Annotated in this window: 50 protein-coding genes and 1 tRNA gene (2 of these 51 running past the window's edge); 26 read left to right on the forward strand and 25 right to left on the reverse strand. The window is 36.2% G+C overall.

Annotation, left to right across the window (positions count from 1 at the left end):
• A protein-coding gene (locus LBD46_07520; GenBank protein MDR2427005.1) for a restriction endonuclease subunit S crosses the window boundary here: on the reverse strand, nucleotides 1-165 show its 5' portion. 270 nt of this gene lie to the left of the window's left edge; only the first 165 of its 435 coding nucleotides appear in the window; the start codon lies at nucleotides 163-165; its stop codon lies beyond the left edge, outside the window.
• Nucleotides 166-247: 82 nt separating this feature from the next.
• Between LBD46_07520 and LBD46_07525 the strand changes: the two genes are divergently transcribed.
• Entirely contained in the window at nucleotides 248-3,952 is a 3,705-nt protein-coding gene (locus tag LBD46_07525) for a DEAD/DEAH box helicase family protein (protein ID MDR2427006.1), read from the forward strand.
• Nucleotides 3,939-7,355: an Eco57I restriction-modification methylase domain-containing protein gene (locus tag LBD46_07530; GenBank protein ID MDR2427007.1), complete on the forward strand. Its 3,417-nt coding sequence runs from the start codon at nucleotides 3,939-3,941 to the stop codon at nucleotides 7,353-7,355. Before LBD46_07525 ends, LBD46_07530 begins: the two co-directional genes overlap by 14 nt.
• Here the strand turns inward: LBD46_07530 and LBD46_07535 are convergent.
• From LBD46_07535 to LBD46_07550, 4 genes are all read right to left on the reverse strand, one after another.
• The gene (locus LBD46_07535) at nucleotides 7,338-7,781 is read right to left on the reverse strand and encodes a hypothetical protein (protein ID MDR2427008.1); all 444 of its coding nucleotides are present in this window, start codon (nucleotides 7,779-7,781) and stop codon (nucleotides 7,338-7,340) included. The two genes, LBD46_07530 and LBD46_07535, sit on opposite strands and share 18 nt — an antisense overlap.
• Before the next feature lie 13 nt (nucleotides 7,782-7,794).
• On the reverse strand, nucleotides 7,795-7,965 hold the full coding sequence (locus LBD46_07540) for a hypothetical protein (protein MDR2427009.1): 171 nt from the start codon (nucleotides 7,963-7,965) through the stop codon (nucleotides 7,795-7,797).
• A 150-nt stretch (nucleotides 7,966-8,115) separates the two neighbouring features.
• Nucleotides 8,116-9,390 carry a serine--tRNA ligase gene (gene serS, locus LBD46_07545; protein ID MDR2427010.1) on the reverse strand — a complete coding sequence of 425 codons (1,275 nt, stop codon included), beginning with the start codon at nucleotides 9,388-9,390 and terminating at the stop codon, nucleotides 8,116-8,118.
• A 343-nt stretch (nucleotides 9,391-9,733) separates the two neighbouring features.
• Nucleotides 9,734-11,146, reverse strand: coding sequence for an RtcB family protein (locus LBD46_07550; GenBank protein ID MDR2427011.1), 1,413 nt, complete (start codon nucleotides 11,144-11,146; stop codon nucleotides 9,734-9,736).
• 105 nt (nucleotides 11,147-11,251) lie between these two features.
• Here LBD46_07550 and LBD46_07555 point away from each other — a divergent pair, with 105 nt between their 5' ends.
• Both LBD46_07555 and LBD46_07560 read left to right on the forward strand, forming a co-directional pair.
• Complete coding sequence (locus tag LBD46_07555) at nucleotides 11,252-12,412, forward strand: FIST C-terminal domain-containing protein (protein MDR2427012.1); 1,161 nt, start codon at nucleotides 11,252-11,254, stop codon at nucleotides 12,410-12,412.
• A gap of 22 nt (nucleotides 12,413-12,434) precedes the next feature.
• A complete protein-coding gene (locus tag LBD46_07560; protein ID MDR2427013.1) occupies nucleotides 12,435-14,135 on the forward strand; it encodes a response regulator in 1,701 nt (566 codons plus the stop codon).
• Nucleotides 14,136-14,534: 399 nt separating this feature from the next.
• Here the strand turns inward: LBD46_07560 and LBD46_07565 are convergent.
• The 19 genes from LBD46_07565 to fabG form a co-directional block, all read right to left on the reverse strand.
• Nucleotides 14,535-14,608, reverse strand: a tRNA-Glu gene (locus LBD46_07565).
• A 142-nt stretch (nucleotides 14,609-14,750) separates the two neighbouring features.
• Nucleotides 14,751-17,639, reverse strand: a complete 2,889-nt coding sequence (locus tag LBD46_07570; GenBank protein MDR2427014.1) for a hypothetical protein — start codon at nucleotides 17,637-17,639, stop codon at nucleotides 14,751-14,753.
• A 345-nt stretch (nucleotides 17,640-17,984) separates the two neighbouring features.
• Nucleotides 17,985-19,775: a beta-ketoacyl synthase chain length factor gene (locus LBD46_07575; protein MDR2427015.1), complete on the reverse strand. Its 1,791-nt coding sequence runs from the start codon at nucleotides 19,773-19,775 to the stop codon at nucleotides 17,985-17,987.
• Nucleotides 19,738-20,928 (reverse strand): beta-ketoacyl-[acyl-carrier-protein] synthase family protein, encoded by a 1,191-nt coding sequence (locus LBD46_07580; GenBank protein MDR2427016.1) that lies wholly within the window; start codon nucleotides 20,926-20,928, stop codon nucleotides 19,738-19,740. Before LBD46_07580 ends, LBD46_07575 begins: the two co-directional genes overlap by 38 nt.
• A complete protein-coding gene (locus LBD46_07585; protein MDR2427017.1) occupies nucleotides 20,928-21,185 on the reverse strand; it encodes a phosphopantetheine-binding protein in 258 nt (85 codons plus the stop codon). The genes LBD46_07580 and LBD46_07585 overlap by 1 nt, the downstream gene beginning before the upstream one ends.
• A complete protein-coding gene (locus tag LBD46_07590) occupies nucleotides 21,182-22,090 on the reverse strand; it encodes a lysophospholipid acyltransferase family protein (GenBank protein ID MDR2427018.1) in 909 nt (302 codons plus the stop codon). Before LBD46_07590 ends, LBD46_07585 begins: the two co-directional genes overlap by 4 nt.
• Nucleotides 22,091-22,294: 204 nt before the next feature.
• Nucleotides 22,295-23,452 (reverse strand): DUF2062 domain-containing protein, encoded by a 1,158-nt coding sequence (locus LBD46_07595; protein ID MDR2427019.1) that lies wholly within the window; start codon nucleotides 23,450-23,452, stop codon nucleotides 22,295-22,297.
• Nucleotides 23,453-23,535: 83 nt separating this feature from the next.
• Nucleotides 23,536-23,997, reverse strand: a complete 462-nt coding sequence (locus LBD46_07600; protein MDR2427020.1) for an acyl-CoA thioesterase — start codon at nucleotides 23,995-23,997, stop codon at nucleotides 23,536-23,538.
• A gap of 38 nt (nucleotides 23,998-24,035) precedes the next feature.
• Nucleotides 24,036-24,389 carry a hypothetical protein gene (locus LBD46_07605; GenBank protein ID MDR2427021.1) on the reverse strand — a complete coding sequence of 118 codons (354 nt, stop codon included), beginning with the start codon at nucleotides 24,387-24,389 and terminating at the stop codon, nucleotides 24,036-24,038.
• A 47-nt stretch (nucleotides 24,390-24,436) separates the two neighbouring features.
• The gene (locus LBD46_07610) at nucleotides 24,437-27,166 is read right to left on the reverse strand and encodes an MMPL family transporter (protein MDR2427022.1); all 2,730 of its coding nucleotides are present in this window, start codon (nucleotides 27,164-27,166) and stop codon (nucleotides 24,437-24,439) included.
• A complete protein-coding gene (locus LBD46_07615) occupies nucleotides 27,150-27,782 on the reverse strand; it encodes an outer membrane lipoprotein carrier protein LolA (GenBank protein MDR2427023.1) in 633 nt (210 codons plus the stop codon). The genes LBD46_07610 and LBD46_07615 overlap by 17 nt, the downstream gene beginning before the upstream one ends.
• A complete protein-coding gene (locus LBD46_07620; protein ID MDR2427024.1) occupies nucleotides 27,779-28,210 on the reverse strand; it encodes a hypothetical protein in 432 nt (143 codons plus the stop codon). The genes LBD46_07615 and LBD46_07620 overlap by 4 nt, the downstream gene beginning before the upstream one ends.
• Nucleotides 28,203-28,622: a hypothetical protein gene (locus LBD46_07625; protein ID MDR2427025.1), complete on the reverse strand. Its 420-nt coding sequence runs from the start codon at nucleotides 28,620-28,622 to the stop codon at nucleotides 28,203-28,205. Before LBD46_07625 ends, LBD46_07620 begins: the two co-directional genes overlap by 8 nt.
• A gap of 148 nt (nucleotides 28,623-28,770) precedes the next feature.
• Entirely contained in the window at nucleotides 28,771-29,511 is a 741-nt protein-coding gene (locus LBD46_07630) for a 1-acyl-sn-glycerol-3-phosphate acyltransferase (GenBank protein MDR2427026.1), read from the reverse strand.
• The gene (locus LBD46_07635; protein ID MDR2427027.1) at nucleotides 29,508-29,768 is read right to left on the reverse strand and encodes a phosphopantetheine-binding protein; all 261 of its coding nucleotides are present in this window, start codon (nucleotides 29,766-29,768) and stop codon (nucleotides 29,508-29,510) included. The genes LBD46_07630 and LBD46_07635 overlap by 4 nt, the downstream gene beginning before the upstream one ends.
• Entirely contained in the window at nucleotides 29,737-29,916 is a 180-nt protein-coding gene (locus tag LBD46_07640; GenBank protein MDR2427028.1) for a hypothetical protein, read from the reverse strand. Before LBD46_07640 ends, LBD46_07635 begins: the two co-directional genes overlap by 32 nt.
• 1 nt (nucleotide 29,917) lies before the next feature.
• On the reverse strand, nucleotides 29,918-31,150 hold the full coding sequence (locus LBD46_07645) for a beta-ketoacyl-[acyl-carrier-protein] synthase family protein (protein ID MDR2427029.1): 1,233 nt from the start codon (nucleotides 31,148-31,150) through the stop codon (nucleotides 29,918-29,920).
• A gap of 89 nt (nucleotides 31,151-31,239) precedes the next feature.
• Nucleotides 31,240-32,718 carry an NAD(P)/FAD-dependent oxidoreductase gene (locus LBD46_07650; protein ID MDR2427030.1) on the reverse strand — a complete coding sequence of 493 codons (1,479 nt, stop codon included), beginning with the start codon at nucleotides 32,716-32,718 and terminating at the stop codon, nucleotides 31,240-31,242.
• A gap of 29 nt (nucleotides 32,719-32,747) precedes the next feature.
• A complete protein-coding gene (gene fabG, locus LBD46_07655; protein MDR2427031.1) occupies nucleotides 32,748-33,485 on the reverse strand; it encodes a 3-oxoacyl-ACP reductase FabG in 738 nt (245 codons plus the stop codon).
• A gap of 576 nt (nucleotides 33,486-34,061) precedes the next feature.
• On the opposite strand from fabG, the gene LBD46_07660 reads away from it, so the two are divergent.
• The 14 genes from LBD46_07660 to LBD46_07725 all read left to right on the forward strand — a co-directional run bounded on the left by LBD46_07660 (nucleotide 34,062) and on the right by LBD46_07725 (nucleotide 48,877).
• The gene (locus tag LBD46_07660) at nucleotides 34,062-35,297 is read left to right on the forward strand and encodes a hypothetical protein (protein ID MDR2427032.1); all 1,236 of its coding nucleotides are present in this window, start codon (nucleotides 34,062-34,064) and stop codon (nucleotides 35,295-35,297) included.
• A gap of 248 nt (nucleotides 35,298-35,545) precedes the next feature.
• Nucleotides 35,546-37,000, forward strand: coding sequence for a hypothetical protein (locus LBD46_07665; protein ID MDR2427033.1), 1,455 nt, complete (start codon nucleotides 35,546-35,548; stop codon nucleotides 36,998-37,000).
• Nucleotides 36,997-38,760, forward strand: a complete 1,764-nt coding sequence (locus LBD46_07670; GenBank protein ID MDR2427034.1) for a complex I subunit 5 family protein — start codon at nucleotides 36,997-36,999, stop codon at nucleotides 38,758-38,760. Before LBD46_07665 ends, LBD46_07670 begins: the two co-directional genes overlap by 4 nt.
• 7 nt (nucleotides 38,761-38,767) lie before the next feature.
• Nucleotides 38,768-40,192: a hypothetical protein gene (locus tag LBD46_07675; protein ID MDR2427035.1), complete on the forward strand. Its 1,425-nt coding sequence runs from the start codon at nucleotides 38,768-38,770 to the stop codon at nucleotides 40,190-40,192.
• A gap of 28 nt (nucleotides 40,193-40,220) precedes the next feature.
• Nucleotides 40,221-40,721 (forward strand): hypothetical protein, encoded by a 501-nt coding sequence (locus tag LBD46_07680; GenBank protein MDR2427036.1) that lies wholly within the window; start codon nucleotides 40,221-40,223, stop codon nucleotides 40,719-40,721.
• Nucleotides 40,718-41,038 (forward strand): NADH-quinone oxidoreductase subunit K, encoded by a 321-nt coding sequence (locus tag LBD46_07685; GenBank protein ID MDR2427037.1) that lies wholly within the window; start codon nucleotides 40,718-40,720, stop codon nucleotides 41,036-41,038. Before LBD46_07680 ends, LBD46_07685 begins: the two co-directional genes overlap by 4 nt.
• A gap of 7 nt (nucleotides 41,039-41,045) precedes the next feature.
• Nucleotides 41,046-41,402: a hypothetical protein gene (locus tag LBD46_07690; protein ID MDR2427038.1), complete on the forward strand. Its 357-nt coding sequence runs from the start codon at nucleotides 41,046-41,048 to the stop codon at nucleotides 41,400-41,402.
• Nucleotides 41,395-41,877 carry an NADH-quinone oxidoreductase subunit B family protein gene (locus tag LBD46_07695; GenBank protein ID MDR2427039.1) on the forward strand — a complete coding sequence of 161 codons (483 nt, stop codon included), beginning with the start codon at nucleotides 41,395-41,397 and terminating at the stop codon, nucleotides 41,875-41,877. The genes LBD46_07690 and LBD46_07695 overlap by 8 nt, the downstream gene beginning before the upstream one ends.
• On the forward strand, nucleotides 41,867-42,367 hold the full coding sequence (locus LBD46_07700) for an NADH-quinone oxidoreductase subunit C (GenBank protein ID MDR2427040.1): 501 nt from the start codon (nucleotides 41,867-41,869) through the stop codon (nucleotides 42,365-42,367). The genes LBD46_07695 and LBD46_07700 overlap by 11 nt, the downstream gene beginning before the upstream one ends.
• The gene (locus tag LBD46_07705) at nucleotides 42,360-43,580 is read left to right on the forward strand and encodes a nickel-dependent hydrogenase large subunit (protein MDR2427041.1); all 1,221 of its coding nucleotides are present in this window, start codon (nucleotides 42,360-42,362) and stop codon (nucleotides 43,578-43,580) included. Before LBD46_07700 ends, LBD46_07705 begins: the two co-directional genes overlap by 8 nt.
• Nucleotides 43,581-43,592: 12 nt before the next feature.
• Nucleotides 43,593-44,531, forward strand: a complete 939-nt coding sequence (locus tag LBD46_07710; protein ID MDR2427042.1) for an NADH-quinone oxidoreductase subunit H — start codon at nucleotides 43,593-43,595, stop codon at nucleotides 44,529-44,531.
• Nucleotides 44,528-45,013 carry a 4Fe-4S binding protein gene (locus LBD46_07715; GenBank protein ID MDR2427043.1) on the forward strand — a complete coding sequence of 162 codons (486 nt, stop codon included), beginning with the start codon at nucleotides 44,528-44,530 and terminating at the stop codon, nucleotides 45,011-45,013. Before LBD46_07710 ends, LBD46_07715 begins: the two co-directional genes overlap by 4 nt.
• A 153-nt stretch (nucleotides 45,014-45,166) precedes the next feature.
• Entirely contained in the window at nucleotides 45,167-45,652 is a 486-nt protein-coding gene (locus LBD46_07720; protein ID MDR2427044.1) for a hydrogenase 3 maturation endopeptidase HyCI, read from the forward strand.
• A gap of 81 nt (nucleotides 45,653-45,733) precedes the next feature.
• Complete coding sequence (locus LBD46_07725) at nucleotides 45,734-48,877, forward strand: autotransporter domain-containing protein (protein MDR2427045.1); 3,144 nt, start codon at nucleotides 45,734-45,736, stop codon at nucleotides 48,875-48,877.
• Between the two features lie 228 nt (nucleotides 48,878-49,105).
• Here LBD46_07725 and LBD46_07730 read toward each other — a convergent pair whose 3' ends face one another.
• Entirely contained in the window at nucleotides 49,106-51,547 is a 2,442-nt protein-coding gene (locus LBD46_07730) for a sodium-translocating pyrophosphatase (protein MDR2427046.1), read from the reverse strand.
• 269 nt (nucleotides 51,548-51,816) lie between these two features.
• On the opposite strand from LBD46_07730, the gene LBD46_07735 reads away from it, so the two are divergent.
• The 8 genes from LBD46_07735 to LBD46_07770 all read left to right on the forward strand — a co-directional run.
• Nucleotides 51,817-52,503 (forward strand): hypothetical protein, encoded by a 687-nt coding sequence (locus LBD46_07735; GenBank protein MDR2427047.1) that lies wholly within the window; start codon nucleotides 51,817-51,819, stop codon nucleotides 52,501-52,503.
• Nucleotides 52,504-52,537: 34 nt separating this feature from the next.
• A complete protein-coding gene (locus LBD46_07740) occupies nucleotides 52,538-53,131 on the forward strand; it encodes a hypothetical protein (GenBank protein ID MDR2427048.1) in 594 nt (197 codons plus the stop codon).
• The gene (locus LBD46_07745; GenBank protein ID MDR2427049.1) at nucleotides 53,119-53,883 is read left to right on the forward strand and encodes an ABC transporter ATP-binding protein; all 765 of its coding nucleotides are present in this window, start codon (nucleotides 53,119-53,121) and stop codon (nucleotides 53,881-53,883) included. The genes LBD46_07740 and LBD46_07745 overlap by 13 nt, the downstream gene beginning before the upstream one ends.
• Nucleotides 53,883-55,502 (forward strand): hypothetical protein, encoded by a 1,620-nt coding sequence (locus LBD46_07750; protein MDR2427050.1) that lies wholly within the window; start codon nucleotides 53,883-53,885, stop codon nucleotides 55,500-55,502. Before LBD46_07745 ends, LBD46_07750 begins: the two co-directional genes overlap by 1 nt.
• Nucleotides 55,499-56,191, forward strand: coding sequence for a polysaccharide deacetylase family protein (locus LBD46_07755; GenBank protein MDR2427051.1), 693 nt, complete (start codon nucleotides 55,499-55,501; stop codon nucleotides 56,189-56,191). Before LBD46_07750 ends, LBD46_07755 begins: the two co-directional genes overlap by 4 nt.
• A gap of 10 nt (nucleotides 56,192-56,201) precedes the next feature.
• Entirely contained in the window at nucleotides 56,202-56,447 is a 246-nt protein-coding gene (locus LBD46_07760; GenBank protein MDR2427052.1) for a hypothetical protein, read from the forward strand.
• Nucleotides 56,448-56,674: 227 nt separating this feature from the next.
• The gene (locus LBD46_07765) at nucleotides 56,675-57,043 is read left to right on the forward strand and encodes a hypothetical protein (protein ID MDR2427053.1); all 369 of its coding nucleotides are present in this window, start codon (nucleotides 56,675-56,677) and stop codon (nucleotides 57,041-57,043) included.
• A gap of 90 nt (nucleotides 57,044-57,133) precedes the next feature.
• On the forward strand, nucleotides 57,134-57,671 hold the 5' end (the start) of the coding sequence (locus LBD46_07770) for a diphosphate--fructose-6-phosphate 1-phosphotransferase (protein ID MDR2427054.1). 1,178 nt of this gene lie beyond the right edge of the window; only the first 538 of its 1,716 coding nucleotides appear in the window; it begins with the start codon at nucleotides 57,134-57,136; the stop codon falls past the right edge of the window.

A 57,671-nucleotide genomic window follows, 5' to 3' on the forward strand; every position in this document is an offset into this window, starting at 1 on the left:
TCTACCTGCGCTACCACCTTCAATACAAAGTAATATATCTTTTGCATATCCATATTTAAAGCCAATTTCAGTAAATGGTATTTTTATGCTATTATCATAATCAATTGTATTATTAAAAGAAATGTCTTTTGTGGCTATATAATTATAACCCTTAGTTAAGTTTATGTATTTTAGTTTTTTTATTTGCTCAGATATGCTATTTCCAGTATAACTATTTGTACCTTTAAATTAAGCAGGGAATTCTAAAATGCCAAAAATTATAGATAATAGACGAGTATCATTATCGCAAGTTTTAAGAGATACTGCAAAAAACCATAAACATTTAAGTATTGCTACAGGCTATTGGGATTTAGAAGGTACCTGCGAAATTATAGAACAAATAAAAGATTACAAATCCATAAGGCTGCTTATCGGTAAAGAACCCCTTTCAACCCGCAATCAAAAAGCGCACAATATCAAAGAAGAGCTGTTCCCCGATGAGGATATTACTTTTGACTTAGAAAACAGTTCAATAAACACAGATACGTATAGCCTAACAAACTTAAGAAAAGCCGCAAAGATATTATCGCGGCTTATAGAAGAGAAGCGTTTTGAAGTAAAAGTTTTTAGGGATCCGTTTTTGCATGCTAAAGCGTATATTTTTGGCGAGAAAACTTCAACAAATGCCGTCGGTATTATCGGTTCAAGCAATTTTACAAAATCTGGGCTTACTCAAAATGCAGAACTCAATACTTTTGAAAATGATTGCCGCATTGTAATGTTTCAGCCTCAATCTAATGAGCAAGAGCACGGGTATTTAAGCTGGTTTGAAGAGATGTGGAATTCTTCACAAGCCGTTGAATGGACCGGCGATTTTGCAAAGATAGTTCAGCAAAGCCCGCTTGGAGATTTAACGTTTGGCGCTTATGACGTTTATATAAAAACATTAATGGAAGTTTTCCCAGAAGAATTAGAGCCAAAACCTAGACTTGAAAAAAACATTGACGATGTTTTATATTCATTTCAAAACCGCAACGCGGGACTGCTTCTTGCTAAACTAAATAAAATGGGCTTAGCGCTGCTTTCTGATTCTGTTGGGCTTGGGAAAACTGTCACAGCGGGCGCGGTAATTAAAACGTATATTTCACAAGGAGCAAAAAGAATAATTGTTATTGTTCCCGCGTCGTTAAAAGAGCAGTGGCGTCAAGATTTAGGCGAATATTTTGAACTTACCGATGAAATTGAATACAAAATAGTTTCACAGCAAAATTTAAATCAAATCCAAGAAATGATAGATTATAATAACAAACGCTGGATAAGACCTGTTGATTTATTTGTTATAGACGAAGCGCATAATTTAAGGAGCTCAGGAAGCGAAAGATATAAAAAAATAATGGAATGGATAATCACAAATCCAAACTCAAAAGTCTTGCTTCTAACGGCAACTCCGGTAAATAACGGACTTATGGATTTAGCAAATCAAATTCAACTTGCCGCAAAAGGCGCATTATCGTCAGTATCGGTTGAATATGAAGATAATAGAAGGAAGTTGTTACATATTGATTTTTTTGAGAGTTTAAAACGTATTCAAAACAGAATAAAGCAAGCAGAAGAAGAAAATAAACCCTTATCTAAAAAAGAATGGCAGGAAATACAAAAGACAGTATCTCAAGGACTTTCTCATTATCTTGTCCGTTCTACAAGACAGGGCATAGAAAAAGAAGGCGGCATAATATCAAAAGACGGTTCAAAAAAAGTTTTTCCTACCAGCAAGGTTATGCCTATAGGGTATTCATATGGGCAAAAAATAGCGGATTGGGTTTCCCAAACAATAACAAATAATTTATCGGCATTTGAAGGCATAAATCCTAAAACAATAAACATAAATTTGTTTGCAGAATTTACTCAACAATCGTTGCATCCTTTAGATTTCGTTAAAGAAATTATCGCAGACAAAAATTATTATAACCGACATTTTGGTATTACCGACGATACTGTAGACAAATACGGCGACTTTTTATTTGACTCTACAGTAAATTATCCGCTCTTTGATTCAATAAGAAAAAAAGAAAATGAAATTGTTGAAGTAATTACAAATATATTTCAAGCTGTAAATATGCTTGGGTTTGTTCCATACCGTCCTGAAATTTATCTAATAGAAATTCATGCAAAATCTATAAAAGAAATCAATGCACTTGGAAAAAAAGGCGATGAAGGCGCTAAAATCCGTATGCAGCTTGCAATTCACAATATTTTACATATTACTTGGTTAAAAAGATTAGAATCAAGCGCCGCGGCTTTGCTTAAAAGCGTTCAAAATTATAAAAATCGTCTTGAAAAATTTGAGAAATGGTTTGAGAAAGGCTATATTTTGTCTTTTAAAGATATAACTATAGCAGAAGACGAATATGGAGAAGATATAGAAAAAGCGTTTGAAGCTTGGGAAAATTACGAACCGACAGACGAAGAAATAGAAAACGGTAAAAATTTAGAACGTAAAGGCATAGAGAGAAAAGATGCAGATGAAAAGAAATACAATATCGCTGCGATTAGAAAAGACTTACAGAGAGATAAAAAAATAATTCAAGTTCTTATAGAACTGCTGTCTGAACTAAAAAAACCTCAAAATAATGGCAAATTATCAAAATTTACGAAACTTGTAGAAAATATTTTACAAGAGCAAAAATACGGCAAGAAAATTTTAGTATTTAGTTTTTTTTCAGACACGATAAATTATTTAAAAGACGCTCTGCCTGATTTTTTTCAAAGTTCAATTCCTAATTTTTCACAAAGAGTCGGTTTTATTTCAGGGAAAAACGCTAAATCGTCAGATATAGTTAAAAGATTTTCGCCGAAATCTAAAAAATATATTCTAAAACAAGGCGAAACCGAAATATATTTTCTTTTTGCAACCGACGTTTTGTCTGAAGGGCAAAATTTGCAAGATTGCGCGGTTTTAATCAATTATGATTTGCATTGGAATCCCGTGCGCATGATACAAAGAAACGGTCGTATAAATCGTCTTGGGTCATTGTTTAGCGACGTTTTTATAGCTAATGTAAAGCCCGAAGAAACTCTTGAATTATACTTAAATCTTGTCCGCCGTTTAGAAAGAAAAATCAATACCATAAAACATACTATAGGCACAGACCAGTCTGTTCTTGGCGAAAAAGAAAATCCGATAGAATTCATAGATGAATTCAACTCTCTAATAAAAGCCTACAGCGATAAAGAACAAGATGTTAAATCCGCAATTTTAGATTTAGAAAAAGAAGAGGATTTCTTATCTTGGACAAATGATTATATTTATGAGCTCCGCAATTTTTTGAGAGATAACGAAAAAAATAAAGCGGAAATAGATAGAATTAAAAAAATTCCTATTGGCAAATGGAATTATTTGCCAAAACGCGCTAAAACAGTTCCAAATAGCGACTCCTTAGCGTTAATTAGAACAATAGGAAAAACTTCCTTAACGGGACAGTCGATAGATGAAGTTTATTTTTTAAGCGTTAAAACGCAAGAAGAAAAAGCCTCCTATATTGAAAAAGAAATAGCCTTATCTTTGATTAAAACAACCCCGGATGACAACAAAAAATTCATAGACGAAATTTTTATAGATAGGGCAATGGCGGCAAGGGTATCTAAAAATGTCGCTAAAACAAGAGCCGAAATTGCCGATGTTAAATATGATTTTAAATACAACAAACAAATAAAAGCGTTAACCCTTTTACAAGAAGCCTATCCTTTAATTCCTTTACAAGACGTTTTGTCAAAAGGTATTCGCAACGCTTTGCAGGCTGCGCAAATAATGTCAATTTTACGCAAAGTAAATAAAGAGAAGACAGAAAATGGCTCTGTTTTTGCAAGCACATATTCAGAATTTGACAAACTATTGAAAGAAATTATACAAATTCAAAACGAAGAGCGTGAGATTAAAGAAACAATAGGAATATTATATTATGCCTTTAAATAGTACATTTTTCAAAATAAGCGAACTATTAGATTTTCTTCATAAAGAAACCGACAGAAAAAAAGCGTTAAAACTTGCCGTAGAAATTGCAAGTCAAATTATATTTATCATAGATGACAGCATTTCCTTAAAACCCGCGTCAGATATTTTACTAGACAATAAAATTTTATCTTTCCCAAACCAAAAAGTTGACGCTTGGTTTAACAAACATCCGCATTACCCTGATTTTAAAGCTGCGTTCGTTCATTTTAAAAACGAAAATGCTCTGTTTGAATCCAAGTTTTATTGGCTTAATGAAACCTCTACTAAAGCGCGCATATCGGCAGGAGTTATGCTCACGCCTAATTGGGAAGATTCTACGCTCACAAGATTTTCAAATTATAAAGTCGGCATAGACTTCTTTCTTACAAATGAGGCTAAAAGTTTGCTTGTAGTTTTGTCAAATCAAGGAAATTTGCGCGTTTTAGAACTTTCATGCCGACTTACAAACACGCAAATAGAAGTATTAAATAAAATTTCGCAGGCGGGCAAATCAGCGACGCAAGAACTTATACATACAAGTTTATGGAACGCTTTTGCGTTAAAAGAAGTCAATAAAAAATTCTTTGAAGGCATTGCTGAATTATTTACTGAGCTTTTTAATTTTTTGGCTAAAACTAAAGATAGAGAAGATTCAAAATTGTTTGCCAACCGTTTAATAGGGCGTTTATTGTTTATTTGGTTTTTAAGAAAGAAAGAACTTATAAATGAATCTTATAATTATTTTACTGCGGACGAAAATTCTGACGTTTATTATGAAAATAAATTAAAGCTTTTATTTTTTGAGATTCTAAACACGCAAGTTGAAAGCAGAAAAACAGATGATAAAGAGACGCCGTATTTAAACGGCGGACTTTTTGAGGCTCATGCAAATGATTGGATTAATGAAAATATAAAATTTCCAAAAGACTGGTTTTACAGATTGTATGAACATTTTAACAATTTTAATTTTACAACTGACGAATCAACGCCCGAATATGAACAAGTCGCCATAGACCCTGAAATGTTAGGACGCGTTTTAGAAAATTTGCTTGCAATGTTAAATACGGATACAGTTGAAAACGCCCGTAAAGCAAAAGGTGCATTTTATACCCCTCGCGAGATTGTAAGCTATATGTGCAAAGAAAGTTTAAGACAATATCTCTATGTCGCTCTTAATAATCCTGCATACAATGACGGCGTTGATAAACTTTTAGATGAATCTGACGCTGTCTTTGAAACGGCAAACAGTAATGCTAAAAGGGATTTGTGGGGAAAAGCAAGCAAAGATATAGTTATTGCAAAAGTTTTATCGGCATTAGATAATTTAAAAGTTTTAGATCCGGCTTGCGGCTCGGGAGCGTTTCCTATGGGAATGCTGCAGATTTTGTTAAAAAGCTATGAAAGACTTGATTCTCGTTTTGACCCATACAAAATAAAATTAGGCATATTAGAAAATAATATTTATGGAGTTGACATAGAGCCGATGGCTGTAGAAATATCAAGGTTAAGAGCATGGCTTTCGCTTATTGTTGACACTCCGTTAAATAAAACTGTTGAACCTTTGCCGAATTTAGATTTTAAATTTGTCTGCGCTAATTCTTTAATTTCGCTTGAAAAATCATCGACATTATTTGACGATGTGGATACCGAAGAAGAATTGCTAAAGGAAAAAGAACGTCTTTATGGTGAACATGACCACAACAAAGCAGAAAAAATAAGAAATAAGGTGCAAGAACTAACAGATAAATTAGTTAGTTTAGAAGTAAATGAAGCGACGGCATCAGGCCGTGCAAAACAATTGCGTTCAATAGATTTCAAGGATACAACTAAACCTGCTTTATGTTTTGACGTTTTTTGGCATTTTGGCTTAAAAACAGACCTCAACGGCGGCTGTTTTGATATTGTTATCGGCAATCCACCGTATGTGTCCACTAAAGGACTAAAGAAAGAAGAAAAGGATATTTTGCAAAAAGAATTTGGATTTTCTGACGATATGTATAATCATTTCTTTTTTAAGGGAATACAGCTTTTATCTAAAAACGGAAATCTTTCTTTTATTACTTCAAAAACTTTTTGGACAACTCAAACAAAACAAAATTTACGCAATATGTTGTTAACTAAAAAGATAAATTATATTTTTGACACAGCAAATCCTTTTGAATCTGCAATGGTTGATACAAGCGTTATATCTGTGCAAAATAGCAGCCCAGAAGGAAATCAGGTTCGTTTTTTAGATGGGGGTAAAGATTTGAGAAACTATAAAGTTTATTCTGTCGCTCAATCCATTTATTTAAACGTTCAAAATTCTGTAATTTTCAAGCCGACGCAGGAAAATCTAAAAATATATGAATTATATGGACAGAAAGTGAAAGAGTTGTATGATAAATGGTGGGATAAAATAAAAACTAGTAAGGATATAGAAAAAAATAAAAATGAATTAAAAACATATTGCAAAAGTTTAAAACCCGGAGATATTGCTTTACTTGGATGTCTCACAGAGGGCGGACAAGGATTAGCAACAGCTAATAACGGTAAATACATTGCTGTTAGAAAATCTACAAAATGGGCGAAAAATATTATTAAAGAGCGTCCTAAAAAGTTGGCTAAGCTAATAAGAGAAAAGAAAATTTCTATGGCTGGTTTTGCAAATACAGTCGATTATTTGGATTCTTTGAATGAAAAAGAAATTGCCGCATTGTTTGACGATCTAAAAGAAAAATACGGTAGAGACGTTTTTGGACAAGGGTATTTATATCGTCTAATTGACGATGATGAAATTGCTGACGTAGATGCGCTTACAGAAGATGAAAAGAAAAATGGCATATCAGAAAATAAAAAATACTATGTACCTTATGATAAAGGAGATAAAGACGGTAATCGTTGGTATCTTGAAACGCCTTTTGCTATTGCTTGGACACAAAAAAACGTCCGTTTTTTAAAGACAGATACAAATGCTAGGTATCAAGGATATATGTTCTATTTTAAGGAAGGTTTTTGTTGGTCAGATATAAGCGATACGCGAATAAGATGTAGATTAAAATCAAATAGTATCCATGACGTTACAAGTATGTCTTTGTTTTCCATCTATAAAAACATCCCGAATATTTATTTTATTTGTATTATTGTTTCGTCTTTTACTGGGAGATACATAAAAAATTTTATCAATAATACATCTCATTTCCAGATAAATGATGCTCGACAACTACCTATAATTATTCCTTCAAATGAACAAATATTTGATTTTGAAAAATTATTCAATTTTGCCTATGAAACTAAAAGAAAGTTGTTTTTAAATCAAATATCAGAAAATAAGGCACAGGATAAACTGTTAGAAATACAGGTAAATTTAGATAAAATGGTAGAGAAATTATACAGAATAATATAATTGGTAAACAAAATCATTAAGTTTTTGCTCTATTTCTGATAATTTCTTTGTAATGTCAGTTTTTTGTAAAAACCCATCAAATATTTTTTTCTTTAAATCTATAGCTTGCTTAACTAATGGTTGACAGATGTTTAATTGTTTTCTTGTAGGTATTAAAATAGGTAGTTGTCTGATATCATTTATTTGGATATTAACTGTACAGTTAATGTATTCTCTATAGTAATCAAATAATAACTCAGAATTTAATAAAACAACAATATAATAATTCGGTAACGAATCGACAACAGAATTCAATGACATTGAACCAACATCATTTACAGATTTATTCTTTATTTTTACCTTTAACAAACGCGCTTGCGGATTTAAAACATTTGTCCAACAAAAACCTTCCTTAAAATAGAACTGCGGATTTCTGAAAACAGGCATTCCTTCTCCTTTTTTACCAGAATTTGTCTTTAAAAAACGGACGTATCTTTCCGTCATCTCCCCATATAACCTCATAATCACTATTAGAGAAAAATGGCGGGGCTATATAACATAAATCCATGCTTTCATTCGGCAGCTTTTTCAAAACTTCCAGATTATCGACTAATATCACTTGGTTTTTCATTTTGCCAATCTTTTATAGAATCACAAAAAAATGTACAATTTTTAGAATAATCTTTCAATTATAAAATAGACTAGTTTCCATGCTGAAAATATGTTCTATAAATCATATAAAAGTGTGGAAAAGAGCTTTTTATTATAAAAACAAAAAAATTTATTTTGGTTTTATAATGTCAAAGCCCGTATACTTTCTTAAAACTTCCGGAATTATTACTGAACCATCTTCCTGTTGAAAATTTTCAAGAATGGCGGCAAAAGTCCTTCCTACAGCTACGCCGGAACCATTTAATGTGTGCAGGAAATCCCTTTTCTTCCCTTCTTTGTATTTTATTTTTATATTCATTCTTCTCGCCTGAAAATCTTTAAAATTTGAGCATGAAGAAATTTCTCTGTATTCGGCGTCACCGGCAAGCCATACTTCCAAATCATAAGTTTTCGACGAAGCAAACCCCGTATCACCGGTGCATAACAGTGACACTCTGTAAGGAAGTCCTATAAGTTCCAAAACGTTTCCGGCGTCAATGACAAGAGATTCCAGTTCGTCCATGGAATTTTCGGGCTTTACGAATTTTACTAATTCAACTTTATTAAACTGATGATTTCTTATAAGGCCTTTGGTGTCTTTTCCATATGAACCGGCTTCTCTTCTAAAACATGCTGAATAAGAAACGTATTTTTTCGGAAGTGCGGACTCTTCCAGAACATTGTCTCTGTAAATGTTGGTAACGGGAACTTCTGCTGTAGGAATCAGATATAAATCGTCATTGGCACATTTAAAAGCGTCTTCTTCAAATTTCGGGAGCTGCCCTGTACCTTTCATCGAAGCTTGATTGACAAGATAAGGTGTCATGATTTCAGTGTACCCTTTAGCTTTATGCGTGTCAATAAAAAAACTTATAATAGCCCTCTCGAGAGCACAGCCTTCATTCTTTAAAATGGCAAAACGTGAACCGGAAATTTTTGACGCTGTTTCAAAATCCAAAATTCCGAGTTTTTCTCCTATTTCCCAATGTCGTTTAGATTTAAAAGGATGCCTTATAGTATTTCCTACAAGACGAACTATTTTATTATTCGTTTCATTTTTTCCAGATGGCACGCTCTCATCAGGAATGTTTGGAACACGCAGCAAAAAATCTTCCATCTGGCTTTCAATCATAAGCAAATATTTTTCCTGTTTCTGAATTTTGTCTCTTATTTGGTTTATTTCTTCAAGCAGTTCTTGCGGAGGATATTTGCCTTCTCTTTTCAGGCTGCCTATTTCTTCCGATTCTTTGTTTCTTTTAAGTCTAAGCTGTTCAACGTTGGCAATTATCGTTTTTCTCGTATTATCCCAATCAAGAAGCTGCTCAAAATTAATATCTTGGTTTCTAGATTTCATTGCTTTTACGACTTCTTCAACATTTTCCCTTATAATTTTAATATCTAACATTGCTTTCTCCTATTCTAATATTTATATTTTCTGTTATTTTAGCAATTTTTAAAAAGGTTGTCTTTCCAGACTTTTATTATTTTGATAGTAGATATTTTAGAGAGGAAAAGTTTATCAAAAATTATAAAAAGCAAAATCGGGGAAATAAAATCGTAGATTTAGATTTATGTAAAAAAAGTTAATTTTTTAACCGTCGAACAAATGTTACAGGCTATGCCGGCAATTCTGGTGAAGAAAACGTGATGAATTACACGAAAGGTTTAATATGATGATCGTCTAAGACATGAAAAAATCGTTAGCAAAGCTTTCCGATGAAGTGATAAAACTTATCAGACATTTTAATTCAGCCTTTGATAACCGCCAAAGGAACAAGTTTTGCTACTTTATTTGCTATTCCCGCGCCCTCACACGAAGTAATGACTTCGTCAATATTTTTGTACGCGTTCGGCGTTTCTTCAGCTAAAGTTTTATAGGAATTCATAAAAACTTTTATGCCTCTGTTTTCCAGATAATTTTTTAATTCTTTGCCGTTAGTGGATTCTAACGCCGTGCTTCTGCTCATTAATCTTCCGGCTCCGTGACAAACTGAACCGAACGTTTCGTCCATAGCTTTCTGCGTTCCGCAAAGAATATAAGATGCTGTTCCCATTGTTCCCGGTACTATCACAGGCTGACCGTAAGAAACATAGGCTTTCGGTATTTGCGTGCTGCCCGCGGCAAACGCTCTGGTGGCTCCTTTTCTGTGAAGCATAACTTTTCTGCCTTTATGTTTTTCGATTTTTCCTATATTGTGTGCAATGTCATAAACATTTTTTACATCGTCGGCACAGAAACCAGCTTCTTTAAAAGCCTGCCTTATAAAATAAGTTATCATCTGTCTATTTACCCATGCATAATTTGCGCCGCACGCCATGGCGGAAAAATATGTTTTTCCCTCCTGAGAATTAATTGGAGCGCAGCAAAGCTGTCTGTCGGGTACTTCTATACCGTATTTTATTACGGCTTTTTGCATAAGCCCTATGTTATCATCGCAGATCTGATAACCGAATCCACGAGACCCGGTGTGAATCATTATTGCAATGGAATCTTTTTCTATTGTGAGAACTTCAGCAATTTTGCGGTCAAACACTTCTTCAACTTTTTGAATTTCTATAAAGTGATTGCCCGCGCCAAGTGTGCCGACCTGCGCCAAGCCTCTTTCAAAAGCGCGACTGCTGACATTTTCCGAACAGGCACTTTTCATGCAGCCGTTTTCTTCGGTTTTATCCAAATCGTCTTCCAAAGCAAAACCGTTTTCTAGTGCCCAACGGCTTCCCTTTTCAGAAATTTCTTTTAAATCTTTTTTTCTTATTTTTATTGCTCCGCAAGAGCCTATCCCGGATGGTACTTTTTTAAAAATTTTTTCGGCAATGTCATAAATTTTACTTTCGAACGAACTTATTTTTAAATTTGTCGAAAGAAGTCTTACACCGCAGTTAATATCGTAACCTATCCCCCCCGGAGAAATTATTCCATCTTCAACGGAAAAAGCCGCGACTCCGCCTATAGGAAAACCATATCCCCAGTGAATATCAGGCATAGCGAAAGATCCTTCGACAATGCCGGGAAGGCAGGCGACGTTTACTACTTGTTTCAAAGCCTTTTCTTTACCGGCGGATTCAACGATTTCCATCGTTCCGTATAGATAGGCGGGAACGCGCATATTGCCGCTCTTCTCTATTTTCCATTTGAAATTGTTAATTTTTTTTATTTCCATATTTTATTATATTATAATTAATTGAAAGAAAATTGTAATTGAGTTATAATTATTATATCCGTTTATACAAATTCTTTGATGAAAAAAATGTTTCAGGGAGAATTTATGATCAAAACTCTGACGTCGTATACCTCAGAAATAGACAGTCATGAAATCGCAACGGCCGAAATACTCAAACAGCTTAACATCGAAAAAAATCTGTTAAAGCATTCTGTTGGCATATTAAACTGCCATTCCGAGTTTGTCGACTCTGGAATAGTCGAAGCAATATGCAAAGAACTGCCTTTTGACGTAATAGGCACTACTACTTTGGGTAATGCGGTTGCGGGAGGACTATCGCAGATGCAGTTGAGCGTTACCTTGCTTACAAGCGATGATATTATTTTTTCAAGCGCGGTAACCGACCCCTTAAAACATGATAATTACAAAGATATTTTAGGTGTGGCCTATAACAAAGCAGCCGAAAAACTGTCCGGAAAGCCGTCTTTAATGCTTGTATTTGCCCCGCTTTTATTTGATCTTGCCGGAGATTATATAGTAGAATCTCTCGATTTCATTTCGGGAGGAATTCCCATGTTCGGCACGCTGGCGGTAGACCATACGATAGATTACAGTACCGCGGCCACGATTTATAACGGCAAAACGAATAAAAACAGGCTTTCATTAATTCTTATGCACGGCGATATAAATCCGATTTTTTCGATAGCATCAGTTGCCGAAGAGAAAATACTCGGCCAAAAAGCCATTGTAACCGAATCTGAAGGAAATATTCTCAAAGGCGTCAACGGCATGTCAGTTATAAAATATTTACAGTCCATAGGGCTTGCTCCTAATGGTAAAATCGAAGGATTAAATGCCATACCTTTTATTATAGATTTTAACGACGGAACAAAAACGGTTACAAGGGCAATTTTTGCAATAACGCCTGAAGGACATGCGGTATGTGGTGGTGTAATACCGGTAAATGCGACTTTAGGAATAGGGTATATAGACCACGATGATGTCTTATCGACTACGAAATATATCATAAGCAAAATTCTTGAACAAAAAAGACACGACGGACTGTTTATCTTTTCCTGTCTGGTGCGAAACCTCGTGCTGGGTTTTGATGTATTTGCGGAAATGCAGGAAGTGCATGATGGCATAAAAGAAGAAATCCCTTTTTTCATGAGTTATTCGGGCGGAGAAATTTGTCCAGTATGCGATGAAGAGGGAAGACTTGTAAATCGTTTTCATAATGATACCATCGTAACCTGTCTGATATAAGCAATCTAACCGGAGATATTAAATGCCCGAAGACATTACAAAAATGGAAGCAGAACTTGAAAGTTTGCGGATCGAAAATAAAAAAATTAACCGTCAGTTGTCAAACATGCAGAGCATTTTTGATCGCAATAAATTAATTATCGGCGCTCAAGCAAATATGAGAGCGGTCATTGCCGTCAACAAATCAAAACAGGAAAAATATCTCCAGCTGCTTCTTTCAAATGCGCCGGATATTATAATGCTTTTTGACCAGCACGGAAGATTCGCTTACTGCACGGATGCTTTTTTAAACGAGGCAAACATTCTTAACTTCGGATTAATTAATGGAAGAACTTATCGAGAAGTGTTTTCCCGTTTTGCCGATGAAAAATTTATAAAAAAAATAGAAGACGCTTTCAAGCTTATCGAAAAAGAAAAACGCATCGTGTCAATTGATGCACTTGTCGATTTCTGCAACTGCGGAAAACCCGGAAACTATTCAATACAGCTCGCTTCTATGAGGGACGAAAATGGAAAAACAAGCGGTACGCTTGCTTTGTTTCACAACTTAACCGAGCTTCTAAACGCCAAAGCGCAGGCCGAACACGCCAACAGCGCAAAATCCGATTTTCTTGCAACTGTGTCGCATGAAATACGTACTCCATTAAACGCTATTATAGGCATTGCCCATATAATGAAGAATTCAAATCTTGATGATAAACAACGGGAACATATGCGACATATTCAAAACTCGTCGCATATGCTTTTAAACCTCATAAATGATATTCTGGATTTTTCGAAGATCGAAGCAGGCAAATTTGAACTCGTAAACGAATATTTTTATCTAGGACAGCTCTTAAACCGTACGGAGTCCATTTTTAAAGTTATGTTTGCACAGAAAAATCTTAATTTCATATGCCGTTTTGACGATGCTCTTCCCAAAGTCGTTTTTGGTGACGAAAAGAGAATTACGCAGATACTGACAAATCTACTTAATAACTCGTATAAATACACAAATGAAGGACATGTGATTTTTTCCGCATATTTGTGTGCAGCCACAAAAGATATATGTTTTGAAATTGAAGATACGGGTATAGGAATAAAAAAGGAAGATATGCCGCGGCTCTTTAAAGCTTTTGAGCAGTTCGATAAAGTAAAAAATAAGAAGAACATCGGTACGGGACTCGGGCTTGCGATTACAAAGACTCTTGTAGAACTTATGGAAGGTTCAATAAGAATTCAAAGTGAATACAGCATAGGGTCGCATTTTTCCGTAAGAATACATCTTCCTTTCGGTACCGAATCCGATATGAAAAATGAACAGTCCACTGTTCATAAATTTACGGCTCAGAACGCAAAAGTGCTGCTTGTTGATGATATAGAAATTAATCTTATGGTGGCGAAGGCAATACTTAAAGGATATGCAATAGTTCCCGATACGGCTTTAAATGGTAAAGAAGCTTTAGATATGATACAAAGTAAAGATTACGATTTAGTATTGATGGATCATATGATGCCAGAAATGGACGGTGTGGAAGCGGCCTTAAAAATACGAGAGCTAGGCGGCAAATATAAAACGCTTCCTGTTATAGCGCTGACAGCAAACGCAGTTAACGGTGCGGAAAATATGTTTTTGGTAAATGGTTTTAATGGATTTTTATCAAAACCGATGGACACGCAGGCTCTTGCCGCTTCTCTTCTGAAATGGCTCCCCGCAGCGCTTATAAAAGAAGAAACTCTATAACCTCTTTTTTTGTACAAAAAAAGCAATATTTATTTATAAGGGTTCATTTATTATCGCGTCAAATCTTTATAGCGGCGATATTAATTCTCTGAGAGGTTTTTTTGCGGTAGAAATAAGTTAGACTAAAAAGCTGAAAAAATTTGTTAAAGGCGTTATAAAGCATATTATTTAACAAAGGATTCCGATGCTATCTTACGGCTTTAAAAAATTTGGCTGCGGCTTTTCAAAATCTCGGAATAAACATACATTTAGAGTATGCTATTTTATTTCTATTTTGTTACTGCGATATTTGTTTTAAGTGGGTTTATGTCTTGCTATTTTCATTAAGAAAAATAAAAAATAGCACCGAGAAGTTGTTTTTTAGAAATTTCTCGATGCAATCTTGATTTGTGTTTGAAACGCTGCCAACGGGATTTGAACCCGTGATCTTCGCCTTGAGAGGGCGATGTCCTGAACCGCTAGACGATGGCAGCTTTGGTTGAACTATTATATATTAATTAACTCTTATTTACAATCAAAGACTAAACCGACAAGATGTAAACAGAATTATTTTGCGGCGCGGTGCTGCAAAGATAGAACCTCTTTCAGGAAACCTGATTTTTCCATCATTTGATTTTATTTCGCAGACTTTTTAAAATCCAGTGTTCCTATTATATTGCCCTCTTTTATGTTTTCGGTTCTTATAATTATGCGCTTATGCGTTTGTTTTTTTGCTGCATAAAAAGTATATAAATCCAGATATAAAACCATCGGACCATATGTACTTTGTTTGTCATTGCTAAAATAATCTATAGACACTTCGTATTTGCCATTTACGGCATTTTTAAGCATAAACTCTTCGGGTCCGAACCCTTGAGTTAAATCTTCGGAGAGTTTTCCTCCTATGTTTGTAAACCTGTTACCGTAATAAGCTTCTTCATTGTGCGGATCTTTTATGTGTATGTCTATATCAGTATCGTCTGTACTCCAGCCAAGCACTATCCTGACGTCAACTGGCATTGCAAAAATAAGACGTTTGTCTATAGCCGACAGGCTGATTTTCGGGTACAGCGCTATAAGATTGTTCATTTCGACGAAAACTATCTGCTTTATGCTTTGAAACCGTTCCCAGTTTTTAGTAAGAATTTTATAAAAAGTATCCAAGGCTTTTTTATATTCTTTATTTGCCTGATACGCTAAAGCAAGATCTCTATACGACTGCGGATGCTCCGCTCTTATATTTACAATTTTCTCAAATACATCGACTGCGTAAGAATAGCTGCCGGCTTCCATAAGTTTATAAGCTGTAATACGCAAAAGTTCGGGACTGTCAATTTTCATTTCGACTATATTTGATAATATGACGATTGCTTCATCTTTCATTTCTCTGCCGATAAATTCGCCGGCTATATCAAAATAAAACGAAGGCTGGTAGCCGTATCCCGCTTTAAGCTTTAAATAATCAAAGTACATTTCTTCGTCAAAAGAGTTCTTTATTATTTTCATATAGGGAACCTGCGGATCCCATGTTTTTATCTTTATGTCGGTTTGCCCATCTTTTACAGTTTTGAAATTTTGCAGAGCAAACGTTTTGTTTATTGCTGAATCCGAACTGTTTTGAGAAACTGAAGGCGCTTTTACTTCTCCTTCTGAAGCAGACGGAATTGTGTTTTTAAAAATTTCTTCCTGTCTTACACCGAATGCCGTTTTAATTTTCTCGTTTGCAGCAGGCTGTTTTTCTCTGCTGTAATCGTGTTTCCACCATTCTTTTATATCATGAACTTGAAGCACGGCGTCTTCAATCGCCGCAGTTTTCCTTTCTTTTTCTTCTTTTTCTTGCATGGAAATTATGTTATTGTATTCGGCAAGAAGCTCTTTGGGAGGAATGATTTTATGAGTGGCGTAATCTGTGGCATTTTCAAGAACTAAAAGCGAAGTAAGGTCCGTAACAATTAAATATTTTTTGCTGAGCCTCAATATTTCTTTTTCATTTTTATCGGAATCCAACTCCAGCTCTTTTATTTTTTTTACAGCCCAAAGACGTTCCACTGCGGGATTATCACCTTTGGCGTGGAGCTTAATGGTTTTTGTAGAAACTATATCGTTTTTATCGTATCCGAACGTTAAAGTTATTTCACTTTCATCGGATGTTAGAATTCCGGCAACGGTAAAATTTTCCTGCAGTGGAGTTCCATGCTGGGGATAAATTTCTTTTATTTTGTTTTTGTCAAAAGAATAAGAAATAAGCTTCAAGTTCCGTTTTGTTAAAAGTTCCGCCGCCTTTTTATCGCTTACAGAGTTCAGATTTATGAAACTGCCACCGCTTTTAACGGCCGCTTCGGTAAGTGCGCCAAGATTAAATTCCGCTGAAGAATTTATTGCGTAGATCGGAATTTTTCCAATGGCAATCCGCGTTGTTTTGCCTAAAGAATTTATTCCATCGGTAAACAATAAAATTTCATCGGTTCTAAAATCGTCAAATTTCAGTTTGTCAAAACATGTGGCACCGTCATAAACTATTCTGGAAATATCTTTTTTTAACTGTGACCAATTTCCTTTTTCTATAACGTAATTTTTAGCTGAACTCATTTTTATGTCAAATTTTACAAACACGATCTCGATATTTTGACTTTTTTTAAAATAAGTATCCAGAAGCGCAAGCTCTCTTTTTATATTGCGTTTTTGCGATGAAACTGAAGAGTCCCAAACTATTGCTGCGGTTTTAGGCAGAACTCTATTTTTTGAAGAAACTTTGATGTTTATATCGGAATAAAAATAAGTATTCTTACCTTCTTTATGTGTAAAAATTGGTTCCTCTTTCTGTTTTGGCACAACAAGATAAAAATAGCTGTCAAGAAGATAATTGTTTTGTGAAAAACCGGCTTTTAAAACATTATTACCTTTTCTAAAAATAAAATTCTGAGAATCCATTTCTGCGATGGGCATTCCTTTTACAAGTTCCGATGGAATTTCAATATTGAAGTTAAAATTTATTCGCGTATTAAATTTTAAAGGGAGATTATAAATATAAGCGTTATCTTTTAGCGTTAAAGATTCTTCAACTGTTATTTTTATTCTGCGTGTTGACTGTGGATTAAACTGATGAACTTTTGTTTTAAATCGATTTCCGTCATTTTGTTGAACAGAAACCGCAGCGGAACTTTTTATTACGGCAGATTCGACTTTCTTTTTTTCAACTATTGCACCGTCACGCATTTTGCCGTTAATATCCAAAGCGATAGCCGAAACATTTTGATTTTTTGCCAAAGGCATAATAAATTCGCCTTCCATAGCAACCTGATTGGGATTATAAAAAACCATATCATAAGTCGTAAATGCAAAATTACCGACAATTTCAACATCGATTCTTAAATCACTAAGAACTATGGGCTTTTGTTCGGCAGAAGTTAATATAATGGGAACAAGCTCGTGTTGGCTGTTCGAAGATAATGCATTTTTCGTTTGGGCAAAAGAGAAAACCTCGGCCGCAAAAATTATAATTAATACCAAAACCGTCTTTTTCATTTTATTTCCCATACATATTGCTCGCAAATAGTACTCCTAAATATTTTAGCAAAAAGAATGTTTTTTTATACAACATAAAAGCAAAAGACAAGTTCCTTGCAGATGGCAAGCTAAAACGGCAACGGTAGATTTCCATGTGTTAAGTCTGCCATCCTATGTAGACAAAAATCTATCCGGCGGCAGCACCTTGCAGGATTTATCTATCTGACTTTTATCCTTAATTGAAATACTGATAAAGTAAACTCCAAGAACTGTATTTCTGAGTTACCATCAAGATTGCACGTCTAAAGCACGCACAAAATCAGGGTTATAAGCTTCTCATTACCCAGCTGCTCAGCTTCCATTTCACCAATCGGCTTTTTTGCCGAAAATGGTTATGGGGAGACAAAGTCCAAAGGTTATGTTTTTGGGGATTTCGTGCGCAGTGAAAACAGATTGCATATAATCGTATATGCTTTTTTTTGCGATTTTTTCATCGACCCCATCTCTCAAAACTATAAACGCTTTGAGTCTGTCGCCGCCGGAACGCACGACTGCATCTTTGATGTCTGTATGTTTTTTTAAAATCTTTTCGATTTTTAAGGGATAAACATTTATTCCAGCGACTTTTACTGCATGGTCTTTTCTTTCTATAATGGCAAAACACCTTTCTCCTTTACTTGCGACAATATCTGGAAGTTCCGAACACAAAGACGTTTTCTTTCTGAAAACTTTGCTTATCTCACTGCCGCATTCTTCATAATTCCAAAATGGAAGCAAAAGAAATGGTGCACCAGCGCTTTCTCTAAATCCTATCGCGCCAGTTTCCGAAGAACCATAAATTTCTATAACTCTTTGTGCACCTCTTCTGTAAATTTCTTCAAAAACCGTATCTGGACATAGAGAAGTTGAGGTTAAAACCGTTATGCCTTTTGGAAACCTGAAATTAATATCTATGAGATATTTCAAAAAAAGTGGAAAAGTCACAAGCAAATCATCTTCCTGCAATATTTCACACCAACCAAGAAAAGGAAGTGGCGGTTTCGAAATGACCTCAAGGTTCATAAATTTTGGGAGCTGCAATCCAAAAATAAAGCCATAAGAATGATGCGAAGGCACAGTAGTAACAACTCGTTTGATTTTGTTAAACAAAAATGAGATGCCTTCGGTTTCTTCCTTTATCATATCTTGCGAATGAATACAGCTTTTTGGAAGCCCCGTACTGCCGGAAGTAAAAAAATTAATTTGTTTGCTTTTATTTATGAATTTTGCACAAACATTTTCAATGTCTTTATTTCCTTCGTTGTTTGCGTCATTTACGGAACACAACAATTTTAATCCTGAAAAAATTTCTTCTTTTTCGCTTCTATCGATATCTTTAAGCATATCTTTTATCGCAGGATTTTCAAAAACCGAAAAAACGTCTTTTTTTCTTCCCGCAAGATAAGTTTTAACATAATCGGATATTATTCTACGAATATCTTTTTTATTGAGAAAAGATGAATATGTTTTTGCGAGCTCAAAAGCCTGTATGGTCGGATTATAATCATCTTTCACAATGTCGCTGAAAATAAACTCATTTTCAGTTTTTTCAAAAGTCAAAAGAAAAAAAGCAGCATGCGTGCCGCTGTATATTTTATGTCCGTACTCTTTATTGATAACAGGATGCATTTCGTCGGCCGCCCCCAAAAACACATACTTACATCTTTGTGAAAGAAGCCAGCTTTTAGCGGTGTTTACGGCAGATTCAAAAGAGTCGACTCCTTGACTTACGGTAAGACAGCAGCAGCCTCTGAAATTAAGAAGAATCGAAATTGCTGTTTCAAGAGAGTTGTGTACGGAAGAGGAAAAAGCCAAAGGGGAGGCAAGAACATCTCCGTCGTCTATTATCGAGTCCATGAAATTACATGTCTGTTTTACCGGACCTCGTCCCGTAGCTATAATTAGTCCTATGTCTTCCTTATTGTCCTTGATGCTGATTTCAGCTTCGTATAAAGTTTTTGCGGCGGCAAATAAAGCTGCTTTTGTGAAATTATCAATGCGGCGGAGCTGTTTTGTTTCAAAAAATTCTTCTATTCCGTTTGCTTTATCGGCAAAGGCCGAACTTTTTACGTAAAGTTTATTCATAATTTTTACCGCCCAAAACAATGCACGCATTGCACCCGCCGAATGCGAGCGAATCAGAAATCGCCGCTTTTTTGCCATCTATGTTTAAATTTGTAGATACCGGCACGATATTTAAATTCTCGTCAACGGTATCAAAATTATTGGTTTTCGGGACTTTTTGCTCGTTAAGACAGATTAAAGAAATGCAGGCTTCAATGGCGCCTGCCGCTCCGAGCGCATGTCCCGTACAGCTTTTTGTGGATGTTATGAGAACGTCATTAAACAAATCATTGAACACTTTGGCTTCTGCTGCGTCATTGTCCACAGTGCCTGTCGCATGAGCGTTTATAAATGAAAATTTTTCTTTGCTTAAGCCTCCAGCCTGTTCCACGGCAAAATTGAGAGCTTTTCTAAGCCCTCTGCCTTGAGGATCAGGTGCAGTTGCGTGATACCCGTCGCAAGCGTTTCCGTAACCTAGAATGCTGCCAAACTTTTTGCCATTTCTTTTTTTAAGCGAATTGTGAGATTCTAAAATAAAAATGCCTGCGCCTTCTCCGAGATTTATGCCGTTTCTGTTTTTATCGAAAGGTTTGCAATGGTCTTTACTTGAAATCATAAGTTTTATAAATCCAGTAAAAGGAATAAGATTTAGCTCGTCGGCTCCCCCTGCTATCACAATATCACAAAAACCGTTTTCAATCCATTCCGCACCAATTCCTATCGCATCGGTGCCTGAAGCACAAGCCGTAACTATCGTTTGAGAAAGGCCTTTTGTGTCGAGGAATTTTAACGTTTCGCTAGAAATTGAATATTTTATATATTTGTTCAGTGGCTCCAAAGATACTTTTATGTCTTTGCGCCATTCTTTATAAAAATCAAAACAATTAAAAGAAGCATCAACTGAAGTGCCTATACATGCGCCGACTTTTAAATTTTTTAAATCAGACTTTTGCAAGCCAGCTTTTTCCATAGCTTCAGTCAAAGCTTTTCTTAAAAACAAAAATCCATAACTTTCGTTTTCTTCCTTTTGTGACAAAATATTTTCCGGAGCCTGAAACACCGGATACTGAATCGCATAAACGCTTTTAATCCTATCTTTTATATAAGACGGTTTTATCGAGCTGTAAAACAAGTTTTGTGATATTTCTTCAATGGTGCCGCCAAGTGCACAGACGCCACCAAATCCGGAAATTAAAGTTTTCATTATTTTTTTCTCATTTGTTCTATATATTGTCTTAAAGTTCCGAGTGTTTGAAATACTTTTCTTCCCTCGTCCATGTTCTCTATGACAATATCATAATTTTTACGCAAAATTATAACTAATTCTATAGCGTCAAGGCTGTCAAGCCCTAATCCGGAAAAAAGAGGAGCGTTCTCTTTTAAAGAGTCCGTATCTATTCCCTGCATGTCCAAATTGTCACTTAAAACTTTTTTTACATCATCTAAAGATGTGGGTATCATTTTTCCTCCGATTTATTTTGTTTCCAAGCGTCGTAATAATTAAAGAATTGGTACGGATACAGTTTACAAAAATTTTCTAATGATTTTATAAATTTTTGCGCTTCATTTAAATAGTTTTGTGAATTCGGACCTTTTTCTTCAACGAAAAACGTATCCGCTATGATGGAATCCACTCTTCCGGCATTTTCGTATGGAAAAAATATAATGGCGACAGGTGTTCCCATTGCGCCGGCTATTCTGTAAACGGTGTATGGAACATCAATTTTTCCTCCGAGAAAGCCGACTTCTATTTTATTGTCTTCGCTGCCGAAAGTTCTGTCGCCCATCATGCAGATTATGCTTTTTTTTGACAATGCCGCCATAATTTCAATGCCACCCCCGCCGAATCCAGCTGGATCGATGAAGTTTACCGTCGCTTTTTTTCCAGAAAGTTCGTGAACGTGTTTATCAACATCTTCTTTGTTTCTGCGATACACCACATATTTGTCGCCTTCCATAAAATCAAAAGCCGACATTGCCATCTGCCAGCAGCCGCAATGTGCGGTTATTATGATAAGTCCTTTTCCTTGCGCAATAAGATCGCGGCATAGCTGCTGGTTTTGTCTAGAAGAGATTATGCTGATTTTGCCTTTTATGCCGAACACTGCTCTATCGATTAAAATTTTTGCAAGAGTAAAATTCAATTTATAAGTATGAAAAAACAATTCAACTGCACTGGCCGATTCAAAACGTCTTTTCAAATAAAATGAAGCCTTTTTTCTTATGGACGGAATAAAAGTATAAACAGCCACGACAAAATAACTTATAAAATACGCGATATGTCTTCCGCCATATTTTACCACTCCGCGTAGTAAAAACTGCAAAAATCCGTTCCCTAAACTTTTCCCAGTCCATTTTTGATACATAAAAAATCCTTACTTATATCCAAAATCCGATTTCACTCCATAAGCTGCCAGCAAATATTTTATGCAATAGTTGTCGTTATTCCCGACTCTTTTAATTCCACCTATAAACTTCAGTTTCGAAATTTTCATATTTTTCGATAAGATATATCTGCGTTATGGTATTTTTAGACATTTTAATGCAGATTTTTATTGTATTTCGCGTTTTTATAGATATTTTTTTGCGCCTGCTCTCATAATTTTCCCTATGATATAGACTATGCTTCCTATAAGTATGCTGAAAAGTGGAGCTACTATCAGTGAACCCAAAATCCACTCCCACACTCTTTGTAGAAACTGTTGCCCTAGAATCTGCCAGCTGACTTCGGTTAGGAATTTTCCATGCCTTAAAAAATATCCTGTTTCTATGCACACGAAAGGGATAAATGGAGGCATGGCAAGCTTGTCAACACTAAAAGCTACAACTCTGTTTAAATTAAACCAGCCGGCGACTATCACCAATATGAACGCTCTTATTCCCGGCAGAGCAATAGCACCACAAAAAGAACCCCATGCCGCCGAAATCCCAAGATGAAAAGGATTGTCATTTTTTTTCATCTGTTCGGACACAACTTTAAAAGGATTTAAAGAAATAAGTTTTCCCTTTTCGTCTTTGATGTACTTTTTGTGTGCAAGAGGTATCATAGAACGCATGGTAAGATAAGTGTTTAAGACAGCAAGACGCGCATTATCTTTTATAACTCCGAAATGCGAAATGCGTTCGGAACGCTTTTTTGGATAATGAACGCCTACTTCGACTTCTTCTATGTCAAAGCCCGCCCATATTGCTTTTATGATAACTTCGACTTCGAAAGCAAAACGTCTCGAAAAAATTTTATACTTATCAAAAATTTCGACAGGATAAACCCTGAAACCGCTTTGAATGTCTATTATAGTTTTGCTTGTCTGAACTTTAGCCCAAAAACCAGAAAATTTTCTGCCGAACTTCGAAGCGGTCGGAACCTTGCAGCTGTTAAACTTTCTTTTGCCTATGATAATTAAAGACGGACTGCGTCTTGATGCTTCAAGAAGTTTTTCTATATCGGAAGGATAATGCTGACCATCGGCATCTATAGTAACTAAATGTGTAAAATCGTTAATACGCGCCCATGCGGCTGCGGCGATTATCGCCGCACCTTTGCCCCTGTTTTTTTTGAAACGGATTATATTTACATCAAGAGCGTTTATTTTATCGCAACCGCCATCTGTGCTGCCGTCATCTATAATTAAAACATTTTTATAAAGTGAAATCACTTCGGCCGCAACTTTGCCGACAGCTGCTGCATGATTATAGAGAGGAATAACAATTAACGGATTAAATTTCATTGCTTTTATCAATAAGTAAAAATTTTCAATTCAAGCTTATCTTTAATTTCTTTCAACGGCTTATATTTAATTAATATCGGAGGCTATAGTTTTCCAACTTTCCATTTTTGGCAGAGTTCTTCAAAGAAGGTCGGTTTGTTGACTAAAACACCTTGCGTTTTGTCTACTATAAGCTGAATGCTGTAACCGCGTGTCATAAGCTCATTTTTATCATTGTATATGCTGAACTCAAAATCCAGACGAGCAGCTTCATTCCAATACAAAAAAGTTTTAAGTTTGTATGTTTTTTCAAACTCCAGAGGCTTGACATAATCAAAATATATTTGTTTTAAAGGTATGCTTATTCCTCTTCTGTTAAAATCCGCATAGCTCATGTTGTATTTGTTTCCGAGAGCAAGACGTCCTTCTTCAAAATATGCGGCATAATTGCCATGCCATACGATATTCATTGGATCGAGATCGCTGAAACGCGGCGTAAATTCGATGACAGCACTTAATGGCTTTGGATCGTCGGGTTTTTGTTTAAAATAAGATTTAGGCAGCATTTTTCCTCTTGCATAATGTGATTGAAACTCTGCTAAACTCAAATTGCGTGGGGTTCAACCGTAAATTGTATTTGCGAATACAATTCGTTTTTATCTTTTATCGAAATTTTAAATTTATTGCCTTCTGATTCAGCAAAAACAAACAGTTTTGTTCCGGGCCGGACGGGTTTTACAAACTTTCCTTTTATTACTTCGCTGAGTTCTAATGTATCATCATTTAAAAGTTTTTTTGCGCAAAACAGTGCTATTTCTATCTGCACTACACCGGGAAGAAGCGCTATTTGTGGAAAGTGACCTTTAAATGCGATAAAATCTTCTTTGATTTCAAAAATAAAATTGCTGCCCTCGCGGCCTTTAAACGAATGTTCTATGTCTTTTTTAACGTTTTCCATAATTTGTTTACCCGCGCTTTAAATTAAAATTTTTTCCCCAAGAATCATCATATTTTTCTGACCCACATCAGCGGTTTTACGCCGTCATAAAAGTATATTTTTTTGTTTACCGTTTTTATATTTTTTTTATCTTCTTCTAAAAAATACAATCTGAAAAATTTTTCAAAATCTTCTATTATATTTTTTGGCATAAAATTTATAACAAAATACATGTCCGTGCCTGAGTCTTTTTTTATTTTCATGTCCTGTAGTTTTAAACCCAAATCAGTCATTATCACGACTCTTACTCCTTCATCATCGAGAACGGTAATTACGCGAAAATACAAATCTTGTCCGTACGAACCGTAAAACATTAAAGTTTTATCTTTCTCTGCGGAAACCGATTCCGGTTCGCGTACATTATAGCGTATTTCTTCTGAAGACAGACACCCCGTGCAAAAAAACGCACATAAAAAACACAAAATGAAAATGGCAGGCTTAACGGAATTGCTGTTTTTATAGTTTTGAAGGAAAGCAGGAATCAAAAATATACTTGATGCTATTGCCGCGGCTATTCCTATAAAAACTGTAAAACCCATGACAAACAATACATTATGGCGCGAAACCATAAGCGACCCAAACCCTATGAGCGTCGAAAGCGCGGCGGCGACAACGGATTTGAGAGGATGAAGATGCTCTAAAGCGCGTACTCTGTATATCATGAATATTCCGTAATCCATTGCAAGTCCTGCCAAAAGCGGCATGGCGAACAAACCGAATAAATTGTATTCTATGCCTGAAAGCGCAGAAACTATTAGCGCACAGCAAATGCCACACACCGGTGGCAAAAGGGCAACGAGAGCAAGCTTAAAATCTTTTAGCATTAAGCTTAGAGCTGCAAAAGAACATATTAAAAGCACTATCATAATTTTTATAAAAATCGATAAAACCGAAACTGTAATTTTATCGCGTAAAATATTGTTCGATATTAAAACACTTTCCAAGCCTTCCGGAAAATTCACAGAGGAGCCTTCTTTTATTATATTTGCAAAAGCATATCTGCCATCAAACTCTATAATTGGATTATAGGCCTGCAAAAGCGAGTTTTGATGACTTTGGTAACCAGCAAAAACTCCGCTTTCGAGGAAGGAATAAAAAGCGTCAAAACTTTCCGGGTTAAGCGAGTAATTTTTGCAAAAAACATTTATTTCGTTTTTAATAAGTTCCATTTTGTCTGTAGTCCAAAAAGTTTTCCATTTTTCGATATTTTGTGCACGCGTTTTTTGCGAAGGAAACAGTTCGGCCAATTTCAGCAGTCCGACATTTGCTGCGGTAAATTTTTCGTTATTTTCAAGCACTTCTTCTCGCGTTTGACCAAAAACGAACAAAAGGGCAGTATTCTTATAAGAATCTCCGGTGAAAGAGCGGAACTTTTGCAAGTCGGCATCAAGACGTTTCCCTGTTGTGTTTAAAGCTTCAAGCGAAACGTTAAAATTTACGTATTTTATAGAAAAGATTCCTGCGGCAAAAATAATGACCGCAACGATAAAAGCTGTTCGCATGCCGATATGAAACCCGCTGCGGCCCGTATGTTGAAGCTTTGCGTTTTTACAGTCGAAAACGAAAGGCGCAGTACATAAAGCTATGAACAAGGCTAAAGCCAGCCCGAAAGCGCAAAATAAAGCTATTTGCCGAAATATGCCTATACCTGAAAAAAATAAAAGCGCAAAAGTCAAAATCGAAGTAGCTGCGCTTACGGATAGAGGGGCAAACATCTTTTTTGTGCTTAAAAATCTTTCTTCTTTTTTTGAAGCGCGCAGAGCAAAATACATGTACACGGCATAATCTATGCATAGTCCCATCAAAACCGCGCCGAACCCCAAAGTTATTGCGGAAATTCCTCCGAAAATTCTATAAGTTACCACTGCGGAAACCGCGATGACGACTGGCGGAACGGCATAAATAAAAAGAGCTTTTTTATCCCTGAAAAAAAATGCAAATAACAATGTCATTAAAACGGATGAAATCAAAAAAATTTTTTTTAAGTCTGTAGTTATGATATCGTTATTTTCAACTGTATAACGCTCAGCTCCCGTATAAAAAGCCGTAACGCCTGCTGGAAGCTTTTGTGTTATTTTTTTAAAAGCCGTGTCGTATTTTGCCGCAGAATTCAAATCCAAAGACTTCTGGTCACTATCAAAGATAATAAGAACGGTTGTCCCGTCGGCCGAAGAAATAAATCCGTCCCGCATCAAAAGCGACGAAGAAATGTTAAGACGTTGAAGTGCGCCTGCAAAAATTGGAATCATGCCGATTGGATCTGAAAGAATAAATTTCTGCATAAAAGATCCTGCGGGGAAATACAGGTTTTGTGCGTTTTCTTTCATTTTCAAAGACAGTGCGTCTTTTGTTATCAGCGGCTCGATGGCTTTTTGAAAATCGTCATTCCATATCTGCGGCGCTTCATAATAACAGGATAAAATGAAATCCTCATCTATTTTCGGAACGCGCATATTTAAATCTTGCTGTTTTGTAAAATAATTCATTATGGTTTCCGCACCTTCGTGTGCCAACTGAGGTGAGTCACCTTCTACGGTAACAAAAATTTTTGAAGAAATAGGAGAATTGCCAAACAGCTTTATTTCTTTGGATAGAACTGAAGGAAGCATTTCAGAAATATCTTGTCCGAAACGTATTTTTGAAAACATAAAACTACATGCCACAAAAGCTGCAAACAAAAAAGCAAGATAAAGTTTTCTGTATTTATAAATGAAACTTAAATTAAATTTCAAACGCATTTTCCGGAAGTTCTCCATCAATTTTTGTGCCGCCAAAAGTTATTACGGTCTTGCCTCCGCTTTTTTCAGAAATGATTACACGTTCGATCGCAGCAGAATTTTTTGCAAACTCAATTGCTATATCGCTAATTTCCTGATCTTTCGAATCGTCTTTTGGATATAAAATTATTCCGATGCCGCTTTTTTTGATTTTGTAAACTTTTGATATCTTTTCTTTGTCCATAGCAATAAAAACATAAAGTTGTTTTATCATGGCGGACATTACTGTCCGACTGCTTATATCTTTTATTTCCCTTCTTCCATCTTCATCCTGCCATGATATTATTTTTGCACCTTTTATTACAAATCCATATCTAAAAGGAAAAGAATATTCCCATCTAAGATTATCTGGTGATTTAAAATAAAATATTCCTTTGCTTATGAGAGGCTGTTCGGCAATCGCGATATGTTTTTCTATTTTGAAAGAGCTGTATATGGTTTTGACTTTTGTAAATTTTGCAAAATCGTCCTGCGCATTTGCGGCATTTTCCTGCGTAAAAGCGATAGACGCTAAAAATGACAGACATGCGGCACAAATAAAAATGGAATCCTTTATTTTTTGATATAACTTTTTCATATATTTGCGTCCGTTATTTCAAAAATTCTCAGTTCGCCTTCGGCAATAAGCGTATCGTTTACTAAAATTCCGGCTTTTACCATATGCAAGGAAGCAAATTCGTCAATTTTATCTATCATGCAGATTACTATATCGTTTTCTTTGGCATCATTATAAAATTTGAAATTTTTTACACTTACAAGAAAACCTTTTAAAAAAGGTTTTTTATCATGCTTCTTCTGGTATCCGTCAACGGCAGCCAGAGCCTGTGCGGCCATTTCGATAAGCGCTGTCCGTAAGACAAAACCTTTTTCATCCAGAAAAATAAAATCTTTTTTTATCGAAAAAGAAACTTTTCCCGAATTTTTGCTCTCTTCAAGAATATGGTCCACAAGTAACATCGGCGGCTTGTGAATCATAACTTCCGCAGCGTCAAAATCTTTAATCATTGTGCAAATCGTTTTCAAGCTCTTCTATTTGAGCCAAATTTATATTCGTCGTGATTACTTTATCCAATTTTGATACCCATTTATTATATTTTGCGTGAATCGAATTTCTTCTGGCGTTATAATTCATATTTTGGCTGTCCAGATAAGATATTTCATATCCGTTGGCGTCAAATCTTATGCTCACGCTGACTTTGTGAACGCGCACCATCAAATGCGCTTGTATTTCTGTATCGGAAACCTTTATCGCCGTCCATTTGCATACTTTACAAGCTTTCAGTATGGCGAGTTCGACAATTTGGGCATCCTCTGCGGAAAGATGAGTTGTAAAAGGTTTTATGTGTACAGCGGAAGCGGACAATGCCGGCGACACTGACAAAAATAACACACACACAATAACAAAAAATTTTTTCATAATTTTTCTCCTGGTCAGCTGCAAGCTGCTATTAATCTCTATGGGATATTATAAAAATACGACTTGCACACTCCAAAATTCTCTTTGATTTTATCTTTTCTTAGAACTTGCTTCTTTTTTCAATTTGGTTTTTATTATAAATACGTCATCATTTCGTTTTTTGAAGTTCGGCGACTATAAGTTCTTTTACATGCTGAGCCATTTTTAAAGAACCAGCTTCAAATTTAAACTTTTCCGGCAAAACCGCGTCAAGCTGAATATATTTGATAGATGTCTGTTTCGGAAACCATGTTTCTCTGGGAAGCATTTCATTCAGTCCTTTTATGGCAAAAGGTACAACTGGACAACCTGAACGCAAAGCTATCTCAAAAGCAAGCGAACGAAAGCGTCCTGTTTTGCTTTGTCTTGTTCCTTCCGGAAAAATCCCTATGTGGATCCCTGATTTAAGTTTTTCAAGCGCAAGCTGTATTATCTCTTCTGCCGTCTTATTGTCGGAATTGATATATCCGGCTTTTTCTATGTATCTGCCATAAAAAACTATTCTAAAAGGCCAGCCTTTTGCTATACATACAAGATTTTTTACGCCGAAATCAAAAAACACAAAAGTATCACACATACAAGAATGATTTGCCACAAGAACCGACGGTTGTTTGGGAAATTCGGTTTTTACCACATTTTTATTAAAAAAAGAAATGAATTTTATGGCAAGCTGTACGACTTTCCCTTGAAAATATAAAAAATTTCTTAACTCTTCCGCTTTATAGCCAGTCAATACAAAATACGGATATGCAAAAAAACCGGACAGACTAAGCCATATACATATGGCAATCATAAACGGAAAAGCATAGATTCTTTTTAACAAGTCAGGCATTTTATCATTACTTTTCAAGCTTTTTTCTGGTTTTGCATGAGCTCTTCTATATAATCGTAAAGGTCTTTAAGCGTCATGATTTTTTCGACCTGATAATTTGTCCTGATTTTAATTTTAAACGCCTGCTCCAAAACGATTACCATATCAACGGCATCAAGGCTGTCCAGTCCTAAATCTGCAAAAAAGTTTGCTTCCGGTTTCATCTTTTCCGCTTCAAGCTCGAATTCTTTAATAAGCGCTTCGTTAACTGTTCTGATAATTTCTTCTCTGGTCATCTGTTTCTCCTGTGATATGTGGCAAAGGCACTTGCAACGCAGCTCTATTTGCCAGTATAATTTTTTCGATTGCGCCGTAAACGGAGAAACCGAAAAATGTATTTAAATCGTTTATGTTAAAATCTTCAGATTTTATCTGCAAAATCATTTTATTTGTATTTTCTCACTATCAGCGAACAATTTGTACCGCCTAAAGCAAAACTGTTTTTCATAAAAGTGTTGACTGTTAACTTTTGTTTCTGTGAAATATGTTTGATTCCCGTACATTCTTTATCTATATTGTCAAGATTTAACGTTGCGGCAAATTCTCCGCGCTGAGCCATATCCAGTGCGGCGATAAGTTCAAGAGCTCCGCTTGCCGCCATAGTATGGCCTATATGTCCTTTTAAGCTGTGTACAGAGGGGGGGGATGATGCAAAAATATTTTCTATGGCTTTGCTTTCTTCGATGTCTCCCGCCAAAGTGCTTGTTGCATGAGCGCTTATAAAATCTATTTCCAAAGGTTCAATGCATGCATTTTTTAAAGCCAGAGTCATACACTCGCTTATACATTTGCATGAAGGATGGGATATGCTTTTTGTTTCCGTGTTTGTGCCAAAACCTATTATTTCACCGTAAATTTTTGCGTTTCTTTTCAGAGCGCTTTCAAGCGATTCGATAAACAGCATTCCACAGCCTTCGCCACACACTATGCCGCATCTTGAAGCGTCAAAAGGACGCGAAGCTTTTTGCGGGGTATCGTTGAAATTGCTGCTGGCGGCGTTCATGATTGCAAAACATGCGGTCATTATGGGGTGATATTCGTCTGTTCCGCCGCATAAAGCGCGTTCAGTAAAACCGCTGATTATAGAATGATATGCAAATCCTATATTTATAAGACTTGTGGCACAAGCAGTACATATACCAAATCCAGGTCCGTTTATATCAAAAGCTTGAGCAATATTTGCAAGCGGGGAATGATTCATAACCTGAAAAACAACGGAAGTCTTTACGGTGTCAAACTCTTTCTTTTTATATTTTTCTACAAACTCTATCCATGTTTCCATAGCGCTTATCGTGGAACCGAGGTACAGCGAAGTTCCTTTCGGAACTTTTTCAAACCCGGCGTCTGCAAGCGCTTCTTTAACGGCCGCAGCAGCATACAAAGACATTTTAGACATAGAACGCCTAAACTGGCGCGGAATATAAGAAAAATCCATCTGCGGCACAGTAGATGACACGCAGCTGGAAATATCTGAAATCGATGCAAGTTCCTCATTAAAAAGTATGCTGCTTTTTCCGTTAAGCATGTTGTCCGCAAGAAGAGAAGCGCCCGCACCATAAGGCGAAATTGCCCCTACTCCAGTGATAACCACTTTTTTTCTGTCCGAATGCAAAGTCAAGGTATCCCCCAAAATAAATAATCTATAATGACAATCGCTGATGTAGTCTGCAAAAACCGCATTTTCCAACCTTTATTTTTTATGCTGCATTAAGCGCTTGTTGTTAAGCTGATATTTTCTTTTATATCGTTTTGCCTGTCTATAAGTTTATCTAATAAAAAAGCTGAAATCATAGCACCTACAAGTCCCGGAGCTATAATCGACTGACCCACAAGAAACAGTCCGGGCACTTTCGTAATGGGTATAACATTGGCGTAGTTGTGTCTGCGCATAATGCCGTAACTTCCGTAATAGTTTACATAGCGTTTAAAAGTACGGGGAGTAGAGGCCTCAATAAATTTTATATTTTTGGAAATACCGGGCCACTGTAGGTCAAGCCTTGTTTTTATTTCGTTTGTAAATTTCTCTTTCTTGGTTTTATATTCATTTTCTGGAATATTCCAAAATTTTTCATCGCTGTCCACGGACAAAACCGCGCATATTACTCTCGAATTTTCAGAACTTTTTCTGGAAAAAATTTTGCCAGAATTAACGTTGACATACATAAAATCTTTAAACCCATTGAGCAGCCCTTCCGAATCCAAAAAACCCGCATTGTTGACATTCTGTCCGAAAAAGTCTCCTTTTATTACGCCGAACAACATAAAAAATCCGCGTGTTTCTTTCATGGTGTTTATTCTTTCAATATTCTTTTTTCTATAAACGCCTTGCGGTGCGATTTTTATAAACTCTTTTGGGTGAACGGCAGAGACGCATATATCGCAATTGGAATGCGAACCGTCCGCACAGATGACTTTTTTTATTGCGCCATTTTCTTCTATTTTCAAAACTTTTTTATCCGTAAAAATTTCCGTTCCCTTTTCTTTTAATGCTTTGATGAAAATATCGACAAGCCTGTCTCCTCCGCCTTTTAATTTCCATGCGCTTTCATACATTATCCCGCTGCAGCAGCAGTGAAGCATAAACGAAGCTTCTTTCGGTGGCACGCCGTAGAGAACAGACGTAAAGGAAAGCAGTGTTTTAAGTTCCGGTTCTGTAAAGCATTCGTTTAAAACTTCGTCAAGCGTTTTGCCGCTGCTTAAAAATTGAAAAAGTTCTTCGTTTGAATGCCACTTTTTATGAAAATTTAAAAAAGGTTTTCCTTTTATTTCTTCACGTACCATGCTGAGATACTTTTTAATGCCCTGCTCTTCATGCGGAAAAAATTCAATCAACCTTTTTTCAAGCCTTTCATAGCCAGAAGGTATTTTGAAAACTCTTTTTGATTTTACAAGATAAGCATTGTCATAACCATCTGGATCGCATGCTTCTACTGGCACATCTAAGCCGAGTTTTTTAAACATATATCCGCCGGCTTCATCTTTTCCTAAAACGCCAGAATAATGAAATCCCGTTTCAAAATGAACGCCCTGCCTGTTAAAGCCTGCAAGTAAAGGAGCAACAACCAAAGATTGTTCAAACACTGCAGCTTTTTTGCCTTTGTTTGCAAACAATAGAGCAGAAGTTAAACCAGACATCCCGCTTCCTATTACTATTACATCATATTTATCTTTCAGCGTATAATTCACTGTATGCTCTCCATTTTTTAACTGTCCGTTTACGCACCCATGCCGCCGGTAACCTGAAAAACCTGCCCTGTAATATATCCAGATTTTTCCGAAGCAAGATACGAGACCATGTCCGCAATATCGCGAGCTTGGCCTAGCCTGCCGAGAGGTATAATTTTTAAAATCTGTTCCATCGGAAGACCTTCCAGCATTTCCGTTTCGATAAAACCGGGGGAAACGGCATTTATCAAAACATTTCTTTTTGCCGTTTCTGCTGCCAAAGATTTTGTTGCGCCGATAAGACCGGCCTTTGCCGCAGAATAATTGCTCTGTCCGGGAACGCCGAAATGAGCGGCAGCCGAAGTAATATTTATAATTCTTCCTTTCCTGTTTCTCAGCATAAAAGGCAGAACCGTTTTAGTTATATTGAAAAAACCGTCAAGGGTAACGGAAATAACCTCTTTCCATTCTTCTTGCTTCATCCAGATAAGAAGCGTGTCTCTGCGAAATCCCGCATTGTTTACGATGGCAAACGGAGTCTGTGTCTCAAGAAGAGGTGAAAGAGCTTTGTCTGTTTCATCGTAATTTGCAACGTCAAATTTTAAAAGCAAGCATTGTCTGCCGACATTTTCGATTTCATTTTTCACTTTTTGCGCCCGTTCTTCATTTGAACGGTAATTGAGCCATATGTCAAAACCATCTTTGGCCAAAGTTTTTGCAATTTCAGCGCCGATTCCCCTGCTTGCGCCCGTAACTAAAGCAATTTTATTTTCTTTTTTATCTGCCATTTTTCACCCTGCCGTATATATTATTGTATATTTAAAATTCCGTGAGACTCTTTTTTGTTAATTTTAAGTCTTGTTTTCACAAATTTTGAAGGAAGATTCAAAATTATGTTTCCAAAAATTCAACGCTATATTCATAAAGAGATGCCTCTTTGCATATTTTCGGTTTTGCCAGAGATTATCTCAATTATTATATCTTTTGTTTTTGCATATAAGATATTTAAAATCCCAATGATTATCTCAATGCCTGTCTTGTCAACGTCGTTTGCTTTGCACATAAACAGTAAAAATAAAAACCACTACAAAAATTAATAATTTTTTCATCGCTCTTTCCAGTTATTGAATTTTTAAATTTTAGCAAATTATTATAAGATTTTGCTATTTTTTCAAAGTATTCAAGTTCCGCAGGCCAATATAAAATTGAAAAAGATATATACGAATTGTATTAATGTCAAAAAAATGCTTTAATATTTGGCATAATTTTAGTTTATATACAAAAAAGGGGGTGAAATGGCTCATAGGACTTAGGTTTTCGTTTGAAAGTTTGATGTTTAAAAATTGGAAAAGGAGTTTTTACTAATGAAAAAATTTATTAGTTTAGTTATGGCAATAGTTTTATTTGCATCCTCTTCATATGCTGGAATTTTAGACAGTGTTAAGTATTACGGAGAAGGTTCTTTTTACGGAGCTGCATCGCAAGGAATGAACGATTATCTCAGTGGAACAGGTTTTTACGGAATATTAGGACTACAGGCAGATGTCTATGAAAACATTACGGCTTCTTTTGCCTTAGGATATACTAGATTGTGGGGAAATAACTTAAATAATCCTGTTAGCGGAGTTCCTGTAGAGGACAATAATTATGGTTTATTAAATAATCTTAAAATAGTTGAAGCAAACATCGCTTTCGACAAAATATTTGATGTTGAAGGTTTGAAGATAAAAGTCGGTCGCCAGTTTTACGGCGATGAAGATTCTACAGTAATGTATTTTGGAGTAAGAAGAGATGACCCTCTCAGAATCCTAAACAAAAGTGCAATTACTTCTATAGATGCCATAACCGCATATTACGAAAATGAGCATATAAAAGCTAACGCCGTATTTGCAACCTTTCAAAACTACAGCGCGAACTCGGGAAAAAACAATAATACAACTCTTAGTGGTATAGATTTTAAATATTTGAATATTGCCGATATGATTGATATTGAAGGCTACTTTTACGACATGGAAAATCTTTATTCTGTCAGGCATTACGATATTTTAGGTGCTAAAGGAACTTTCCATAAAGATTTTATTAATGAAAATGTTTTAACAGCTTCGGCTGAAATTGCAAAAAATTTTGCAGGCGAAGATATATTAAGTGCTGATGTTGAAAGCCTTGATACTAATTTAATTAAATTGGACGCTTCTTTTGAGATAAAGAACATCGGACTTACACCGAGAGCTTCCGTAGGGTTTTTTGGAGGCTGGGATAAAAAAACTGGAGTCAAACATTTCAGATCTTTCGGAAACTATGCTCCCGGTTTGATAAGCATTAATGAAGCCACCAGTGAGGACTTTGTTGATTTACAGGTTGCTAATTTAGGGGCTGACTATACTTTAAAAAAGTTCACTTTCAGTGTAGACTTTTTTAATTTCGACTATAGGCAGTACGATGGGTCAAGTAATGCCTTTCCGCAAGGCGAATTAGATTTGCAAGTAACATACGCTTATACGGAAAATATAGACTTCAATATAGGTATAGGACATTTGTTTGCAAAAAAATCCGACAATGACATTGCTTATACACAAGCCGGCTTGTCATATAAGTTTTAAAAAAAACATAAAAAATAGGCGGGAAAATAATTATTTCCGTCTGTTTTTTATTATACAGTCAATAATGAATATCCGCACAGCAAGCTGTGCGGATATTCATTATAAAATAGTTTTGTTTGGTTAAGAATAAGCATATACATTGACAATGAAATATTTTAAAGATATAATTATTTATATAAAAATGATGATAATACCGCTCATATTGAAGAATATGCGCGGTTTTATTTGATATGGAAACCGAAACAATTATGCCAAATGAAATTATCTTAACGCTTATCGTTGCAGTTCCCATCTTCTTCTCTTTTCTGCTTCCGATAATAGGCTGGCTTTCAGAAAAAGCAAGAAATATTACTGCACTTTGCCTTGCTTTGATTACTTTTATATTGTGTCTTTTAATGTCGCCCACCGTTTTTTCCGGCGAGATAATTACATTTTATTATGATTTTCCTTTGGGTCTCAATTTCATATTAAAGGCCGACGCTTTTGCACTTTTCTGCGCTCTTGCTTCTTCTTTGGTTAGCTCTGTGATAATTTTTTATTCATTTGAATACATAAATCGCCATCAAAATCAAAACGAATACTATTTTATAGTGTTATTGTTCTTAGGTTCTATGATGGGAATAATTTTTTCTGCAAACCTTATATTTCTTTACATTTTCTGGGAAATGACAGCTCTTGCTTCATGGCGTTTGATAGGTTTTTTTAGAAAAGAAGATTTTATAAGACGCGCAAACAAAGCTTTTATGGTTACTGCAGGCGGCGCTCTTTTGATGCTTGCGGGCTTTATTATGCTTGCCGAGCAGGCAGGCACTTTTGATTTTGCGGGCATTCATACCGCTATTGCTCCAGGAACTGTTAAAAATATTACAGTTTTTTTAATTTTGTGTGGAATTTTTGCTAAATCGGCGACTTTTCCTTTTCATACTTGGCTTGCGGATGCAGGTGTCGCACCTTCGCCGGTTACGGCACTGCTTCACGCTGCAGTGCTTGTAAAAATAGGTGTGTATGTTTATGCCAGATTGTTTAACGGGGTAATCATTCCTTCGGAAACGGTAAAAATTACAGTATTTGTTATAATAGCTTTGAGTGCTTTCATATCTGGCGGTGCGGCTCTTATAGAAAAAGATATAAAAAGAATAATAGCTTTTTCTACGGTAAGCCAGTTGGCTTTCATATTTTTGGGTTTTGCAGCGGGGTCGCGTTTGGCTTTTGCGGGTTCGATGTTGTTTATACTCATGCATTCTGCGGCAAAAGCTGGACTGTTTCTTAGCGCAGGAATAATAGAACATGAAACGCATACGAAAAATATAATGCAGATGGGCGGACTGGCAAAAGTTATACCTATAACTTTTGGCGCTTTTCTTTTATGCATGATGTCGATAATAGGAATTCCTCCTTTGGGCGGGTTCTTCAGCAAGTTTATAGTAATAATCGGAACGGCAGATGCGGGATATGCGGGGGTTTCGGCAGTTTTTGTCGCTGCGGCAACTCTTACAATACTTTATATGCTGAGAGTGTTTTATAAAGTGTTTCTTGCACAGCCCGCCAGTTCGTTTTCTGTGCATAAATCAGGCATATTTTCTCCGATGAATTTCAGCGTGATGCTGCTTGCGGCAATATCTTTGATTTGTGGATTTACTTTCAATTATTTAATGCACATTGCTGAACTTGCCGCAAATCAAATGTTCGGACTAATTAAATGAATACCTTAATATTGTTCCTTATCATCATTCCTATAGTTTGCGCGGCGATTGTTTTTTTGATACCGGAAAAATACAAGAGATATAAAGATATTTTCTTTATAGCCGTAGCAGTATTTAATTTGTGGGCAGTATGCTTTTATTTTACAAAAAACATATTTATATTCTGTGCAGGTGCAGCTTTTGATTTTTCTTTTTCGGTTATAATGTCCAGGTTTTCGGAACTTTTGCTTGTCATTTCGGCCGTCTTTGTCCTTTTAGCTTCGATTTTTGCCGTAAACAATATGAAAAACAACCCAAAAAGTCCGCTTCTTAATGCCGGGATGCTTCTTGCCGTGTCGTTTGTCAACGGAGCTGTTATAACAGATAGTCTTATTTTTCTTTTGATTTTTATGGAAGCGATGGCGATTCCTTTTGTTATGATGATACTTTCATCTGAAAACGACAACAAAAAACTTGCTGTAAAAGCTTTTACGATTACAGCAATAGCCGATTTGTTTTTGATGATGGGAATCGGATTTATCTATTCACTGGCAAAAACTATGAACATGTCAGAAGTTTCTTTAAATCTTACGGGCTTGCTTCCGATAACGGCTTTCGTATGTGTGATAATCGGTGCGGCGGGTAAACTTGGCGTGATGCCTTTTCACAGTTGGCTGCCGGAAGCTTCTGAAAAAACGCCAGTTTCATTTATGGTTTTTATGGCTACGGCAGCCGAAAAAATTTTGGGTATATACATATTGTATGTGGCATTAAAAATGTTCGGCGTTGAAAACGGTAATTGCGTGACTTACATTTTGATGGGTTTTGCGGCGGTTAGCGCGTTTGTTTCTGCTCTTATGTCAAACAGTCAGAAAAGTTTTAAAAAAATGCTTGCTTACACAAGCATAAGCCAGGGAAGTTTTATGATGATTGCCATGCTTACAGCTCTTCCTATAGCTGTTGCGGGCGCGGTTTTACATCTTTTGGCTCATACGATTTATAAATCATGTTTGTTTTTCATAGCAGGCATTATTGACGACAGTAAAACCGAAACTGTATCGTATAAAAAAAATCCGTACATATTTTTGTGTTTTATTTTAGCTATAGCTTCTTTCATAGGCATTCCTTTTTTTGCAGCATTCTACTCTAAAGAGATGATTTACGAAGGCGCTTTGCATCTGGGCGTCGTTTGGCATATAATAATGGTTCTTGTGACGTTTTTTTGTTCGAGCGCGGCTTTAAAATGGTTAGGGAAAATATTTTTTAACAATGATGACGAATTTTTTGAATATCCGCTGACTTCTATGATACCGGTGCTGACAACTGCTTTTCTCTGCTTGCTGTGCGGAATATTTAGAAATATACCTGAGGCAATAATCCAAACTGTGATTCCTTTTCCATCAGAAGAAAATGCAAATCTTATTTTGATAATAGTTTCCTCTTCGGCTTTAGGCATTGTGTTTATAAATTTTATAATCGGACACAAAAAATATAAAAATGGCTTAGGTTTTGTAAAACCGATTATTTCTTCTTTGGGAATAGACAAACTTAACGAAAATGAAAATGCAGACCCGTACAATATGGCAATGAGCATATACGATTATTTTGCCGAAGCTTCTTTCAGTTTTGACAAAGCTCTAAACTGGGTTTACGATATTGCTTTTGTGAAGCCAGTATTGTTTTGTTCACAGCAACTTGACAAAGTCCATAACGGAAGTCTTTCAAGATACATACTATGGGCGCTATGCGGGTTGGCTTTAATAATTTTATTTTTTGTATAGAGGACAGATGACGGCATCAATTATTTTTATTCCTGTTTTGTTGGTAATATTGCTTAATATTCCGCGTTTGTCGGGTAAAACGGCATATTATGCCGCATTGGCGTTTTTTGTTTATCAGCTTGTGTCGGTATTTTTTGTCGATGCGGGTTCGGCTCAGTTCGCACAGTTGATAAGTAAATGGTTTCGCTTAAACATTTTTGCAGACGGCATATCCAAAATAATGATAATTTCAACCGCTGTTGTTGCTTTTTCGGCTCTTATGACATCAAAACCTTTCATAAAATATGACAGCAGACTGTTTTCTTTGTCAAATCTCATACTGCTTGCAGCAGCCGGCATAAACGGCATAGTTTTTGCCAGAGATATTTTTACGATTTATGTTTTTGTGGAAGTTATAGCTGCCGCTTCTTATATAATGATAGCTTTGGATAAAACCGAGAGTTCTCTGGAAGGCGGTTTTAAATATTTGATGCTGTCTTCAATCGCGACCGTAATGATGCTTTTTGCCGTAGCTTTATTTTTTCTTGCCGCTGGAGGAACTGGGTTTATGGAAATATCGGCGGCATTACGGAATTTTGGCGGAAATCCCGTTGTCTTGCTTGCTATAATGCTTTTCATGAGCGGGCTTTTAATAAAAGGCGGGTTGATACCTTTTCACGCTTGGCTGCCGGGTGCTTACTCTTCGGCTCCTGCGGGAGTTTCTGTATTTTTGGGCGGAATTATAACAAAAACGACTGGAATTTTTACGCTTATAAGATTTTTTTATTCTGTTGTCGGTTTTAATGAGAATGTGAAAATGGTTCTTCTCATAATCGGTTCTTTATCGATAATTATCGGTGCAATTGCCGCGATAAAGCAAAAAGATTTCAAAAAAGTTTTGGCTTATTCGAGTATAAGTCAGGTAGGATATATAGTTTTGTCGCTTGGCGCCGGAACGGCTTTTGGCGTTGCCGCTGCCGTTTTCCATATTTTTAATCATGCAATATTTAAATCACTTTTATTTGTTAACTCGGCTGCCATCGAGAAACAGACAGGCAGACGCGACATAGATACTTTTGGCGGGCTGGGATATAAAATGCCTATTACTTCCGTAACGACTGCTATAGCGTTTTTGTCTGCTTCGGGAATTCCGCCTCTGTCCGGTTTTTGGAGCAAACTTTTTATAATTCTGGCATTGTGGTCTGCCGGCTATAAAGGTTTTGCTTTTGTAGCCGTGCTTGCCAGCATTTTGACCATGGCATATTTTCTAAATCTTCAAAAGAAAGTATTTTTTGGCGAGATATCCACTTCAGTTGAAAATGTCAAAGAAGCGGCCTTGTCGTTTACCATACCGCAGATTATTTTGTGCGCCATAACTGTTTTATCGGGGATAGGTTTCTTTTATATAGTAAAAGTTTTAATTTTTCCATCTGCGGGAATCATATATCAATAATTTTAAAACAAATAAGAGGTATTTTTTAATGTTTGCCCATGTTTTGTTATTGTCATTGATAATTGTCTGTGCGGCTTTTGCCGTAGTACGCACCAGAGTCATACGTGCGGCTATAATGCTTGCGGCTATAAGTATACTCGTAACGATAACTCTTTTCCTTCTTAAAACTCCCTTGGCGGCAATATTCGAACTTTCGGTTTGTGCGGGACTTATAACGGTTATTTTTATAAGCGTAATAAGTTTGACAAACCCTTTGACAAAAGAAGAGCGCAGCGAAGAAAGAGAAAATATGTTTAAAAAATTTCTTCTTCTTCCTGTTGTAATAATAGTGTGTGCAGCGGCATTTTATATGCTTACAAAAGGGATAAATTTTATACCTGTTTCGGGTGTGGAAACCGTCGAAATTTCTGATAAAGCGGAAATATGGCATTTACGGCAGATAGATTTGATAGGACAGATAATAATAATTTTGACGGGCGTTTTTGGAGTCGTAGTTTTGTTTAAAGATAATAAGGATGATGAAAAATGAGTTATGAATCTTTAATGCTTTTCAAACTGTATTTGATAACCGCTCCGGTCCTGTTTGTAATCGGCGTTTATGCGATTATTATAACGAGAAACATCATTTCCATAATAATAGGGCTTGAAATTATGACAAAAGGCGTTACTATTCTGCTTGCAGCAGCTGGCTTTTTTAACGGAAGACCGCAGACGATAGAACCTTTGATTATAACGATGATAGTGGTCGAAGTTGTCATTTTAATGATTTCGTCTGGATATATAATAAATCTGGCTAAAAAACATAATTCTTTAAGCGTCGAAAATATAAAAAAGGTTAAAGGATAAAAATAGAATGGATTGTCCATTTGCTTTAATTTTAATTCTGCCTCCTGCGGCATTTATATTATTGTTGGTTTTTTTCGTTGTTATTTCTTTTTTTACGGAAAGGATATCATATAAAAACCCGGATAACCCGCAGGGAAAAACGAAAGCCTATGCCTGCGGCGAAGATGTTAAAGAACACAGAATCCGCCTCAATTACAGCGAATTTTTCCCTTTTGCTTTTTTCTTTACTCTTATGCACGTCATAGTTTTGATGATTGCGACATCGCCTGAAAAAATTACCGATTCGCTTGCCATTGCCCTGCTTTTTATCGCTGTCGCATTTTTAAGTATATTGATAATATTTCGGAGAGAAAGAAATGATTAAATCTGTTCAAAAACTTATCAACTGGGCTCGTTTAAAATCTCCATGGGTTATACATTTTAATACTGGAGCTTGCAATGCTTGTGACATTGAAATTGTCGCCGCATTGACGCCCACTTACGATTTGGAACGGTTTGGGATACAGCTAAAAGGAACACCAAGGCATGCTGACGTTCTTTTGTGCTCGGGACCTGTAACAAGACAGATAAAAGACAGACTGGTTAGGATATACGAACAGCTTCCTGAACCAAAATTCGTGGTCGCGGTCGGCACGTGCGCTTGTTCTGGCGGTGTTTTTGAAGGCTGTTACAATATGCTGTCTGGCATTGACGAAGCGATTCCAGTTTCTGCCTATATTCCGGGCTGTCCCGCAAGCCCCGATGCCATTATTGACGGCGTTTCTAAACTGTTAAAAAATTTTGAAGAAAAAGTAGAACGATATTTAAAAGAAAAAGAGGGGGCAAAAGATGGAAAATGATCACCCCATATCCACAAAAATTATAAGCAAATATCCCGAACTGGCTGAAAGCATAAAAATTCAAAGGGAAAAAAGAATATGGCTGAAAGTACCTTATGCTCAGTTTCGCGAATTTTTAGAGTTTGCCGCAGCAGATTTGAAAGTTGACATTTTTTGCATGCTTACCGGCATTGACGATAAAGAAAATTATTCTTTTATCTATCATATGGCTGACGCAGACGGGCTTATGCTTAACATAGAGACTTCCATTTCCAAAAATGGAGAGCTTGTAATTAAAACGGTCACAGACATGTATCCTGCGGCAGATTTACAGGAAAGAGAAGTTTTTGATTTGCTCGGTATAAAAATAGACGGTTTAAAAGAAGGAAAGAGATACCCTCTGCCGGACGATTGGCCCGAGGGAGAATATCCTTTAAGAAAAGATTGGACACAGGACAGATTGGATAAAAAAACTCCTTCGCAGCAGGTTAAGGAGGAAACAAATGCCTAAAAAATTGGTAATACCCATAGGTCCGCAGCATCCTGCATTAAAAGAGCCTGCAAGTTTTGACGTCACTTTGCAAGGTGAAAAAGTCGAAAATATTCTCGTAAAACTCGGATATAATCATAGAGGTATAGAAAAAGCCTGCGAATCAAAACCTTATTTGCACGATGTTTATCTTATAGAAAGAGTCTGCGGGATATGTTCGCATTCGCATTCGACTTGTTTTATACAAGCGATTGAAGAAATAATCGGATTAAACGTTCCGATGAGAGCAAAATACATACGTTCAATCATAGGCGAAATGGAGCGCATTCACAGCCATCTTTTATGGCTCGGAGTTGCAGCGCATGAAATAGGTTTTGACACTTTGCTCATGTACACGTGGCGTGACAGAGAAATAATAATGGATTTACTCGCTTTTCTTACGGGAAACAGAGTGAATTATGCAGTCAATGTAATAGGTGGAGTAAGAAAAGACATCGAAGAAAGTGAAAAAGAGCAAATACTAAAAGCTATCGAAGCTCTCGAAGAAAGAACAAAATATTATATTCAGGTGTGCAGGGAAGAGATAACACTGATTAAAAGGCTTTCGAAAGTCGGCTATTTGTCGCCGGAAGACGCCATAAGAATGGGTGTTGTCGGACCTACGGGAAGAGCTTCAAAAGTAACAAGAGATGCCAGAGCGGAAGATTCTTACGCGGCTTATGGCGAAATTGATTTTAAAGTGGTTTCGGATGACCACTGCGATGTTTACGGAAGAGCTTTGGTGCGCGTAGGCGAACTTATGGAATCTTATTCGATAATAAGACAGTTGATTAAAAAGCTTCCTGATACACCTTTGAAAGTGCCAGCGCCTTTAAGAGTACCGGCAGGTGAAGCGATAAGCAGATACGAAGCGCCCAGAGGTGAAGATGTCCATTACGTGCGTTCGAATGGAACGGATAAACCGGAAAGAGTAAAGCTCAGAGCTCCTACCCTTGCAAATGCTCAGGCGGTTTCGACAATGCTTGAAAAAGGTTATCTTGCCGACGTAACCATAGTTATAGCTGCAATAGACCCCTGTTTTTCGTGCACTGACAGAATGATACTTGCCGTAAATGATAATCTTTCAAAAAGTTCTTCGGACATTACATGGAAGCAGCTCAGAGAACAAAGCATAGAATGGCATAAGAAAAAAAGAGGAATCGATTTTGCTAAAGTGAAATTGAACATTAAATAATTAGGATAGAATATGGTTTCAGCTTTATTTTCAATTTTTATTTTTCCGGGTTTTTTGTTTCTATTTATTTTGGCGCTAGCTGCTGAATATATGGACAGAAAACTTTACGCCAGAATGCAAAACAGAGTAGGACCGCCCTGGTTTCAGCCTTTTGCTGATTTGGTCAAACTTCTGGCAAAAGAACTGATAATTCCGGAAAATGCCGACAGAAAAATTTTTAAACTTCTGCCTTTGGTAGCCTGTGCGGCGGCTGTTACAGCGTTTTTGTTTGTCCCTGTATGGAAACCAGACACGCTGTTTACTTTCAAAGGCGATATAGTTGCGGTAATTTATATAATGACAATACCAACTCTTACTTATTTCTTGGGAGGCTGGTACTCAAGATCGCTTTACTCGCTTATAGGTTCGATGAGAGTTTTGACACAGCTTTTTTCTTACGAAGTGCCGCTTCTTATGGCAGTTCTCGCTCCTGGAATTCTTGCAAGTTCATGGACATTTTCAACCGTCATAAATTTTTATTCTGGCCGTGGATTTTTATTTCTGGTTAATGTCATAGGTTTTGTAGTGGCGCTAATAGCGGTACAGGGAAAACTTGAGAAAGTTCCTTTTGACATTCCCGAAGCGGAAACCGAAATTGTCGCGGGTACGTTTACCGAATATACAGGACCCTTATACGCATATTTTAAACTTGCGATGAATATGCAGACGATAGCAGTATCTACACTGCTTGTGGCTGTTTTCATGCCTTTCGGTTACAATTGCGGATTTATTTTCGGGATACTTGTATATTTGCTTAAAATTGCGTTTATCATAGCTCTTCTTACCATAATAAGAACGATTTTTGCCAGAATAAGAATGGATCAAATGGTAAGATTCTGCTGGAAATATCTTGCGCCGCTTGCTCTGCTTCAGCTTACAATAAATATAATTATAAAGGCTGCCACACAATGAAAAAATTAGGAAAAATGCTTTTTGAAGCTTTATCTTTTCTTTTTAAAAAGCCTGTTACTTCGGAATATCCTAAAAAGAGACGTCCGATTCATGACAATATCGCTGGGATGATATCTTTTGAACAGATAAAATGCATAGGCTGCGGAATGTGTGTGAGAAATTGTCCCGCGCATGCGATAAAAATAACAAAAGTTGCCGATAAAGTGTTTAGCTGCGTGCTTTCTCTGGCAAACTGTATTTTTTGTTCGCAGTGCGTTTTATCGTGTCCTAAAAAAGCTTTGCATACTACCGACAATTTTGAACTTGCGCAGATAGACAAGTCCAAATTAATCGTTAAACTTGAAGAACTCACACCTAAGATGGAAAGTGTGGAACCTATTAAACAGCAGGAAATACAGACAGCAAAAAATGAGATGGTTTCCATAAAAAAAGAAATTGCCGCCGCCGTTGGAAATTCGGAAAATAAAGCGAAAGATGCATAGGAAGAGAATACAGAAAAGCGGGCGTTGAAAGATGTGTCTGACAAATAGGATGAAACAAAACCGCTAAACTCTATAAAAAAGAGAAAAAAGCACAATAAATCTCTTTTGCTTTATGGAGAAAATCTGGAAAATCAATTTTGTCAAACCACTAAAATGGAAAAAATCAAAAACATTATCAAAAATTTTCTGAAAGACGCCGAGAGAACTGTGTTTTTGGCCATCGGCTCAGAACTCAGAAGCGACGATTCGGCCGGGATAATTGCCGCAAACGAACTTTTAAAAAAGAGACTGCCGGAAAATTTTAAAGTTATGCTGGGACATACCGCACCAGAGAACCTGACTGGCGAAATTAGGCGTTTTGTTCCCAGCCATTTAATAATATGCGATGCCGCTGACAGCGGTTTAAAAAGCGGAGAGATAAGCATAATTTCACCTGAAGATATACAAGGTGCTGCTTTTTCGACGCATATGATGCCAATGAGTGTGTTCATAAATTATATATCGCACGACACTCCGTGCAAAACACTTATTATAGGAATTCAGCCTGAAAATCTCGAATTTGGAGAAAATGTCAGCATGCCCGTAAAAGAAGCAGCAATAAATATTGCTGAAATTATATTGCAGTCTGTTCCTTTGTAATTCACGATTTTTCTACTGGCAAAAACATTGAAAACTATATAGAATATCAGCATATTTATAAAATCTTTTAAACGGGGAAATATGAAATTTTTAAAATCATTTATTCTGTTTGCATTTTTTATGATTTGTTTTAATTTGCTTGCGTTTGGGTCCGATCAAATTTTTACAGAGTCAAATATAAACGATTCTTCTGCATGGAGCGTTCTTAACAATAGTGCGGCCAGCGTAGGCACAATTACTGGAAATTTTATTTTTACATCATCAAAAAATATAACCGCGGATAATATAACGCTTCGGGCTGACACTGGCTGGAGGACGATTATTTCAAGCGACTCGGGGAGATTTTTTACGGTTTCCGGTGGAAATAGCCTAACTCTTGACAATCTTATTTTTACTAGAGGCATATATGACGGCAGCAATTTAGACGGAGGTGGTGCTATATCCTCTACAGGTACGTCAATTATTTTAAACGGCAATTTTTCAATAGAGTTTGCAAGCTCTTCATTTTTAGGCGGTGCTATTTATGTCCAGTATGGGACAACTACATTTAACGGTTCTTCAAATTTTTCAATGAATTATGCTGTGAGCGGACACGGCGGAGCTATTTATTCCGGAGGTAATGTTATTTTTAGTTCGGGCAGCAGCGTAAACTTAAACGATAACTATGCCGGATGGAACGGCGGTGGAATTTATTCCGAGCTTGGCAGCGTAACTGTCGGCGGCGCGGCAAACATAAGCGGCAATACTGCAAAAACCGGAAGAGGAGGAGGTATTTTCTCCGAAAACGGCGCTTATTTTACTGATTCAAATGCCACAATTTATATATCGTCAAATGCTGCTCAAGATTTCGGCGGCGGCATATACTCCGGAAAAGACATACTTTTTCTTGGAGGCGCCGATATAAAATTAAACAATGCCATGATAGACAGCAGCACTAATACTTTTCATTTCGGCGGCGGTTTGTACGCCGCATCTTCGGTTACTTTTAAAAATGATACGGCTGTAATAAATTTGCAAAATAACAGCGCAAGAGACTCCGGTGGCGCTATATTTTCGTATTCCACGATAACTTTTTTTGGTTCTGCAAATATACAGTCGAATAAAGTTGAAGCCTTATCCGGCGGTGCCATATGGGCTGGCGGGGATATTATTTTCAACAATTCTTCTGCAACCGCGACAATATCTTCAAATATGTCCGTAGAAGGTTCAGGTGGAGCTTTCTATTGCGAAAATGATATAGTGTTTAACGGGTATCTGAAAGCTTCTGGAAATTCTGCAAGCGGCGGTTCAGGTGGAGCGTTTTATTCTAAAACGTTGATGATAAGCGACGGAGCCGAAATATCAAACAATAGCGCAAAAATTCAAGGCGGAGCAATATATATATATGACGGCGTCAGCGATTTTAACGCGCTTGAAAAAGATATTTTATTTACAAGCAATATTGCCGCAAGTATAAAAAATGACATAAATCTCGGAGGAAACGCTGATCTTAATTTAACGGCACTTGCAGCGGCGATAACTTTTAATGGCGGCATAACTTATAGTACGACAACATCTAACAATGTGGTTAACAAATACGGTTACGGTACATTATTTTTAAACGGAATTAATAATTTCCAGCATTTAAATATAACTTCGGGAACCACAATTTTAGGTGGTGGTTCGGTTTTTGAAGCGGTTAACTTTTCTCTTACGGGTTCCGATCATTTTTTAAGCACCGCAGCGACAACGGTATTGGATATGCGCAATAACAATTTGAATGACAATCTTATAATATCTGGAGTTTTAAATTCTACCACCGGCGCAAAAATATATTTTGATATAGACTCAAATACAAATGCTTCCGATAAAATATCTGCGGCTCAGGCAAATATGGAAGGAACATGGATAAAAGTAGGGATAGCGGGAATTGATGCCTACGAGAAAAGTTACAATATATTTTATTCTACCAATGCAAGCGGAACCATGCGCATTGACAATACAAATTCCGAAGGAAAAACCATGCACCGCGTGAATTCGCATCTTGAATATTTTGACGGAGTGGTTCCAAGTACGACAGCTCCCGCTTCATGGGAATCCGTAAATCTTGTTTTAAGCATAGATCAACTGAACGTTATAAATGGGTTAACCAAAAATCAAAAGAAAACGGCTCTTGCTTTAGATAAAGAATATGGCATGGCTTTAGGCGATTTATTCGACATAATAGATAAACTGGATACATTGCCTGATATTGAAAGCAAGAAAAAAGCGCTCACAAGCCTTTCTGGACATATATTTGCAAATGTCATAACGGTTCCGTCGTTAAATATTTCAAAAGACGGCGTTTTTTCAAGGCTGAAAAGAAGTTATTTTATTCCCGATGACAGTCTTATTAAAAGAAACATTTGGGCTCAGGGATATACTGCAGATAATAAGTATAAAGGAGACAAAAATTCTCCAGGAGATTTCAGTGTTTCAAATTCCGGAATGCAGGCAGGTTTTGACACGATGAAAGACGATACGCAGATTTTTGGTTTAAATGTCGGATATACAGATATGAATGCGCAGCAGAACGGCGATACCGTTGGCATAACAGGCTATAATATCGGTGCTTACGGCGCATTTTTCTTTGAAAATAACTTTGAACTCAAACTTGTGCTAATAGGCGGAAGACAAAATTATTCAGCTTCAAGAAAAATAAATTATGCTGATATACAAAGAAGAGCAGATTCGGAATTTAGCGGATACAGCATAAATATGTCAGCTGAATTGGGGTATGACTATTTTTACAGAGATAATATTTATTTCAGGCCTTTGCTGGGATTGGACTATTCTTATGTGACTACTCAGGAGTTTACCGAACAAGGCGCAAACAGTGCAGACTTAACTATTTATGCCGGTTCATATAGCAAAATGAATTCAAGTTTAGGCTTACAGGTAAACAACGGAATAGATATGCGGGCAAAATGGTATGTGGAAACTAAATTTAATTTTCTTCTTGCAGGAACGCGTGCAGCATTTGAAGGAGAGTTTAAAAATACCTCGCAGCCTTTAGAAATTGTCGGTATAGAAAATGATATTCTTTCAATGACTGTCAGCGCCGGAGTGCTTTATGATATTTCAAAGAACTGGAGCGTTTATGCAAATGTCAATGGAATGTTTGTCAGTTCTCAATCAGGCGTTTATGGAAATATAGGCGTCAATTATAAATTTACGACTACATATTTTGATTTTTATGAAAAATGACAATAAATAAATTCTTCAAGCAGTTTATGGCATTTTGTGCAAAGGTCTTTATATACGCTAAGTGACATGAAAGTAAATTTGCCTAAACAGGTAAACTGCATGAATTTTGTTTGCCTTTAGTAACACGGCAGTTATTTTGGGCTATGTAATTGCAGATATTTTCTAGTAAAAAAAATTAAAAAAAGCCTGACATTGTAAAAATATCAGGCTTTTTTATTTATTATATTATTATTTTATTTTCTGCGGCTGCTCTTCATCTTTATTGCACAAGTCCGTGAATGATTTTACTACAAATACTATGGCTACAGCAAAAAATATTACGGCAAGTATCATGTTTAAAGCGCCTTTTGAGTCCAGCACCAAAGCGAGTTCCAATGCTAAAAGTCCGAACAATGTGGTGAACTTTATTATCGGATTCATTGCAACTGAAGAAGTATCTTTAAAAGGATCACCTACCGTATCGCCTACTACACTTGCATTGTGCAGTTCAGTTCCCTTCTGACGAAGATCAACTTCTACAAATTTTTTTGCATTGTCCCATGCTCCGCCTGCATTTGCCATAAATATTGCCTGAAAAAGCCCAAATAGAGCTATTGAAATGAGATAACCAATAAAGAAATATGGTTCTATAAACGCAAAAGCAAGAGTTATAAAAAATACCACTAAAAATAAGTTTATCATACCTTTTTGCGCATATTTTGTGCATATCTCTACGACTTTTTTTGAATCTTGCGTTGAAGCTTTTTCCGACGAACCGTCAAGCTTTATATTTTCTTTTATGAACTCTACCGCTTTATAGGCTCCGCTTGTTACGGCATGATTTGAAGCTCCGGTAAACCAGAATATTACTGCTCCACCTGCTATCAAACCCAGAAGGAAAGGAGCGTGAAGAAGTGAAAGATTTTCAAGTCCTGAAGTTAATCCATTTGTAAGCATGACTATTGTCGAAAAAATCATTGTAGTGGCGCCTACGACAGCTGTTCCTATAAGCACCGGTTTTGCAGTAGCTTTAAAAGTATTTCCGGCGCCGTCGTTTTCTTCAAGAAGAATTTTGGATTTATCAAAAGCCGGGGTAAAACTATATTCTTTTTCAATTTCCTTAGCTGCGTCAGGAATACTTTCTATCAAAGAAAGTTCATATACTGACTGTGCATTGTCTGTTACCGGACCATAAGAATCTACGGCTATAGTAACAGGTCCCATTCCCAAAAAACCGAAAGCGACCAATCCAAAAGCAAATACCGAAGCGACTATAGGATTTACCATGATCACACCTACTCCAAGTGTACTTATAAGATATGATATTCCCATGAGAAGTATAATCGCCACTCCCATCCAGAAAGCACTGAAATTTCCTGCCGTGAGTCCTGCAAGTATATTTAGAGAAGCGCCGCCATTTTTGGAAGACGTCACGACGTTTTGAACAAAAGCGCTTTTTACTGAGGTAAATATTTTTACGACTTCAGGTATGACTGCGCCGGCAACTGTTCCACAGCTTATTATAAGCGAAAGTTTCCACCAGAGTGAGCCGTCACCCAAGCCGCCTATCAAAATTTTTGAAACTATAAAAGTAAACAATATCGATACTACCGAAGTAATCCAGACAAGAGACGTTAAAGGTGCTTCGTAATTCATTTTGTCGGCAAGAGCATATTTGATTTTTGCAAAAAAAGCGTTAATGCCGTAAGAAAGAGCGCTGGCTATAAGCATCAAAAGACGCATTGCAAAAATCCAGACTAAAAGCTGTACTTTTATTTCATCGACGGGTACAGCAAGCGCTATAAACGTTATTAGCGCTACTCCTGTAACTCCATAAGTTTCAAAACCATCAGCTGTAGGTCCTACGGAATCTCCTGCATTGTCGCCTGTACAATCCGCTATAACGCCAGGATTTCTCGCATCGTCTTCTTTAATGTTAAATACTATTTTCATTAAATCAGAACCAATGTCTGCGATCTTTGTAAAAATTCCGCCGGCGATTCTTAATACTGAAGCGCCTAAAGATTCGCCGATTGCAAATCCTATAAAGCAAGGGCCGGCAAAATCTCTCGGGATAAAAAGCAAAATTATAAGCATTATTGTAAGTTCAATGCTTATAAGAAGCATGCCTATGCTCATACCTGCGCGCAGAGGAACCGCATAGCATGGGAAAGGTTTTCCTTTTAAACTTGCAAAAGCTGTTCTTGAATTCGCAAATGTGTTTATTCTCATTCCAAACCATGCAACTGTGTAACTGCCGAGAATTCCTACTACGCTGCAAAGTACAACCGTTGCGACTTTAATTGCTGCCATATGCTGCAAAAATCCGAAATAAACGATTATTATAACGGCAAGAAGAGCTTCGAGAATTATTATAAATTTGCCTTGAGTGATAAGATAGGTTTTACAAGTTTCATAAATGAGCTCCGATATTTCTTTCATTGATTTGTGAACTGGAAGATTTTTAATACCTAAAAAATGATAAACTCCAAAAGAAAGTCCAAAAATGCAAATCAAAAATCCGAAAAGCAACAGGCTTTTTCCGCTTATCATATTTCCTAGAAAACTTACTGAAGCCAAATCCGGTATTACCAAATCTGCTTCGCTTGCGAAAGACTGGGTTGCTGAGGCAGCTGCCAAAATAAAAGCAACTGCAATCTTTTTTAAAGAAAAAATCTTGCTCAAATACATACATGCTCCTTTTTATTTTATTACCCGTAAATATTTTTTTTACGGTTATTTTCTATGCAATAAAAAACCCGGCTTTACGAAACCGGATGACTTCTTTGCCGCTCCGAATTTTTCGTTTTATTTTATGATTTGGAGAGTTAATATACTGGTACAAATTGTATGTTTTATTGATTTATAAGTCAAATCGACGCGGCTCAATATACGGGCTTTTTTTTAGTTTTTTAATTAGATAAAATCTTAATTGTATATTTTTATTAAAAGGGTGGAAAATGAAATTTATAAGAAATATTGCGGCTTTTTTGTCACTTCCGCTTGTGGCTGCTTCAGTTTATACGCTTATTAAAGCTTTTCTTGATTTTACTGCTTCTTCAGATGTTACATATACTCCTTTCTGGATGGGCATTTTATGTTATGCCATATTTCAATCTGTTTTTTATAAACCTATGCGTACTTATATTTTCGGGCATGAACTTACACATGCTTTCGCCGGAATTTTAAGTGGCGCAAAAATAAAAAAATTTAAAGTAGGAGACGTATCCGGACATGTTGTTCTGACAAAAGACAATATATGGATAACTCTGGCTCCCTATTTTTTCCCTATATATACTTTTGCCGTCATAGTCATTTATTTGTTTTTAGGCTGGATTACTGATATACTTCCTTTGTATCCATACTTTCTTTTTCTTGCAGGCATTTCGACAGCTTTTCATATTGCATTGACAATATATATAATAGGTATAGGTCAGCCTGATTTAAAAGTTTATGGAATATTTTTTTCCTATATACTTATAATTGTGATTAACGTTATCATTTTCTCGATCCTTATGGCTTTGGTTTTTCCAGATGGAATTAATATTAAAAATCTTTATCGTGAAATGTATGACAATATTGTTTTATCGTATATGTTTATTTATGAAGGTGCGTTTCAGATAATTACGGCATTCCAGAAGGCTTAAAATATATATAAAATAAAATCAAAGGTTGGTTAAAATGCTACAAATTCCAAAAGATGAGTTAAAAAGAAAAGGGTTCCATTTATTGTCTTTAATTTATGTGTTCGGATACTGGTATTTATCTAAATCCATCGTTATATGGGGGCTTTCAATAGCCATTGCCATTGTGGTTTCGCTTGAAACGTTAAGATTCAATGTTATGGCATGCAATAAATTTTTTTGTAAATATTTTAAAGGTTTTTACCGTGAAGAAGAAACAAAAAAAATAAGCGGTCTTATAGGAACGCTTGCAGGCGCTTTGATAGCAGTTTTGCTTTTCTCTGACAAGTACATGGTTATGGCGAGTTTTTTATATCTGTCTTTTGGAGATTCTTTTGCGGCAATCGCAGGCAAAATGTTTGGCAGACATAAAACTTTTGCAGGCAAAAGTCTTGAAGGAAGCATGGCGTGTTTTGTTGCTTGTTTTATTGCAGGATTATTTTTATTTAACTGGAAATTTGCGCTTGCAGGTGCGTTAATCGCTACAGTGGTAGAATCTGTTCCTTGGCCTGTTAATGATAATTTTTGGATGCAAATATTAAACGCAGGTTTGCTTACGCTGCTTGGCGGGGTAATTGTATGGACGGCATAAACGCAATAGAAGTCAGTGGTCTGATAAAAAAGTTCGGCGGTTTTAAAGCTTTAAACGGTATAAATTTTAACGTTAAGAAAGGTGAAATTTTTACTTTTCTAGGACCCAATGGTGCAGGCAAAACTACGACGGTAAAAATTTTAACAGGACTTTTAAAACCGACTTCCGGACAAGCGAATATTTTAGGTATGGACGTTTTAAAAAATATTGATTTGATAAAAGAAAAAATAGGTTTTGTTCCTGACCAGCCCTATGTTTATCCATACCTTACAGCGTTTGAATATATGAGAACGATAGGCGATATTTACAAAGTTCCAATCGAACAGCAAAAAAAGATGATTGCAAAGCTGTTGGAAATGTTTGAAATAAGCGACAGAGCAGGCGAAATAATAGACTCTTTTTCGCACGGAATGAAACAAAAGCTTGTTATTTGCGGCGTTTTGCTTCATAAGCCAGAAATAATGTTTCTGGATGAGCCGCTCGTAGGGCTTGATCCTAAAAGCGCAAGAATAGTAAAAGATATTTTCTCCAAGCTGTCAAAACATGGAACGACAATATTTATGTGTACGCATGTTTTGGAAATAGCCCAAAAACTTTCTGACAGGATATGCATAATCAATGATGGAAAAATTCTTGCGCTGGACACTTTTGAAAATTTACGAAAGACTGGCGGCTCCGATTCAGATCTTGAATCTATATATCTGCATCTTACTGGAGCAGTTGACACCGTGGTTTTACCGGATGGCATTTAATGCATTATCTTATAAAAATCTCCGTCTTTTCGTTTATAAACCGCATAAATTCTTTAAAGTTTAAAGATGATTTTAAAGTGGCAATTTTTATATTTATAGGTATAAATATAATTTTTATTATTTTCGCTGCATCGTGTGCATTTTTGAAATATATCAATTCAATTGTGGTGGCAGGTCCTCTTATAGTCAATAAACTTATAGCATTACTTTTTATTACAGCTTTTTTAATGGCTGTTCTTTCCGCTGTTATAGTTTCTTTTTCTACCATATATTTCGGCAGAGACATAAAATGGCTTTTGGCTTCTCCAATAAAGCTCGAAGATATTTTTTCTTTTAAAGCGACGAACTCTTCTTTTTATGCTTCATGGATGGTTTTTGTCGTATTGGTTCCTTTCATGGCTGCTCTGGGTGTGATAAAAAATGCGAATATTTTATTTTATTTATTTTCGATAATTTTTGCTTTTCCTTTTCTGGCATGCGCAAGTTTTATAGGAATAGGGTTTACCATCATAATAATGCGTTTTTTTCCAGCGGCAAAAATAAGAAATTTGATTTTTATTATAGGAATGATATTTTTTACTTTCGTTTTGGTATTTGTAAGACTGATCCAGCCGGAAAGATTTATAACTTCCTCAGGATTTGAAATTCTTGCACAGTATTTAGGATATTTGGACGCTCCGACGGCTAAGTTTTTGCCTTCGTGGTGGTATACTTCGGCAGTTATAGGGCTTATGTCAAAAGATTTCAGCAGAATTTTCATATATGCCAGCCTGCTTTTTGCCGCTGCGGTTCTTTTATGGTTTATGATAAAAATTCTTGCGAAAAAATATTATGCAGATGGATTAAATGAAGGGCAGGCTTTTGCTTCTTCAAATATAAAAAAGAAATTATTTAAAACAAGAAGTCCGGTATTTGCGATTTTTTACAAAGATATAAAAGTTTTTATAAGAGATTCAAATCAATGGTCGCAGGTTTTGATACTTGCTTCAATAGTTTTGGTATATCTTTTTAGTATGTATAAATTGTCTTTTGAGATGGTAAAAATGCATAACACGATGTCCTTAGTAAACTGTGCGCTTGTATGGTTTGTCGCTGTTGCCGTATCTCTTAGGTTTGCGTTTCCTCTCATCAGTCTTGAGGGAGAAAGTTTTTGGTTTTTACTGACAAGTCCGGTAAGCAGGCTTAAACTTTTTGCTGAGAAGGTAATTTTCGGAAGTATTCCCGTTTTTGCCATATCCATGATATTAATGTTTGCGACAAATTATATGCTTGAAATTTCCAAACCGGTTTTTATTTTAACTTTTGCAGCAACGGCGTCCGTATCTATGCTTATAAGCTGTTCGGCTATATCGATAGGAACAATTCTTCCAAAATTTAATTATTCAAATATTCCTCAAATAGAATCTTCGTTGGGCGGACTTGTTTTTATGCTTTTTTCATTTTTTATAATAATTGTCAATATACTTATAATCATGCAGCCTCTGAGACTTTTTTATTTAAAAAAGTATGATGCCGCTACTTTTTTTGAATTCGGTTTTGTGCTTTTATTGATTGATGCAATATTCGGTATTATCATTTTAGCAGCAGGATACAATGCGCTTAAAAGGATTGAGAGATGAAAAAAATCTTACTTCTTGTTATTATATTTTTTTGCTGCGTACTCTGCCGTGCAGAAAATAAAGTTTTTTATGCCGAAGGTACTGAAAAGCCAAAAAGGATTGCATTGACTTTTGATGATGGTCCCGGAAAAACAACAGAGAAAATTCTTGAAATATTAAAAAATAAAAAAGTTAAAGCTACTTTTTTTATGCTCGGCAGTAAAACCGTAAAGAAGCCCATGACGGCAAAAAAAGTCGCAGAAGAAGGGCATGAAATAGCAAATCATACCTACGATCACGTTAATTTTTTTAAATACGACGCCGCTGATAAAAGTGAAAAGATAAAAGATGAACTTTTAAAATCCGAAAAAGCGATACAAAAAGCTTCAGGCATTACACCTTTTTTGGTACGTTATCCTCACGGATATGCAAAACGTGACGCTGTAGACATTGCGAAAGAAAACGGCTATTATGTGATAAATTGGTATTTTGGCTGTGACTGGGATTTAAGTCTTACCGATGAAGAAATGTATGAAAAATATATAAGTAATATAAAAAGTGGAGCAATTTTTCTTATGCATGACACCAATACGAAAGCAGTTAATATTCTTTCCGATTTTATTGATAAACTTGAAGAAGAAGGTTATGAGATTGTTACTGTAGGGGAACTGCTCGGTTTAAAACGGGAATTGGAAAAAGAGATGAAATAGGAGGTTTGGAATGGCAAATATTTTAATTTTGTCGGTAGCTAAAAGAAAAGATACTGCTGTTACTGTGCAAGAAATTCTTACCAAAGCAGGCTGTATGATTAAAACGAGGCTTGGGCTTCATGAAAGTGGAGATGGAAAATGTTCCGATGAAGGACTTATTATTCTTCAGCTTGAAGCGGATGATAATGATATAAACGATTTAGTTTTAAGGCTGGAACAAATTGAAGGCGTAAAATCAAAGCTTATAAATATTTAGTTTTTTTTATGGAAAATAATTAAATAGTATAAAATTATCAATATGAGTTTTTAAAAAATGATTAAATACGATATTTGCAATATCAATGGATTCTTCCGAAAGGAAATATAATGCTTTGCCTTCAAAATATAATTAAATGTATTTTTTGTTTTTGCATTTTTCTTATTTTATTTCAGGCATGTTCCGTAAAGAATAATGATTTATGCAATCTGTATGTTATAGATGTAATGAAAGAAAAGAAAATATACCTCCCTCGCAGCAGTGCTAATGACATAGATATTTATCTTAAATCTTCGCGGCACTGGGAAAAAATACCGACTACGCCGGCCGGAAAATTAAATCATAAAGTGGCATATAATGCCGCCAAATCTGGAAAATATGTTTTAGCTGCATATAATGGTGGAGCAAAAAGCGGACACATTGCCATAGTAAACGGCAAAAAAGAAATGTCGTACAGTAAAAACTACAATGCTTATGTGCCGTATGCTTTGGGAAGCGTACGGGGCCGCAAACCCAAACTTATTCCACTTTCCTATCAATTTAGCGCAGACAAAGAACCAAAAATAAACTACTATATCTACAATAAACAAAAATAAAAAGAGCGGGTAGAAAACAGAATGGTATTTATGTTATAATAACCGCATTCATTTTTTTATACATAAAATTTGTTTTGGAGGATGCGTAAAATGTCCAGTAAAAATGTGTCTGAGCTTCAAATTGAAAGGTGTAAATTTAAACCCATTCTTCCTGAAGTTTTAAAAGCCGGCCCCGTTTTCGTTAAACCTAAAAAAGGTAAACCGACAAAGTCTGTTGCCAATCAGTCAAAAATTAAAAATATTTTTAAAAATACTTATGGGCTGCCGGAGGTTACTTTTACTAAAGGCACAAATTTCGGAATAGGAAAGAAAACTGTCAAAGCCGCGGTTGTTCTTTCGGGAGGGCAGGCTCCTGGCGGACATAACGTAATAGCTGGCTTGTTTGACGGTTTGAAAAAAGCGAATAAAAGTAATGTTTTGATAGGTTATCTAGGTGGCCCATCTGGAATTCTTGAAAATAGATATAAAGTAATATCTGAAAAAGTTCTTTTGGATTATAGAAATACCGGCGGTTTTGATTTTATACAATCAGGCAGAACAAAAATTGAAACTCCACAGCAGTTCTGTACAGCAAAAGACAATATATTGAAAAACAAAATAGACGCTTTGGTAGTCGTAGGCGGAGACG

Source organism: Candidatus Endomicrobium procryptotermitis, from assembly GCA_031279415.1.
Taxonomy (GTDB): domain Bacteria; phylum Elusimicrobiota; class Endomicrobiia; order Endomicrobiales; family Endomicrobiaceae; genus Endomicrobium_B; species Endomicrobium_B procryptotermitis.

Coding starts and splice junctions, on each gene's coding strand:
- LBD46_07525 (MDR2427006.1), top strand. CDS start 248: ATGCCAAAAATTATAGATAATAGACGAGTATCATTATCGCAAGTTTTA.
- LBD46_07530 (MDR2427007.1), top strand. CDS start 3,939: ATGCCTTTAAATAGTACATTTTTCAAAATAAGCGAACTATTAGATTTT.
- LBD46_07535 (MDR2427008.1), bottom strand. CDS start 7,781: ATGCCTGTTTTCAGAAATCCGCAGTTCTATTTTAAGGAAGGTTTTTGT.
- LBD46_07540 (MDR2427009.1), bottom strand. CDS start 7,965: ATGAAAAACCAAGTGATATTAGTCGATAATCTGGAAGTTTTGAAAAAG.
- serS (MDR2427010.1), bottom strand. CDS start 9,390: ATGTTAGATATTAAAATTATAAGGGAAAATGTTGAAGAAGTCGTAAAA.
- LBD46_07550 (MDR2427011.1), bottom strand. CDS start 11,146: ATGGAAATAAAAAAAATTAACAATTTCAAATGGAAAATAGAGAAGAGC.
- LBD46_07555 (MDR2427012.1), top strand. CDS start 11,252: ATGATCAAAACTCTGACGTCGTATACCTCAGAAATAGACAGTCATGAA.
- LBD46_07560 (MDR2427013.1), top strand. CDS start 12,435: ATGCCCGAAGACATTACAAAAATGGAAGCAGAACTTGAAAGTTTGCGG.
- LBD46_07570 (MDR2427014.1), bottom strand. CDS start 17,639: ATGAAAAAGACGGTTTTGGTATTAATTATAATTTTTGCGGCCGAGGTT.
- LBD46_07575 (MDR2427015.1), bottom strand. CDS start 19,775: ATGCGTGCATTGTTTTGGGCGGTAAAAATTATGAATAAACTTTACGTA.
- LBD46_07580 (MDR2427016.1), bottom strand. CDS start 20,928: ATGAAAACTTTAATTTCCGGATTTGGTGGCGTCTGTGCACTTGGCGGC.
- LBD46_07585 (MDR2427017.1), bottom strand. CDS start 21,185: ATGATACCCACATCTTTAGATGATGTAAAAAAAGTTTTAAGTGACAAT.
- LBD46_07590 (MDR2427018.1), bottom strand. CDS start 22,090: ATGTATCAAAAATGGACTGGGAAAAGTTTAGGGAACGGATTTTTGCAG.
- LBD46_07595 (MDR2427019.1), bottom strand. CDS start 23,452: ATGAAATTTAATCCGTTAATTGTTATTCCTCTCTATAATCATGCAGCA.
- LBD46_07600 (MDR2427020.1), bottom strand. CDS start 23,997: ATGCTGCCTAAATCTTATTTTAAACAAAAACCCGACGATCCAAAGCCA.
- LBD46_07605 (MDR2427021.1), bottom strand. CDS start 24,389: ATGGAAAACGTTAAAAAAGACATAGAACATTCGTTTAAAGGCCGCGAG.
- LBD46_07610 (MDR2427022.1), bottom strand. CDS start 27,166: ATGCGTTTGAAATTTAATTTAAGTTTCATTTATAAATACAGAAAACTT.
- LBD46_07615 (MDR2427023.1), bottom strand. CDS start 27,782: ATGAAAAAGTTATATCAAAAAATAAAGGATTCCATTTTTATTTGTGCC.
- LBD46_07620 (MDR2427024.1), bottom strand. CDS start 28,210: ATGATTAAAGATTTTGACGCTGCGGAAGTTATGATTCACAAGCCGCCG.
- LBD46_07625 (MDR2427025.1), bottom strand. CDS start 28,622: ATGAAAAAATTTTTTGTTATTGTGTGTGTGTTATTTTTGTCAGTGTCG.
- LBD46_07635 (MDR2427027.1), bottom strand. CDS start 29,768: ATGACCAGAGAAGAAATTATCAGAACAGTTAACGAAGCGCTTATTAAA.
- LBD46_07640 (MDR2427028.1), bottom strand. CDS start 29,916: ATGATTTTGCAGATAAAATCTGAAGATTTTAACATAAACGATTTAAAT.
- fabG (MDR2427031.1), bottom strand. CDS start 33,485: ATGGCAGATAAAAAAGAAAATAAAATTGCTTTAGTTACGGGCGCAAGC.
- LBD46_07660 (MDR2427032.1), top strand. CDS start 34,062: ATGAAAAAATTTATTAGTTTAGTTATGGCAATAGTTTTATTTGCATCC.
- LBD46_07665 (MDR2427033.1), top strand. CDS start 35,546: ATGCCAAATGAAATTATCTTAACGCTTATCGTTGCAGTTCCCATCTTC.
- LBD46_07670 (MDR2427034.1), top strand. CDS start 36,997: ATGAATACCTTAATATTGTTCCTTATCATCATTCCTATAGTTTGCGCG.
- LBD46_07675 (MDR2427035.1), top strand. CDS start 38,768: ATGACGGCATCAATTATTTTTATTCCTGTTTTGTTGGTAATATTGCTT.
- LBD46_07680 (MDR2427036.1), top strand. CDS start 40,221: ATGTTTGCCCATGTTTTGTTATTGTCATTGATAATTGTCTGTGCGGCT.
- LBD46_07685 (MDR2427037.1), top strand. CDS start 40,718: ATGAGTTATGAATCTTTAATGCTTTTCAAACTGTATTTGATAACCGCT.
- LBD46_07690 (MDR2427038.1), top strand. CDS start 41,046: ATGGATTGTCCATTTGCTTTAATTTTAATTCTGCCTCCTGCGGCATTT.
- LBD46_07695 (MDR2427039.1), top strand. CDS start 41,395: ATGATTAAATCTGTTCAAAAACTTATCAACTGGGCTCGTTTAAAATCT.
- LBD46_07700 (MDR2427040.1), top strand. CDS start 41,867: ATGGAAAATGATCACCCCATATCCACAAAAATTATAAGCAAATATCCC.
- LBD46_07705 (MDR2427041.1), top strand. CDS start 42,360: ATGCCTAAAAAATTGGTAATACCCATAGGTCCGCAGCATCCTGCATTA.
- LBD46_07710 (MDR2427042.1), top strand. CDS start 43,593: ATGGTTTCAGCTTTATTTTCAATTTTTATTTTTCCGGGTTTTTTGTTT.
- LBD46_07715 (MDR2427043.1), top strand. CDS start 44,528: ATGAAAAAATTAGGAAAAATGCTTTTTGAAGCTTTATCTTTTCTTTTT.
- LBD46_07720 (MDR2427044.1), top strand. CDS start 45,167: ATGGAAAAAATCAAAAACATTATCAAAAATTTTCTGAAAGACGCCGAG.
- LBD46_07725 (MDR2427045.1), top strand. CDS start 45,734: ATGAAATTTTTAAAATCATTTATTCTGTTTGCATTTTTTATGATTTGT.
- LBD46_07730 (MDR2427046.1), bottom strand. CDS start 51,547: ATGTATTTGAGCAAGATTTTTTCTTTAAAAAAGATTGCAGTTGCTTTT.
- LBD46_07735 (MDR2427047.1), top strand. CDS start 51,817: ATGAAATTTATAAGAAATATTGCGGCTTTTTTGTCACTTCCGCTTGTG.
- LBD46_07740 (MDR2427048.1), top strand. CDS start 52,538: ATGCTACAAATTCCAAAAGATGAGTTAAAAAGAAAAGGGTTCCATTTA.
- LBD46_07745 (MDR2427049.1), top strand. CDS start 53,119: ATGGACGGCATAAACGCAATAGAAGTCAGTGGTCTGATAAAAAAGTTC.
- LBD46_07750 (MDR2427050.1), top strand. CDS start 53,883: ATGCATTATCTTATAAAAATCTCCGTCTTTTCGTTTATAAACCGCATA.
- LBD46_07755 (MDR2427051.1), top strand. CDS start 55,499: ATGAAAAAAATCTTACTTCTTGTTATTATATTTTTTTGCTGCGTACTC.
- LBD46_07760 (MDR2427052.1), top strand. CDS start 56,202: ATGGCAAATATTTTAATTTTGTCGGTAGCTAAAAGAAAAGATACTGCT.
- LBD46_07765 (MDR2427053.1), top strand. CDS start 56,675: ATGAAAGAAAAGAAAATATACCTCCCTCGCAGCAGTGCTAATGACATA.